The sequence below is a fragment of the Klebsiella sp. M041 genome (genome assembly GCF_059759695.1).
Window position 1 is genome coordinate 1 of sequence record NZ_JCAXWU010000004.1, and the last position, 57,336, is coordinate 57,336.

The window sequence follows — 57,336 nt, forward strand, 5'->3', positions numbered from 1 at the left end:
CATCCGGCATAAAGACGAGTACCCGCTCTGCTGTTGACCGCCCGGCGGCGCTGCGCTTGCCGGGCCTACGGGTTCCGCGGCCACCGGTTGGACCGTAGGCCGGAAAAGGCGTTAGCCGCCATCCGGCATAAAGACGAGTACCCGCTCTGCTGTTGACCGCCCGGCGGCGCTGCGCTTGCCGGGCCTACGGGTTCCGCGGCCACCGGTTGGACCGTAGGCCGGAAAAGGCGCAGCCGCCATCCGGCGTCTTGTCCGACACGCGGCCCTACCGGGCTGCCTGAGAAGATTAATGCCCTTTTCGTGCCGCCGTCAGCTCGGCGATACGCACGATCACCTGCACCGCTTTCTCCATCCCTTCCAGGGTGACAAACTCATGTTTGCCGTGATAGTTGTAGCCGCCGGTAAACAGGTTCGGGCATGGCAGTCCCATAAACGAGAGCTGCGCCCCGTCGGTACCGCCGCGGATCGGCTTCATCTGCGGTTCGATATCGCAGTCCACCATGGCCTGGCGGGCAATATCGACCACGTGCGGATGGGCGATCACCTGCTCATGCATATTGTAATAACTGTCCTCGATCACCAGCTCGATATAGCAGTCCGGGTGCAGCCCCTTGCCCACCTTTTTGGCGATCTCCATCATCTTGCGCTTGCGCGCCTCGAAGTGCTTACGGTCAAAATCGCGGATGATGTAGTGCATCTCGGCCCGATCGACGCTGCCTTTGATGCTGGTGAGATGATAAAAGCCTTCATAGCCTTCGGTAGTCTCCGGCGCCTCGTCGGCCGGCACTTCGGCATGAATCCGCGCGGCCAGCGACAGCGCGTTGACCATCACCCCTTTCGCAGTGCCGGGGTGCACGTTGTTGCCGACGATCTTAATGGTCACCGAGGCGGCATTGAAGTTTTCAAACTCCAGTTCGCCGACCCCGCCGCCGTCAACGGTATAGGCCCAGCGGGCGTCAAAGGCCTCGACGTCGAAATGTTTCGCCCCTTTTCCGACCTCTTCATCGGGGGTGAAGGCCACGCGGATATCGCCGTGGGGGATATTTTTCGCCTGCAGGGTCGCCAGCGCGGTCATGATCTCGGCGATGCCGGCCTTGTCGTCCGCCCCCAGCAGCGTTTTCCCGTCGGTGGTGATCAGCGTCTGACCCAAAAGCTGATGCAGAACCGGGAACATCACCGGGGAGAGCACCTCATCGCCGATACCCAGCGCAATATCGCCGCCGCGATAGTTTTCGACAATCTGCGGGTTAACGTTTTTGCCGCTGAAATCCGGGGAGGTGTCGACGTGAGAGATAAAGCCGATGGCCGGGATATCGCCCTCGACGTTGGCAGGCAGGGTTCCCATTACCGTCCCTTTTTCACTCAGCGTTACCTTGACCAGTCCCATTTCTTCCAGCTGCGCCTGCAACAGGCGTAACAGCTTCCACTGCCCTTCCGTGCTGGGGACCTGACGAACGCCAGGCTTCGACTGCGTGTCCAAAGAAACGTACTGCAAAAAACGCTCAAGCAATTTATCCATGTAGCCACCCTCTTCTTTTGTGACAACATTATTGATAAGCCAGAAAAGACAAATATTGCGTCAGGTCATTCTTAGCCCGTAAAGCGAAATTTAATAACGGAACCGACGTTATGGTGTAAAGGTAGACTATGCAGGCGTATCAAGGATTGGCGATTACCCTCGTTTGCCGTAGAATGCTGGCCCTTATTAAAAACGTGCAACCCCAAAGGTGGTTAATCACAAACCCCGCAGCGGTCGGAAGTTTCCGTTGCGTCTACATGGGACAGAGTCAAAAATTGAATATACAACCGCGTTCGCGTTCGCCGCTGGTGCAACTGGCGGGAATTCGCAAAAGCTTTGATGGTAAAACGGTCATCGATAACCTTAACCTGACCATCAACAATGGTGAGTTTCTCACCCTGCTTGGCCCCTCTGGCTGCGGTAAAACCACCGTTCTGCGCCTTATCGCCGGCCTGGAAAACGTCGACAGCGGACGGATCCATCTCGAAGATCACGATATCACTCATGTTCCGGCGGAAAACCGCCACGTTAATACCGTATTCCAAAGCTACGCCCTGTTTCCGCATATGACGGTGTTCGAGAACGTCGCCTTCGGCCTGCGGATGCAGAAAACCCCGGCGGCGGAAATCACTCCGCGGGTGATGGATGCCTTAAAGATGGTGCAGCTGGAGGCGTTTGCCCAGCGCAAACCGCACCAGCTCTCCGGCGGCCAGCAGCAGCGCGTGGCCATCGCCCGCGCGGTGGTCAACAAACCGCGCCTACTGCTGCTCGATGAGTCCCTTTCGGCGCTGGATTACAAGCTGCGTAAGCAGATGCAGAACGAACTGAAAGCGCTGCAGCGTAAGCTCGGCATCACCTTCGTCTTCGTCACGCACGACCAGGAAGAGGCCCTGACCATGTCCGATCGCATCGTGGTGATGCGTGATGGCAAAATCGAACAGGACGGCACCCCGCGCGAGATCTACGAAGAGCCAAAAAACCTGTTCGTCGCCAGCTTTATCGGCGAGATCAATATCTTCGACGCCACGGTCATTGAACGCCTCGACGAACAGCGCGTGCGGGCCAGCGTGGAAGGGCGTGAATGCAACATCACCGTCAATTTTGCGGTGGAGGCCGGCCAGCGTCTGCATGTCCTGCTGCGCCCGGAAGATCTGCGCGTCGATGAGATCCACCACAACAGCGACGCCGACGGCCTGATCGGCTATGTGCGCGAGCGCAACTATAAGGGCATGACTCTCGAGTCGGTGGTGGAGCTGGAAAACGGCAAAATGGTGATGGTCAGCGAATTCTTTAACGAAGACGACCCGGATTTCGACCACTCTCTTGACCAGAAAATGTCTATCAATTGGGTGGAGAGCTGGGAGGTGGTGCTGGCCGATGAAGAACACCAGTAAATTCCAGAATGTGGTGATCGCCACCATCGTCGGTTGGCTGGTGCTGTTTGTCTTTCTGCCCAACCTGATGATCATCGCCACCAGCTTCCTGACCCGCGACGACGCTAACTTCGTCAAGCTGGTCTTCACGCTGGACAACTACTCGCGGCTGCTGGATCCGCTCTATTACGACGTGCTGCTGCATTCGCTGAACATGGCGCTGCTGGCGACCCTCGCCTGCCTGGCGCTGGGCTACCCGTTTGCGTGGTTCCTTGCCCGGCTGCCGCAGAAGGTGCGGCCTCTGCTGCTGTTCCTGCTGATCGTTCCCTTCTGGACCAACTCGTTGATCCGCATCTACGGGCTGAAGATTTTCCTCAGCACCAAAGGCTACCTGAACGAGTTTCTCCTGTGGCTGGGAGTGATCGACACGCCGATACGCATTATGTTCACCCCGTCGGCGGTGATTATCGGCCTGGTGTACATCCTGCTGCCGTTTATGGTGATGCCGCTCTACTCCAGCATTGAGAAACTGGATCGGCCGCTGCTGGAAGCGGCGAAAGATCTCGGCGCCAGCAAGCTGCAGACGTTTATCCGCATCATCATTCCGCTGACCATGCCGGGGATCATCGCCGGCTGCCTGCTGGTCATGTTGCCGGCGATGGGGCTGTTCTACGTTTCCGACCTGATGGGCGGCGCCAAGAACCTGCTGATCGGCAATGTGATCAAGAGCCAGTTCCTCAATATTCGCGACTGGCCGTTCGGCGCGGCAACCAGCATTACCTTAACCCTGGTGATGGGCCTGATGCTGTTGATTTACTGGCGCGCGGCGCGCCTGCTGAATAAAAAGGTGGAGCTGGAATGATCGGTCGACTGCTGCGCGGCGGCTTTATGACCGCCATCTACGCGTATCTCTACATCCCTATTATTATTCTGATCGTTAACTCGTTTAACCGGTCGCGTTTCGGCATCAACTGGCAGGGGTTCACCACCGACTGGTATAGTCTGCTGATGAACAACGATAGCCTGCTGCAGGCCGCCCAGCACTCGCTGACCATGGCGGTGCTGTCGGCGACCTTCGCCACCCTTATCGGCTCGCTAACCGCCGTGGCGCTGTACCGCTACCGTTTTCGCGGCAAACCGTTCGTTAGCGGCATGCTGTTTGTAGTGATGATGTCGCCCGATATTGTCATGGCCATCTCCCTGCTGGTGCTGTTTATGCTGATTGGCGTCCAGCTTGGCTTCTGGTCGCTGCTGTTTTCGCATATCACCTTTTGCCTGCCGTTTGTGGTGGTCACCGTTTACTCCCGGCTGAAAGGCTTTGATGTGCGGATGCTGGAGGCGGCGAAAGATCTGGGCGCCAGCGAGATGACCATCCTGCGCAAAATCATCCTGCCGCTGGCCCTGCCGGCGGTGGCGGCCGGGTGGCTGCTGAGCTTCACGCTGTCGATGGATGACGTGGTGGTCTCCTCGTTCGTCACCGGTCCGGGGTATGAAATCCTGCCGCTGAAGATCTATTCGATGGTCAAGGTCGGCGTTTCGCCAGAGGTGAACGCTCTGGCAACGATACTGTTGGTTCTGTCGCTGGTGATGGTCATCGCCAGTCAGTTAATTGCACGTGATAAAACTCAGGGGACGTTAAAATGAAAAAATGGTCACGCCACCTGCTCGCGGCGGGCGCTCTGGCAATCGGCATGAGCGCCGCCCACGCGGACGACAGCAAAACGCTCTACTTCTACAACTGGACCGAATATGTGCCGCCGGGCCTGCTGGAGCAGTTCACCAAAGAGACCGGCATCAAGGTTATCTACTCGACCTACGAGTCGAACGAAACCATGTACGCCAAGCTCAAGACCTATAAAGACGGGGCGTACGACCTGGTCGTCCCGTCGACCTACTTCGTCGACAAGATGCGTAAAGAAGGCATGCTGCAGAAGATCGATAAGAGCAAGCTGACTAACTTCAGCAACCTCGATCCGCAGATGCTGAACAAACCGTTCGACCCGAATAACGACTACTCCATCCCCTACATCTGGGGGGCGACGGCCATCGGCGTCAACAGCGACGCTATCGATCCGAAAACCGTCACCAGCTGGGCCGACCTGTGGAAGCCGGAATACAAAAGCAGCCTGCTGCTGACCGACGACGCGCGCGAAGTGTTCCAGATAGCGCTGCGTAAGCTGGGCTATTCCGGCAACACGACCGACCCGAAAGAGATTGAAGCCGCCTATAACGAGCTGAAAAAACTGATGCCCAACGTCGCGGCGTTTAACTCCGATAACCCGGCGAACCCGTATATGGAAGGCGAAGTGAACCTCGGCATGGTATGGAACGGTTCGGCTTACGTCGCCCGCCAGGCTGGTACGCCGCTGGAAGTGATCTGGCCGAAAGAAGGCGGCATCTTCTGGATGGACAGCCTGTCGATCCCGGCAAATGCGAAAAACGTCGACGGCGCGCTGAAGTTGATTAACTTCCTGCTACGCCCGGATGTCGCCAAGCAGGTCGCGGAAACCATCGGCTACCCCACGCCAAACCTGGCGGCGCGCAAAATGCTCAGCCCGGCCGTGGCCAACGATAAATCGCTCTATCCGGACGCCGCCACCATCGAGAAAGGCGAATGGCAAAATGACGTCGGCAGCGCCAGCGCTATTTATGAAGAGTATTACCAGAAGCTGAAAGCGGGCCGCTAATCCCGCCGGGCGGAGCCGCGGTTCCGCCCTTTTTTTGCTCTCACTTTAGCCCCTCAGGGCGCGCCAGAGGATCGCCGGCAGCTTGCGCCAGCGCGGCCGATGGTAAAAATCCACCAGCCGCTGCGCCACCGCTTCCTGCCCCCGGTGAGTAATAAACCAGGGCGGCAGGGGCATCAGCGTCAGTTCGCCATGCCACAGACTGCGCGGAAACGGCCGAAACGGCGCCTCAATCACCGTGCGCTCGGTTTTCTCCAGCATAAAGCTGTTATGCACCTTGCCCCGCCCGCTCTGAATATCGTCGAGCCTGTGGCCGGGAAACGCCCCCCACGGGCAGGGAGCTAACAGGAAGGCCACCCCGCTCCAGCAGTTGATCGCCACCGTGCCGTAGCGCAGCTCGGCGATCAGCGCGTTAAAACGCTTACGCCCAATCGCCTTGCGGGTGCGCGGGTGGATCACAATATTGGCCCCCAGCGTGCCCTGCAGCCGCTGATTGGCATAGCCGATCGCCTGGCGCAAAAAGCTTTCCGCGCTGTCGGCCTCAAGGCGGGTGATCGACAGCCCCGGGCCAAAGACCTCCTGCTGGCAGAAGTCAGGATCATCCTCGGTGTTCGCCACAATCAACGGCAGCGCGTCGCCGCGGGCTATCTCCAGCGGCTGACGGGCGCGCAGGCGAAAGTCAGTCAGCCGGTTTTCCGCGCCGGGGTAATAGTCCGGACGGGTATTGGCGGCGATCAGCCGGTACAGCTGATTAAGCAGGGCCGACGCCGGCTCCCAGCCCTGCTGCAGGATCAGCACCTGGCTGGCCACGCAGTTAAACCCGCCATTGTTCATCTTCTGCGTCGCCAGCTGCTGCGCCTGAAAAGCGATATCCGCCTCGCTCCACGGACCGGGGACGATAATGGTAGGGCTGACGCCGCCCAGCTCCGAGGTCACCCGACGCGGGTTCAGCGGCGTCCCGGCGGCCCGACGCTGGCGAGCCGCCTCACCGTCGCCCCAGACGATAGCGTCATGGCTCTCCCGCGAGCCGGTGATATGGATCTCATCGACTGCGGGATGGGTGGTCAGCCACGCCCCCGCCTGGGCATCGCCGGTGACGATGCGGAGCGCATCCATGGCGATCAGCGGCGCCAGAGCCTGAGCCAGCAGATCGTGCAGATAATCATTCACCGGGTTGAGCTTCAGCAGGCAGACCTGATTTTCAATAAACAGTTTGTGTAATACGTCCAGCGGCGCGATAGCGGCCACATTCCCGGCGCCGAGCACCAGCGCCAGCTTGCCCTGCCGCGCGGCCGGCGGGATATCGTATGCGGCTGCCGCGCAGCGATCGAGATTGGCCCGGGTGACCCCCGGCTGCATCCAAATTTCAGCGCGAACACCAGACAGCAACAGTCGATCCCAGAGCGTGCCGGGCACCACCCGCAGCGCCAGGCGGCCGTCCGCCAGCGTCCGCAGCGGGATCCGCCGCAGAAAGGTCTTCTCCTCCAGCTGCTCCAGGGTGGCGATGAGCCCGTTGCAGCCGACCATCAGCGCGCAGGGGCCTGCCAGCCACTCTTCGCCCGTCAGCGGATCGCCTGGCGGTAGTCCTTTGGCCCTCGCCGCCGCCTCCACCCACGCAGGAGCAATTGAAGCCAGGGCATCCTTGATCTGGCGCAGGAGCGCCAGACGACGATTCACTGAGGTCTCCGCCCAGCGCTGGCGCGCCGCCGACAAGGCGTGCAGCGCTGCGTCATACTGAGAGCAGGTCGTCAGACCGGGTCGCGCGTGGCTCATTTTCCCTCACTCATTAATATCTCTCCATAGGCCTGGCGCAGCTGATTCTTAAGCACCTTGCCCGTGGCGCTGACCGGTAGCGCATCGACAAATATCACCCGGTCCGGGATCTGCCATTTGGGCACCCGTTTCTCAAACCAGGCCAGCAGATCGCTCTCTTCCACTTCGCCCCCTTCCACGCGAACGCACAGCAGCACCGGCCGCTCGTCCCAGCGCGGGTGGCGGGCGGCGATGGCCGCCGCGCTGCGCACCGCCTGATGCGCGATGGCGATATTCTCCAGCTCAACGGTGGAGATCCACTCGCCGCCGGACTTGATGATATCCTTTGCCCGATCGCTGATCACCAGATAACCATTGGCGTCGAGCGTACCGATATCGCCGGTATCAAACCAGCCAGCCGCGGTCAGGGCGCTTTCGTCCTGACCATAGTACTGCTCCACCACCCAGTGCCCTCTGACCTGCAGATATCCCTGACTTTGGCCGTCCATCGGCAGTGGGTCCCCCTCGACATCCACCACCTGTAGCTCGATGCCAAAAATAGGCCGCCCCTGACCGGTACGCTGTTTTTGCTGCTCCGGCGCCGGGAGTGCGTCATGTTTGCTCAACAGTGTGTTAATGGTGCCGATGGGCGATGTTTCGGTCATTCCCCAGGCGTGGATCAGCGTAATGCCGTAATCGTGCTGAAAGGCCTCCATCATCGACGGCGGCAGCGCGGAGCCCCCGACAAACGCGCGTTTAAAATCAGGCAGCCGCATGTCCGACCGCCGCATCGCCGCCAACAGACCGGCCCAGATCACCGGCACGCCGAACGCCACCGTCACCTTCTCGGCGGCCAGCAGCTGCAGCAGGCTGTCGCCATCGAGGTGCGGCCCCGGTAGCACCAGCCGCGCGCCGACCATGGCGGCGATAAACGGCGTCCCCCACGCGTTGACATGGAACATCGGCACCACCGGCAACAGGCTATCCCTGGCCGAGATCCCGGCGGCGTCCGGCTGATTGCCGCTCAGGGCATGCAGGACCAGCGAACGATGGGTATTCAACACCCCTTTCGGTCGGCCGGTGGTCCCCGAGGTGTAGCAGAGCGAGGCCGGCGTCAGTTCATTGAGCGGCGGCCAACGATAGTCTGCCATCCCCTGCTGCAACAGTTCGTCAAAAAACAGCAATGAGGGCAGCTGGCTGAGCGCCGCTTCGCTGCGGGGCGCCATCAGCACGACGTGTTTCACCGTCGGCAGCTGCGGCAGCAGCTGCGCCACCAGCGGCAAAAAGGTCTGGTCAAAGAACAGCACCTCGTCGGCGGCGTCGTTGAGGATATACCGCAGATGGTCAACCGACAGCCGCGGATTGACGGTGTGCGTCACCCAGCCGCCGGAGGCGACGGCGAAATAGATCTCCAGGTGGCGGCGATTGTTCCATGCGAGGGTGGCGCAGCGGGCGCCCGGCGGCAGCCCCAGCGACGCCAGCGCCGATGCCAGCCGCTGAGCGCGGCTGGCCACTTCCCCCCAGCAGCTGCGCTCTTTCTCACCGCCGGCGCCCACCGAAACGATCTCCGTCTCGCTGTGGTATTGCGCCGCATGGCTGAGCAGCGCGGTGGTGGTGAGATTCTGATAAATCATCGGTGACGGCATGGCGGGGTCTCCTTTGCAGACTTCCGGGCGGGGGAACAGGGTCGCGGCGCGAACGTGCGGACGCCTATTGAATCTGGTCTACATTTGCCGGTCTGCACAAAAAAACGTACAGAAATCAGCGGTCACGCACAAAATAGAGTGGGAAATGGTTCAGAAAGGAAAAGACAAACTCATGACCGGAAGATCATTACTCAGAGAGCGTATCGCCCGACTCCGGGCCAGGCGATAGTGGTGGGGATTTACAGCAGCGCTTTCGCTTTAGCAACCACGTTATCGACGGTGAAGCCGTACTCCTCGAACAGCTGCTCAGCCGGCGCAGACTCACCGAAGGTGGTAATGCCAACAATGGCGCCGTTCAGGCCAACGTATTTGAACCAGTAATCAGCAATCCCCGCTTCCACGGCAACGCGCGCGGTCACGGCTTTCGGCAGTACGGATTCGCGATAAGCCGCATCCTGCTTGTCGAACGCGTCGGTGGACGGCATGGAAACCACGCGCGCCTTCACGCCTTCGGCGGTCAGTTTGTCCCACGCGGCAACCGCCAGTTCCACTTCTGAACCGGTGGCGATGAAGATCAGCTCCGGCTGCGAGCCGGTGCACTCTTTCAGCACATAACCGCCGCGGGCCACGTTCGCCAGCTGCTCTGCGGTACGCTCCTGCTGCGCCAGGTTCTGACGGGAGAGGATCAGCGCGGTCGGACCGTCCTGACGCTCGACGCCATATTTCCACGCAATCGCGGATTCAACCTGGTCACACGGACGCCAGGTGGACATGTTCGGCGTTACGCGCAGGGAAGCCACCTGCTCTACCGGCTGGTGAGTCGGGCCATCTTCGCCCAGACCGATGGAGTCGTGGGTGTAGACCATCACCTGACGCTGCTTCATCAGCGCCGCCATACGTACCGCATTACGCGCGTATTCCACGAACATCAGGAAGGTGGAGGTGTACGGCAGGAAGCCGCCGTGCAGCGCGATACCGTTGGCGATAGCGGTCATACCGAACTCACGCACGCCGTAGTGAATGTAGTTACCCGCGGTGTCTTCGTTGATCGGCTTAGAACCAGACCACAGGGTCAGGTTGGACGGCGCCAGGTCAGCGGAACCGCCAAGGAATTCCGGCAGCAGCGGACCGAAAGCTTCGATGGCGTTCTGAGAGGCTTTACGGCTGGCGATTTTCGCCGGGTTGGCCTGCAGCTTCGCGATGAACTCGTTGGCTTTCGCGTCGAAGTCAGACGGCATCTCGCCTTTCATACGACGGGTGAATTCGGCGGCTTCCTGCGGGAAGGCTTTGGCGTAGGCAGCGAACTTCTCATTCCATGCCGCTTCTTTCGCCTGACCGGCTTCTTTGGCATCCCACTGCGCATAGATGTCAGACGGGATGTCAAACGGCGCGTGTTTCCAGCCCAGCGCTTCGCGGGTCAGGGCGATTTCGGCGTCGCCCAGCGGCGCGCCGTGGGAGTCGTGGGTACCGGCTTTGTTCGGCGAACCGAAGCCGATGATGGTTTTGCACATCAGCAGGGACGGTTTGTCGGTGACCGCGCGCGCTTCTTCTACTGCGCGTTTGATGGCGTCAGCGTCGTGACCGTCAACGCCGCGCACCACGTGCCAGCCGTAGGCTTCAAAGCGTTTGGCGGTATCGTCGGTGAACCAGCCTTCAACGTGGCCGTCGATGGAGATGCCGTTGTCATCATAGAAGGCCACCAGTTTGCCCAGCTTCAGGGTACCGGCCAGGGAGCACACTTCGTGAGAAATGCCTTCCATCATGCAGCCGTCGCCCATGAAGGCGTAGGTGTAGTGGTCGACGATATCGTGTCCCGGACGGTTGAACTGCGCCGCCAGGGTTTTCTCGGCGATAGCCATCCCGACCGCGTTAGCGATACCCTGGCCCAGCGGACCGGTGGTGGTTTCCACGCCCGCAGTGTAGCCGACTTCCGGGTGGCCCGGCGTTTTGGAGTGCAGCTGGCGGAAGTTTTTCAGCTCGGATATCGGCAGATCGTAGCCAGTGAGGTGCAGCAGGCTGTAAATCAGCATCGAACCATGGCCATTGGACAGTACAAAACGGTCACGGTCAGCCCAGGCCGGATTGTTCGGGTTATGGTTCAGGAAATCACGCCACAGCACTTCGGCAATGTCAGCCATACCCATCGGGGCACCCGGGTGGCCGGATTTGGCTTTCTGTACTGCGTCCATGCTCAGGGCACGCAGCGCGTTGGCGCATTGGCGGCGAGTGGTATTTGTCGTTTTCATCAGTCTTTATCCCCGCGGATTACAACATCTGCTGAATCTGTTGTTCCAGTTTCACCTGATCGACAGCAAACAGTCGGATCCCTTCCGCTAGTTTTTCCACTGCCATGGGATCCTGATGATGCTGCCAGAGGAACTCCGCCTGCGTCATCGGGCTGGGACGGGTTTCCGTCACGCAGCCGGGGGTCAACTGGCGGGTCAACGCCCCTTCGCTGGCCGCCAGCTCGTCCAGCAGTGCCGGAGAGATGGTCAGTCGATCGCAGCCCGCCAGCGCCTGGATCTGCTCAATTCGACGGAAGCTGGCGCCCATTACCACCGTGTCATAGCCATGGGATTTGTAATACTGATAAATCTGGCGCACAGAGACCACGCCCGGATCGCTGTCCACCTGATAGGCTGACTGCGGCTGGTGCTTCTGATACCAGTCGTAGATGCGGCCCACAAAGGGCGAGATGAGAAAGACGCCCGCTTCGGCGCATGCCCGGGCCTGAGCGAAAGAGAACAGCAGCGTCAGGTTGCAGTTTATACCGCTCTGCTCCAGCTCTTCGGCAGCGCGAATGCCCTCCCAGGTGGCGGCGAGCTTAATTAGAATCCGCTCGGGACCAATGCCATTTTTTTCATATAACTGGATGAGCTTGCGCGCCTTCGCGACGCACATCCCGCGATCCCAGGCAAAGCGGGCATCCACTTCGGTGGAGATACGCCCGGGCACATGGCGCAGCACCTCGCTGCCGATATCCACTGCCACCTGATCGCAGGCGTTAATCAATTGTGTTTCTGCGCTGCCTCCCTGGCGGCGTGCCTTGCCAATCGCATCGGCAATCAGCGGCTGATACTGCGGCAGCTGCGCGGCCTTCAGCACCAGCGAGGGGTTGGTGGTCGCATCCTGGGGTGCAAACTTTTTAATCGATTCAATATCGCCGGTATCAGCAACAACCGTGGTGTATTTTTTCAGTTCGTCTAACTGGCTCATCATCTGTTCCTTATCTTACGACTGCGGAGATTAATCTCTGGCATGCTGGTGTTCGTAATAATCAATACGTTCCACTTTGGGCGCGGAGCCGCCGCCTTCATATTCGGACTCAAGCCACGCCTGAATAATTTTTTTGCCCAGCTCAGTGCCAATCACCCGCGCGCCGAGGGTAATAATCTGCGCGTTGTTACTTTTACGCGCTCGCTCAGCGGAGAAGGTATCGTGACACTGGGCGGCACGGACCCCGGGGACTTTATTGGCCACAATACTCATCCCAATGCCGGTACCGCAGATCAGAATGCCGCGCTCGTGTTCGCCCTGTTTAATCGACATCGCCACCGCATGGGCAACATCCGGATAAACGGTACTCCCCTGGCGCTTATCGCTGCTGTAATCCGCGACGTTTATTCCCAGCCCATTCAAATAAGCGACGATAGTATCGCGAAAAGCATAGGCGGCATCATCCGCACCAATAGCGATTGTTTTCATGGTTATTTCCTTAATTTAACAGTACGTCTTAATGACAATTCGGGTAAAACGAAATTTGGTCGCCGGGCTGAATAATTTGTGGTGGTTCGCCGTAAAGGTGTACCGTCCCGGGTAATTCAGCGATATCTGCGCCATCAAAATTTAGCGTGATATGGCCAAGCTGTCGTAAATTTGCCGTTGCCACACTGCCTACCGCGGTCACCCGATAATTTTTATCATTTAATTTCATTCGCTGACCGGGCGCTAACTCGGCGGTCAGTTCGCTGGCCTGGTGTACGGCGCAATAACTCGCAATATCGTCGGGAACGGCATCGGAGAATAAAATAAGCCGCTGCTCCCGCAAAGAGCACTCAACATATTCCCCGACGGCGGTAATTCGTAATGAATACAACGGCACGCTCATACTATTTGTGTCCTTTAGCGGCAGGGGAAGATAATGTCACGCTCTCTTCACTTTTCGCGTCTTTCAAAGGTTCAGCGGCTGGCGCCCGCTTTTTCAGCCGTTTATCAAACCAGGCGACCAGTATCGGCGCGGTGATCATGGTGATAATGCTCGCCGTCGCCAGCTGCGCGGTGGCGGCATCCACGTACATCGCCAGCGAAGGATCCGCCTGGGCAACCATCGCCGGCGTCAGCGCTGAGCTGGCGGCGGTGGTTCCCAGCGCGGCGCCCAGCGCGCTTTTCTTCTTCAAAAACAGGTTGTAGATAAAGTAGAACACAATCCCGGTGAGCGCGGAGATAATCCCCAACAGGATCCCGGACAGGCCGGCGGTAAACACCGTATTGATGCTGGAGTTGGCGCCGATGGCGAACGACATAATAATGATCACCAGCGGCTGCGCCGCGGCGCATAACTGTTTAAAACGTTCGTCCAGATTGCCCCACAGCATGCCAATCAGCAGCGGGATAAGCATCGACAGCAGCGCGGCGAAGGGAATATTGGCCAGGCCGCTGACGCCCAGCACCATCATGGTGACAAACGGACCATCCTTGATGCAGAACACGGAGATCGCCCCGGCATCACTGGCATCGCCATAGTTGCTGCACAATGCGATATAGAGGGAGCTGTTCGAGCTGGTCAGGCAGGCAATCAGCGCCAGGGTCGATATCCCGAGAAATCCGCTCGGGCCAAACAACGTTCCCGCGGCCCATACCGCCAGGGCCCCGGCCAGACATTTGAGAAACAGCAGCACGGCGCCTTTATAGAGCGGCAAACCGGCCTGACGGATATTGATTGAGGTTCCGCAAATGAGCAAAAATATGCCCATCATGGCGCTGGAACCGACTTTAAATAAAGCGGTGGTCGGGCCGCCAATACTGAGCACCTGGGGAGCAAAGGTATTAATCAATATTGCCACCAGCAGTGGAATAATGATTAGCCCACCGGGCACCTTATTCATTTTCTCAAGTATATTAATATTCATAGGGTGACTCTTAAATTAAGATTTAACAGAGATAACGACGCAATACTACCCTGACGACCATTACGTCGTTTATTTTTTATTAGATGACTGGGTTATTGCTGTGCTTCTTGATAAATTCGGTCAACAATGATGCCAATAATATCTTCCGGTCCGGTTAACCCTCCTTTTCCGACACAAATTAAGCCGGCATAATCACCACCAATAATCCGCACCATATCGGTTTGCGGGATGACATAGTCAATCATTTCTATTCCGGTCGCGCCCAGCTCTTTTAGGACATTGACCATGGTGTCACCGCCGGTCATATACAATCCTTTAATTTCACCCGACGCACAGTTAAGCACCTCGCGTACAATACTGCCCAATCCGTGGTTAATATTTTGCGCAGCCTCACCGTGGGCCAGACCAAATCTCTGCTCCTCTTCCTGAAGGTTTAGCAACCGCCCGGTCAAGGCGGATTCAAAAACAAAGAGCGCGTTGTGCTGCGCCGGGACGCACTGTCGGGCATGCTGTACCACGCGATTGACTTCAATCTCAGCGGCGTTTTTCCTGTCAACCAACAGCTCGGCATCCACCGGGATATGGCAGACCCGGTCATCCCTGGCGATCAAATACTGGAGCTGTTTTTTGGTTACTGGCGTTGCGCTGCCGGCAACGATCAAAATCGAGCCGCGCTGGCCGTCCGCTGTCAGGCTCGCGGGCGCGCTGCTCCGCGCTTCGCGCATCAGGCCGCGACGAACCGCCAGCCGTTCGGTAAAGGGCCCCGGATCGACGGCCAGCACGTTCCAGTTCAGGGCCACTACCGCCCCGGCGATGGCATCGACATCGTCGACGGTTATCGCATCGACCACTATCACCCGCACGCCGCGTTGCTGTTGCTCCTGCAAATCCTGCTGGATTTGCCCTTCGCCTTTCATCACCGACGTCAGCGCGATATGCCCGACCTGATGATGGGTCTGCGCCGCCAACAGTCCCGGCACCCACGACTCGGTGACCGGGGTACGTACATCGCGAGCCACATCGGTCCGCGACAGGGCTACCGAATCAATCACCGAATAACCGCCGACGAGAATACGCCGTGACTGCGGCATCGCCGGCACCACAACCGCCACCGTCTCCTGCGGCAGTTGTTCCAGCATGGCATCGATTTCAAATCCGATGCCGCCGCGCAGCGTGGTATCAATCCGCTTGGTGAAGTAGTGCGCGCCGCGAGCCTGCAGCTGTTTCACCGCAGCGCTCACTTTGTGCTGGGCCTCCGCTTTCGGCAATGGGCGGCTGTCGCTGCTGACGACCATCGCCGGATACTCGACCTCATTGCGGGAGAAGGATTCGGTATCGAAAAACGCGGCGGTTTTTAAACCGCTACGTGCCAGCAGCACCCCGACGGTTGTTGCCCCGGTCAGATCGTCAGCCACGATCCCAAGCTTTCCGCCTTCCCCTTGTGGCCAGACCATCTCAATGCAGGCAGGCGTCACCCCGGAGACGTAGATCCCTTCGTGTATAAATTCCGCCAGCGGGCCGCTTTTGCCGGTGGGATGCAGGTTAATGGTGGGAATTCCCCGCTTCGGATAGAGTCCGCAGCGCAGCGTGCCGCCGCAGTCGATGACCATTAAACCAATCTCTTCTGCCGGCGGTTCGCCATTTTTGAATACATCAATGGAGGGCCAGCCGGTCAGTTCGCTCAGGCGGTCCACGACCGGGGGACGGATCCCCCCGGTAATGTACGCAATCTTTTTTCCCTGACCCAGCGTGATAGTCAGAGGCCCACCCCAGCCCTTACAGCCCTTGCTAATCAACAGATGTTTTTCCATTTCTCTGTCCTCGTGATTCGCATGAACCTCAGCGATTATTGATGCTTCATTTTCCAGTAACGGGCCGCCACCAGCGTCGACTCCAGCATACTGACAGTACCCGCCTTACCCGTACCGGCGATATCAAACGCCGTCCCATGGTCAACGGAGCTGCGCATAAACGGCAGGCCGAAGGTAATGGTGATTGAACGTTCAAAGTCGAGGGTTTTACAGGCGATATGCCCCTGATCGTGATAAAGCGAGAGAATGGCGTCGTAGCGCCCCTGTTTGCCGAGATGGAACACGGAATCGGCCGGTACCGGCCCGATAGCGTTGATCCCCATCTCCTGGGCCGCTTTCACCGCCGGGATCAGATTGTCTGCCTCTTCGTGACCAAAAAGACCGTTGTCGGAACCATGCGGGTTCAGGGCGGCCACGGCAATACGCGGATTGTTGATGTTCAGGGCAGTAAATTCATGATGGATCTGCTGAACGCAGGCCAGCACCCGCGCTTTATTGGCATAGTCACAGGCAGCTTTTAGCGCCATATGGCGGCTCACGAAGAAGACGCGCAGGTTGTGGACGTGGAACATAGTCAAGCCATAATCAGATTGGGTTTCCACCTGATAGATTTCGGTATGGCCCGGGAGCTTACATCCCGCCAGCTTGATGGCTTCCTTATGAATAGGTGCAGTAGAGACCACGTCGATCAGCCCCGCTTTGCCCAGTTCGATCGACTTCATCACATAGTCCAGCGACATTTGCCCCGCCAGCTTCTGCACCTTGCCCCATTCGATGCTGTCGCAGTCGTAGTCGCCGGTTTCTAGGACATCCAGCGTCCCCCAGCTGAAACGGGCCTCCTGAGGATGAGCAATTTTATGGATAGCAAAATCGCAGCCCATGATTTTCATCGCCCGGCTGATAATCGGTACCGAGCCGATCAGGAACGGTTTGCACTCGTCATACACGCTTTTGTCCATCATGGTGGCCACTGTGATCTCTGGGCCGATCCCTGCCGGATCGCCGATGGTAATCGCCACAACGGGTTTTTTCTCTGCTGACATCATGCGCCTCTCTTGTCTCAGTTGATTGTTCATATGTTCATAGTAAAATCATATGCTCAAAACATTACCTGATGAATGAGCCGCCATTAGTGATGAGGATCACATAAAAAAATTCATAGATTTTTTTCATCGAAAAATGTGATCTAACATATGTTCATATACTGATAAAAAGTTCAACCTCAATACAGGGTATGACACCCACATTTTGCAAGCGTTTGATTTTATTAACAGGAGAAGCAAAGATGACCCCGATATGGTTAGGAACCAGCTGGAAAATGAATAAGCCGCTGTCGCAGGCCATGGCCTGGTGCGAAACGCTGGCAGCGCGGATGCCAGAGGGCTGTCACCCTGCTATTCAGCCCTTCGTCATTCCCCCCTTCACCGCGATCCAACCCGTCAGCCATTTTCTGCAAATGCATCAGTTACCACTTTTGACCGGCGCGCAGAATATGCATGAAGCGGATCAGGGCGCCTGGACCGGGGAAATCTCGGCGGCCATGTTGGCAGAAACCGGCGCCACGCTTGTTGAGCTGGGACATTCAGAACGACGCGCCGCCTTTAATGAAAGCGATGCCGCGATTAATCGAAAAGTACATAGCGCCTTAGGTCATGGCCTGCGCCCACTGATCTGTATTGGCGATAGCGCCGAGGAGAAACGCTGGCAGGTGTCGCGTGAAAGCGTGGTGCGGCAGACGAAGATCGCCCTGTATGGCCTGAGCCACCAGCAAGCGCTGCAGATCCTGATTGCGTATGAACCGGTGTGGGCCATTGGCGAACATGGTACGCCCGCCTCACCGCAGGAGGCGGGCGTCATTCATCAGGCGTTGCGTGAGGCGCTTTGCGAGCGGTTTGGTCATGAGACAGGAATCCGTATCCCACTGCTCTATGGCGGCAGCGTTACACTGCAAAACGCGGTGGAACTGCTGCGCCAGCCGGAGATCAATGGCTTGTTTATCGGCCGCGCGGCCTGGGACGCACAAGGCTATTGCGACATTGTTCAACGCGTTACACAGGAATTTATTTTGCAGGCGCAGTAATATAAGAGGGACACCAGAGATGGAAATTCCAGGCCATGATTGAACAAGACTCAGATTACGCCCTGCTCACTGAAATTGCGGTGGCTTATTACGATCAGGAACAAACGCAGGAAGAGATCGCCAAACGATTCGGCATTTCGCGTATCAAAGTCGGGCGCCTGCTGAAAAAAGCGCGCCAGGAAGGGATTGTTGAGATCAGCGTCAAATACCATCCGGTCTTCAGCTCCCAGATTGAGCAGCAGTTTATTTCGCACTTTGGCATTAAGCGCGCGCTGATTGCCCTGGATCACCATGATGAAGATGAACAGCGCCAGCAGGTGGCGGCCCTGGTCAGTAACTACCTGGCTGGGGTGTTAAAAAACGATATGACCGTCACCGTTGGTCAGGGGCGCAATGTGGCCGCGGTGGCGAATCACGTCGGTGTGTTTCCTGAGCGCCACTGCCGCTTTATCTGCGGCATCGGCGGAACCAAGCGCGACAATCAGCTGATCGACGCCGACCACATCAGCCGGAATCTGGCGCGCAAATTTAACGGCTTCAGCGAAACGCTTTACGCCCCGGCCTATGTGGAAACCCCGGAGCTGCGCGCCGCCTTTATGCAAAACCGCCTGATTAAGGCCACGCTCGAACAGGCCAGCAAAGCTGACGTGGCGATCATTGGCCTCGGCGATATGAATGAAAACAGCTTTATGGTCCAGCTCGGCTGGTTTACGCCGCAGGAAATTGCCACCGCGCGTCAGGAACAGGGGGTGGTGGGCGATCTGGCGGGGTACAGCTTTTTCAATATTCAGGGCAAACCCGTCGATACGGTGATGAATGACCGGGTCATTGGCTTAAGTCTCGAACAGCTGCGGGCCATTCCCTGCGTCATCGCTATCGCCTCCGAAAGTACGAAAGCGACGGCGATCCTGGGGGCATTACGCACCGGGGTTATAGATGTGCTGGCTACCAGCGCCTCGAACGCCCGTTCGGTCATTAATATGCAAAAGGCGCTATAAATAAGCCACGGCGCAGGCGGCGGCTCAGCGTCGCCCTCCGTCGCGCTGGCCTTTGTCCTTCCCTTTTTCGGCTCGCCGTTGCACAAAATCTTCAATGATGCCGAAGATCCCGTTGAGGGGTTTCCACAGCACCACCAGCAGCAGCATGGGGCCGTATACCCGCACACCGCCCGTCGCGACCTGACCGGTGAACAGCAGGGCTAAGCCATCCAGCAGCAGGCACTACGCGCTGCCGGTGCCGATCAACAGGCACAGCAGGAAGAGGATCGGTCGGCTATCAGCGTATTCAGGTAGCGCACGCTGGCTCCAGATGCCGACGATAATGGACGCGATCAAGGCGATCGATGCAATGACCAGGGGATGATGCATGGTCTGACTCCTGTCATGACGTGACATCCTTGTCAACAGCGCTGCCGGAAGCGGTGGGCGTCGCCCTGCCCCCCGGCAGGCTGATTCAGTTTACAGCGCGTTTTCCTGCAGCAGCTTATCGATAAAGGCGGGTACCACTTCGCTTGCCAGCCCGTAGTGCTTTTCGGCAAACTCGCTGCCCACCTGGCTGGGCTCGAGGTTCAGTTCAACGGTATGGGCGCCGTGCAGTCGCGCCTCGTGCACAAAGCCGGCCGCCGGATAGACGTGGCCGGAGGTGCCGATGGCGATAAAGATATCCGCTTCGGCCAGCGCGCTGTAGATCTCGTCCATCCCCAGCGGCATTTCGCCAAACCAGACCACGTGCGGACGCAGCGCCGCCGGGAACTGGCAGCAGTGGCATTTGTCCTCTGCGGTGACGTCCCCGGTCCACTCCAGCACCTGGCCGCTCCACGAACAGCGCACCTTCAGCAGCTCGCCGTGCATATGGATCACCCGGCGGTTGCCGGCGCGTTCGTGCAGATTATCGATATTCTGGGTGACCAGCAGAAAATGGTCGCCCAGCAGATCCTCCAGACGCGCCAGCGCCAGATGCGCCGCGTTCGGCGCGATCTCCGGACTCTGCAGCTGACGACGGCGGGCGTTGTAGAACGCCTGTACCAGCGCCGGGTCGCGGGCGAAGCCTTCCGGCGTCGCCACATCTTCCACCCGATGCTCTTCCCACAGGCCATCGGCCGCGCGGAAAGTTTTGATCCCCGACTCCGCCGATATGCCCGCACCGGTTAACACCACCACTCTCGGTTTGGCCATCGCTTCAGGCTTCATCCTGTCCTCCCTAAAGAAAATCCGCTGACGCAGACGGTCACGCAACTGACGTTTATTGCGACGAAAACGGCTCAATCGATGTAAACGGCGCGACTGCATAGCTACCTCTGTGGTTAATGGGTCAGATGAAGGAAGGCCGCACCGCGCATTCCCCCGGCATCGCCGTGACGCGCGCGCTCAATGCGCGGTACCCTGGCGACCGGCAGAAGATGGCGCGGCAATCGCTGCGCCAGCCCTTCGCTAATGGCCGTAAAGTTAGATAATCCACCGCCGAGCACCAGCAAATCCGGGTCGACAATGGTCAGTATATTTCCCAGACACACCGCCAGCAGATCGAGATAGCGCTCCACGTGCGCCTGGGCGCGCGGATCGTGCTGCTGCCACTGCGCCACAATCTCCGGCGAGGTAAGCGGTTGCTGATAAAAATGTTCATACAGCCAGGCGAAACCGCGGCCGGAGAGATAATTTTCAATGCAGCCCAGCTGGCCGCAGCCGCAGCGAAGCAGCGGAAAATCACGCCCGACCACCTCCAGGGCATCCACCGGCAGACGAATATGACCAAACTCGCCGGTGATATAGCTATGTCCGGTAATCGATTTACCGTTCAACACCAGGCCGCCGCCCACGCCGGTGCCGAGGATCAGCCCCATCACCAGCGGGTATTGCGTAAACTCATCGTCCCACGCTTCCGACAGCGCGAAGCAGTTGGCGTCATTATCGAGGCGCACATCGCGCCCCAGTCGCGCGCTGAGGTCGGCGCGCAGCGGCCGGCCGCTGGCGGCAGGCACGTTAGCGGCATACAGCGTGCCGTCCGCCGTTTCCGGCATCCCCGGGATACCGATCCCAACCGTCCCCTGCCGGTCGAAGCGCTCATCGGCCTCGCGGACCAGCGCCTCCACCGCCTGGAGAAAATCCTCATAACTGCTTTTCGGCGTGGCGACGCGTTTTTCCCACTGCAGCCGCCGCTCCTGATTAAATACGCCCAGCGCTATCTTGCTGCCGCCAATGTCAAATCCATAGTACATTTCAGCAATTCCTCTTGTGTCGTCAGCCAGGCCGACGATGACGATAAATTACTGGCCACTCAGCACCCTCGCCGGGTCGATACGGCTGGCGCGGCGGGCGGGATACCAGCTGGCCAGCAAACTCAGCAACAGTGCTGTCACCAGCACATAAAAGACGTCCAGCCAGTGCAGTTCAGACGGCAGGAAGTCAATAAAATAGATGTCGCCGGAGAGGAATTTATGCCCAATCAGGTATTCGATGCCGTTGATGATTGACGTCAGATTCAACGCGCAGATCACGCCGATCACCACCCCGAACAGGCTGCCTACCGATCCGGCTAATAAACCATACCACACGAAAATCGCGCGAATTAAGCCGTCTTTTGCTCCAAGCGTGCGCAGCACCGCAATATCGCCGCTTTTGTCTTTGACCGCCATCACCAGCGTCGAGACGATGTTGAAGCAGGCCACGCCGATCACCAGCACCATCGCCAGGTACATAATGGCGCGGATCATCTGGATATCGCGATACATATAGCCGTAGGTGCCAATCCAGCTCTTGATGTAGACGTAGCTGTTGGTCACCTCGCCAGCGTCGCGCACCAGCTTGTTAGCATGGAAAACGTCGGTGACCTTGATGGCGATGCCGGTCACGCTGCCGCCCATCTCCAGGTACTGCTGCGCATCCTGCATCGGGATCATGGCAAAACTATGATCGAGCTGGCCGCTCAGCTGTAAAATACCGGTCACATGCAGCCTGACGCGTTTCGGCTGCAGCAGTTGATGGTCGGCGTCGGCGTTAGGGATCATGATCGACACCCAGTCCCCCTGCTTCACGTGCAGGGCATCGGCGACCCCTTTACCCAGAATCACCTGCTGTTCGCCGGCCTTGAAGCCGGCCCACGCGTTATTCTGCACAAAGGTGGGCAGCGCGCTGAGCCGGGTTTCCTGCTGCGGGTCGACCCCTTTCACCTGGATGGCGCGCATATTGCTGCCGCTCTCCACCAGGCCGGTGAAGTTAATATAGGGCGCCGCCGCGACAATCCCCTTCACCTTCTGCACCTTCGCCAGCGCCTCCTGCCAGTTATTCCACGGCTGGTTCACGGGTTCAATTTCACCGTGCGGCACCACCGCCAGCACGCGGTGGTTCAGCTCGCGCTCAAAGCCGTTCATCGCGCTGAGACCGACGATCAGCACCGCCACCCCCAGCGCAATGCCGATGGTGGAGATCACCGAGATCAGCGACACCATGCCGCCGCGCCGCCGGCCGCGGCTGAAACGCAATGCAATTAATAACGATAACGGAGAGGCCATTACTCGGCCCCCATCAGGGTCAGGTCGGCGGTCAGGCGGCCATCGCGCATCTCCAGCTGGCGGCTCATCCGCTTCGCCAGCTGCAGGTCGTGGGTCACCACCAGAAACGCGGTGCGCTGCGCGAGGTTCAGTTCGCCCAGCAGCTGGAAGATGCTGTCCGCGTTGCGGGCGTCGAGGTTCCCGGTCGGCTCATCCGCCAATACCAGCCGCGGTTTGTTCACCAGCGCGCGGGCAATCGCCACCCGCTGGCGTTCGCCGCCGGAGAGCTCCGACGGACGGTGATGGCTGCGGTGTTCAAGCCCGACCGCATGCAGCATCGCTTTCGCCTGACGTTCAATGTCCGCCGGCTTCTTTTTGCCAATCAGCAGCGGCATCGCCACGTTTTCCAGCGCGCTAAAGTCCGGCAGCAGATGGTGGAACTGATAGATAAAGCCCAGCTCGCGGTTGCGCAGGTCGGCGCGCGCGGCGGTAGAGAGCTTGCTCATCGGCTGGCCGGAGAAAATCACGTCGCCAGAGGTGGGCGTATCGAGGCCGCCCAGCAGATGCAGCAGGGTACTTTTACCGGAGCCGGAGGTGCCGACGATGGCCATCATCTCGCCTTCATCAATGCTGAAGCTGACATTGTGCAGGACATCGGTTTGCACATTGCCTTCCTGATAGCGTTTGCACAGGTTGTCGCATTGCAGCAGGATCTTATTCATAACGTAAAGCCTCAGCGGGTTGAGTGGCGGCAGCGCGCCAGGAAGGGTACAACGTAGACAACAATGCCAGCGCCATCGCCACCAGGGCGATCACGACGACCTGCAGCGGCTCAATCGCCACCGGCAGCGCCGCGCCGTCAAGGAAGGCGCCGATGATCGGCATTAAATTATTCAACTGGCTGGCCAGCAGCGCGCCAAGCACGGCTCCCAGCAGCGCGCCGACGATCCCGGCGCTGGCGCCCTGCACCATAAAGACGGCCATAATCTGTCGCGGCGTCAGCCCCTGGGTCTGCAGGATCGCCACTTCGCCCTGCTTCTCCATCACCATCATCCCCAGCGAGGTAATAATGTTGAAGGCCGCGACGGCGACGATCAGGCTGAGCAGCAGGCCCATCATATTTTTCTCCATACGCACCGCCTGGAACAGTTCGCCCTTGCGCTCGCGCCAGTCCTGCCACTGGGTGCCCGACGGCAGCGTCTGCTGGCTGAGGGCATCCACTTGCAGCGGTTTATCCAGCCACAGGCGCCAGCCGGTGATATTCCCCAGCGGGTAGCGCATCAAACGGGAAGCGTCGTCGATGTTGGTCAGCATCTGATAACCATCGACTTCGCTGTTGGCGGCGAAGGTGCCGATGACTGTAAACAGACGCTGGCTCGGCACGCGCCCCATCGGCGTAAACTGGCTGGCGGAGGGGACCATCACGCGAATTTTATCGCCGCGATTCACCCCCAGCTGGCCCGCCAGCTGCTCGCCGAGAATCACGTTATATTTGCCCGCCTGCAGATCGCTCTGTTTGACGTTCACCAGGTACGGTGTCAGGGGATCGTTCTGCGCCGGGTCGATGCCCAGCATCACGCCGACCGCCACGCTGCGCGCGCTCTGCAGCACCACGTCGCCGGTGGTGATCGGCGCCACGCGGGTGACGCCCTGGAGTTTCGCCTCGCGCTCCGGCAGCTGTTGGGGATTCACCGAACCCTGTTTGGCGCTAAGAATGGCCTGGGGCATCAGCCCCAGGATGTTGTTTTGCAGTTCGCGTTCAAAGCCGTTCATCACCGACAGGACCGTCACCAGCGCCATGACGCCGAGGGTAATACCGATGGTGGAAAGCCAGGAGACGAAACGACCGAAGCGGTCGGCTGCGCGCCCGCGCATATAGCGCAGGCCGATAAAGAGTGCGGCAGGTTGGTACATGTCATCCATCTGGTTGCTGATAGCCGATTCCCGAGTATATAAGCGATTAGGGGCAGCGTAAATGACTGATACCTGACGACTTTATTAGCAATAATCCTAAAAACCAAGCAAATACAAACGGATAGATAAGTACTTACTTATTAATCTTTACGCTTATCGACAGCGCTGACCTTTCTTCACTCAACACGCGATGGCAATTCGGGTTGGCGAATCCAGACCAATCGCGGATAATCTCACTATTGAATATCAGCGAGTTGCCCTCCATATCGGCAGAGCGAATCCCTAAGAGACCATGAAACCGTCTATGCCTGAACAATATCGATACTCATTGCCGGTGAAAGCCGGTGACCAGCGCCAGCTTGGCGAGTTGACCGGCGCAGCCTGCGCCACCCTGGTGGCGGAGATGGCCGAACGCCACAAGGGCCCGGTGGTGCTGGTGGCGCCTGACATGCAAAACGCGCTGCGTCTGAACGACGAGATCAGGCAGTTCACCGACAGCCTGGTGATGGGGCTGGCGGACTGGGAAACGCTCCCTTACGACAGCTTCTCGCCGCATCAGGACATTATCTCCTCCCGTCTTGCCACCCTTTACCAGTTACCCACTATGCAGCGCGGCGTGCTGATCGTCCCGGTCAGCACGCTGATGCAGCGCGTCTGTCCGCACAGCTTCCTTCACGGCCACGCGCTGGTGATGAAAAAGGGTCAGCGCCTGTCGCGCGATGCGCTGCGCGATCAGCTCGAGGGGGCCGGCTACCGCCATGTCGATCAGGTGATGGAGCATGGCGAATACGCCACCCGCGGCGCGCTGCTCGACCTGTTCCCGATGGGCAGCGACCAGCCCTACCGCCTCGATTTCTTTGACGATGAAATCGACAGCCTGCGCCTGTTCGACGTCGACAGCCAGCGCACGCTGGAGGAAGTGGCGGCCATTAACCTGCTGCCGGCGCACGAATTCCCCACCGACCAGACCGCCATCGAGCTGTTCCGCAGTCAGTGGCGCGACCGCTTTGAGGTGAAGCGCGACGCCGAGCATATCTATCAGCAGGTCAGTAAAGGGACGCTGCCTGCCGGTATCGAATACTGGCAGCCGCTGTTCTTCAGCGAGCCGCTGCCGCCGTTATTTAGCTATTTCCCGGCCAGCACGCTGATCGTCAACACCGGCGATCTCGAGGCCAGCGCGGAGCGTTTCCAGAATGAAGCCCGCGCCCGCTTTGAAAACCGCGGCGTCGATCCGATGCGCCCGCTCCTGCCGCCGGAACTACTGTGGCTGCGCAGCGATGAGCTGTTCAGCGAACTGAAAAAGTGGCCGCGCGTTCAGCTGAAAACCGAGCGCCTGGCCGAAAAAGCAGCGAATACCAACCTGGGCTACCAGACGCTGCCGGACCTCGCCGTTCAGGCGCAAAACAAAGCGCCGCTGGATAATCTGCGCCGCTTCCTCGACGCGTTTGCCGGCCCGGTGATCTTCTCCGTTGAAAGCGAGGGTCGCCGGGAAGCGCTGAGCGAAATGCTGGCGCGGATCAAAATTGCGCCGAAACACCTGCTGCGCCTGGAGGAAGCCACCGGCAACGGGCGCTATCTGATGATTGGCGCCGCCGAGCACGGGTTTATCGACAGCCAGCGCGGCCTGGCGCTGATTTGCGAGAGCGACCTGCTCGGCGAGCGCGTAGCGCGCCGTCGTCAGGATTCCCGTCGCACCATTAACCCTGACACGCTAATTCGCAACCTTGCCGAACTGCATATCGGCCAGCCGGTCGTTCACCTGGAACACGGCGTGGGCCGCTATGCGGGGATGACCACCCTGGAGGCGGGCGGCATCACCGGCGAATACCTGATGCTGACCTACGCCAACGATGCCAAATTATACGTTCCGGTCTCCTCCCTGCATCTTATCAGTCGCTACGCCGGCGGAGCGGAAGAGAACGCGCCCCTGCACAAGCTGGGCGGCGATGCCTGGACCCGGGCGCGGCAAAAAGCGGCCGAGAAGGTACGCGACGTAGCAGCCGAACTGCTGGATATCTACGCCCAGCGCGCGGCGAAAGCCGGGTTTGCCTTTAAACACGACCGCGAACAGTATCAGCTGTTCTGCGACGGTTTCCCGTTTGAAACCACGCCGGATCAGGCGCAGGCGATCAACGCCGTCCTCAGCGATATGTGCCAGCCGCTGGCCATGGACCGCCTGGTGTGTGGCGATGTGGGCTTCGGCAAGACCGAAGTGGCCATGCGCGCCGCCTTCCTCGCCGTGGAGAACCACAAACAGGTGGCGGTACTGGTACCGACCACCCTGCTGGCTCAGCAGCACTATGACAACTTCCGCGATCGTTTCGCCAACTGGCCGGTACGCATCGAAATGCTCTCCCGCTTCCGCAGCGCTAAAGAGCAGGCGCAGATCCTCGAGCAGGCCGCGGAAGGCAAAATCGATATCTTGATCGGCACCCATAAGCTACTGCAGAGCGAGGTGAAGCTGCGCGATCTGGGGCTGCTGATCGTCGACGAAGAGCACCGGTTTGGCGTGCGGCATAAAGAGCGCATCAAAGCGATGCGCGCCGATGTCGATATCCTGACCCTCACCGCCACGCCGATCCCGCGAACGCTGAACATGGCGATGAGCGGGATGCGGGATCTGTCGATCATCGCCACGCCGCCGGCGCGCCGCCTGGCGGTAAAGACCTTCGTTCGCGAATACGATGCGCTGGTCGTGCGCGAGGCGATCCTGCGTGAAACGCTGCGCGGCGGTCAGGTTTACTACCTGTTTAATGACGTCGAGAACATCCAGAAAGCCGCCGACAAGCTGGCGGAGCTGGTGCCTGAGGCGCGGATCGCCATCGGCCACGGTCAGATGCGGGAGCGCGAGCTGGAGCGGGTGATGAATGACTTCCATCACCAGCGCTTCAATGTGCTGGTGTGCACCACCATCATCGAAACCGGGATCGACATTCCCACCGCCAACACCATCATTATCGAACGCGCCGACCACTTTGGCCTCGCCCAGCTGCACCAGCTGCGCGGCCGCGTTGGCCGCTCCCATCACCAGGCCTATGCCTGGCTGCTGACGCCGCACCCGAAGGCGATGACCACCGATGCGCAAAAGCGCCTCGAAGCCATTGCCTCGCTGGAAGATCTTGGCGCCGGCTTTGCGCTGGCGACCCACGATCTGGAGATCCGCGGCGCCGGGGAGCTGCTGGGCGAAGATCAGAGCGGTCAGATGGAGACCATCGGCTTCTCCCTGTATATGGAGCTGCTGGAGAATGCGGTAGATGCCCTGAAAGCCGGGCGCGAGCCGTCGCTGGAAGATCTCACCAGCCAGCAGACGGAAGTCGAACTGCGCATGCCTTCCCTGCTGCCTGATGATTTCATCCCCGACGTCAATACCCGTCTGTCGTTCTATAAGCGCATTGCCAGCGCCAAAAACGAACAGGATCTGGAGGAGATCAAAGTCGAGCTGATCGATCGTTTTGGCCGGCTGCCCGACGCCGCCCGCAATCTGCTGGATATCGCCCGTCTGCGTCAGCAAGCGCAGAAGCTGGGGATCCGTAAGCTGGAGAGCAATGAAAAAGGCGGCGTGATCGAATTTAACGAGAAAAACAACGTCAATCCGGTGTGGTTGATCGGCCTGCTGCAGAAGCAGCCGCAGCACTTCCGCCTGGACGGGCCGACGCGCCTGAAGTTCATGCAGGATCTCGAGGAGCGTAAGACGCGGATGGATTGGGTTCGCCAGTTCATGCGCCAGCTGGAAGAGAACGCCGTCGCCTGATCGCGGGGGAGATACGGCCGGTACGCCGTATCTCCCTTTTCACATATCTGGCAATCTTTACAAACATTTTGCAATCCGCCTGGATTTCCCCACACAGACTCACGCCATAATCTCATCTCCTTTTTCATATAAAAATAACCAGTTATATATTTTGGAGTTATGGTAATGAGAAACCGTTTCCCCCTGGCGCTGGCGCTGGTCGCGCTGGTTGCCGCGCTGGCGCTGCCTGCGCGCGCTAACACCTGGCCCCTTCCCCCGCCGGGCAGCCGGCTGGTGGGGCAGAATCAGTTCCATGTGGTGCAGGATAACGGCGGTTCGCTGGAGGCGATTGCCAAAAAGTACAATGTCGGCTTTCTGGCCCTGCTGCAGGCGAATCCCGGGGTAGATCCCTATGTTCCGCGCGCCGGCAGCGTGCTGACTATCCCCCTGCAGACGCTGCTGCCCGATGCGCCGCGCGAAGGGCTGGTGATCAACCTTGCCGAACTGCGCCTCTACTATTACCCGCCGGGCAAGAATGAAGTGACCGTCTACCCGATCGGCATCGGCCAACTGGGCGGAACCACCATCACACCGACGATGGTCACCACCGTGTCCGACAAGCGGGCTAATCCGACCTGGACGCCAACCGCCAACATTCGCGCGCGTTACAAAGCGATGGGGATTGAGCTGCCGGCGGTGGTGCCTGCCGGTCCTGACAACCCGATGGGCCATCACGCTATCCGCCTTGCCGCCTATGGCGGAGTCTATCTCCTGCACGGCACCAATGCCGATTTCGGCATCGGCATGCGCGTCAGCTCCGGCTGTATTCGTCTGCGCGACAACGATATCAAGGCGCTGTACAACGCGATCTCGCCGGGCACGAAGGTGAATATTATCAACACGCCGATTAAGGCGTCGGTGGAGCCGGACGGCCGCCGTCTGGTCGAAATCCACCAGCCGCTGTCTGAGCATATCGATGACGACCCGCAGACCCTGCCTATTACGCTTAACGCGGCCATGAAGGCGTTCAAACAGGCGCCGCAGACCGACGGCACGGTAATGGAGCGCGCGATGAATTACCGCTCGGGCATGCCCATTGACGTTACCCGTCATGCCGACCCTGGTCCGCAGTCGCTGTAACCTCACGCTGCAGAAAACAAAAAACCCGCCTGACGGCGGGTTTTTTGTTGGCAAGGGTCAAACAGGGGTACAACAGGGTCTTACTCATCGCTGACCGGTGAAGGGGGCCGGGCAGCGACGCATCGGGTTTACTTGTAGATAACCGCGGTACCGTGAAGAGTATTCGGACCGGTTACCGAAGTAATACGGTATGAGGTGGCGCCCATTTCATCCGCTTTCTGCGCCAGCTGGTCTTCCAGCGACCCCAGGTTAGTCCCTGCGGACGCAGAGATGGTGCCCACTTTATGCTGGCCGGCTGGGGTGGACTGCACCTCAACAGCGGCAAAGCTGGCGAAAGAGAGGGAGCTAAGCACGGCGGCAATAGCCAGAGTATTAACGGTTTTCATGATTATTATACCTATGCAGATGAATTTTATAGTAGGGTCGTAAGCATTAACTTAACGATCGATAGGTAAATAATAATGTGATCTAAGTCACACGTCAACGCATTTTTATAACGATCGTTTAACTATTTATAAAATGCTTAATTTTCATACGCATATGAATTATTTATTTTTGAACCAACAGCGCTGGCCCCGGCGATCGTTTATTTTTATAATGGCCATTCACCAAACCAACATAGGTACAACGGCATCATGACAACTGACGTTCAAAGTTGCGCCAAAAAAAGCCGTGGCCGACCGAAGGTGTTCGACAGGGATGCGGCGCTGGACAAAGCCATGACACTCTTCTGGCAGCACGGCTATGAGGCGACCTCGCTCGCCGATCTGGTCGAGGCGACAGGAGCAAAAGCCCCCACCCTGTATGCGGAATTTGTGAATAAAGAAGGACTGTTCCGCGCAGTATTGGATCGTTACATTTCGCGCTTTGCCGCGAAGCACGAAGCCGTGCTGTTTGCTGAGGGAAAAACCGTCGATCGGGCGTTGCGCGACTACTTCACCGCGGTCGCCACCTGCTTTACCAGCAAAGAGACGCCGGCCGGCTGCTTTATCATCAATACCTCCGCCGCGCTGGCCGCCTCCTCGACGGATATCGCCAACACCATCAAATCCCGCCATGCGATGCAGGAGCAGGCACTAACCCAGTTTCTGCAGCAGCGGCAAGCGCAGGGCGAACTGCCCGCGGGCCGCGACGTGGCGCAGCTCGCGCAGTTTCTCAACTGTGTCCTGCAGGGGATGTCCATCAGCGCACGGGAAGGCGCCGATTTCGACAAACTGATGCAAATCACTGACACCACTCTCCGTCTCTGGCCGCTGGTCCTCGAGTCCTGAAGCGCCCCGCTTCCGGCGGTATTCTGCCGCCGGAACCGCCCGCCGTTTCGCTTTACCCCCACAAAATAGATTGATTTTTATTACCTTTTCTCGCGCAAGATAAACGCAAATGATATTGATTGCGATATTCATTATGTGCAAAATCCTTTTTTGAGTTTTTCCAGATGTTTCGCATTGTAACGAATACCGGCCGACGCCGGCCCATAACAACGACAAAGCAACTTGCTCATAAAAGGAATGGATATGAAAAAGCGCCTCTGGGTGCTCCACCCTCTGCTGCTGGCCAGCGCGCTGCCTGCGCTGGCGGCTCAGTCTGATGAAGACAGCATCATCGTTAGCGCGAACCGCACCCACCGTACCGTGGCCGAGATGGCCCAAACCACCTGGGTCATTGAGGGCCAGGAGATTGAGCAGCAGGTCCAGGGCGGGAAAGAGTTCAAAGACGTGCTGGCTCAGCTGATCCCGGGCATCGATGTCAGCAGCCAGGGGCGCACCAATTACGGGATGAACATGCGCGGGCGCGCCATCGTCGTGCTGATTGACGGCGTCCGGCTCAACTCCTCACGCACCGACAGTCGCCAGCTCGACGCCATCGATCCGTTCAACATCGAACATATCGAAGTGATCTCCGGGGCGACCTCACTGTACGGCGGCGGCAGTACCGGCGGACTTATCAACATCGTCACCAAAAAAGGGCAGCAGGATCGGCAGGTCGATCTTGAGGTGGGCAGCAAGAGCGGGTTTGCCAACAGCAACGATCATGATGAGCGCGTCGCGGCGGCCGTCAGCGGCGGGACAGACCACGCGTCCGGGCGTTTATCGGTAGCCTATCAGCGTTTCGGCGGCTGGTACGACGGCAACAACGATGCGCTGCTCCTCGATAACACCCAAACGGGGCTCCAGCACTCCGACCGTCTGGACGTCATGGGAACGGGGACGATCGAGATCGACGACAACCGCCAGCTGCAGCTGGTCACCCAGTATTATAAAAGCCAGGGCGATGATGACTATGGCCTGTGGCTCGGAAAGAATATGTCCGCGGTGACCAGCGGCGGCAAAGCGTACACCACCGATGGGCTCAATTCCGATCGTATCCCCGGCACCGAGCGCCATCTGATCAGCCTCCAGTACTCCGATGCCGACTTCTTCGGTCAGAATCTGGTGAGCCAGGTGTACTATCGCGATGAATCCCTCACCTTCTATCCGTTCCCGACGCTCAGCAAAGGCCAGGTCAGCAGTTTCTCCTCGTCGCAGCAGGATACCGATCAGTATGGGGCAAAGCTGACCCTGAACAGTCAGCCGCTGGCGGGCTGGGATCTTACCTGGGGTCTCGACGCCGATCATGAGACCTTCAATGCCAATCAGATGTTCTTCGATCTGCAACAATCGCTGGCTTCCGGCGGGCTGCACAACGAATCGATCTACACCACCGGCCGCTACCCGGGATACAGCATCTCCAACGTCGCGCCGTTCCTGCAGTCAAGCTACGATCTGAACGATATCTTTACCATCAGCGGCGGGGTTCGCTACCAGTGGACCGAAAACCGGGTTGACGACTTTGTCGGCTACGCCCAGCAACAGGATATCGCCAACGGCAAAGCGCGCTCCGCCGACGCCATCAAAGGCGGCAAAACCGATTATGACAACTTCCTGTTTAACGCCGGGATCGTCGCCCATCTGACCGAGCGTCAACAGACCTGGTTTAACTTCTCGCAGGGCGTTGAGCTGCCGGATCCGGGTAAATACTATGGCATCGGGAAATACGGCGCCGCGGTCAATGGTCATCTGCCGCTGCTCTCCAGCGTCAACGTCGATGACTCGCCGCTGCAGGGGATCAAAGTTAACTCGTATGAGCTGGGCTGGCGCTACACCGGCGATAACCTGCGTACCCAGCTGGCGGCGTATTACTCGACTTCGGATAAGACCATCGTGGTCAACCGTACCGACATGACCATCGATGTTCAGTCCGACAAGCGGCGTATTTACGGCGTTGAGGGGGCGGTCGATTACTTTATTCCGGACAGCGAGTGGAGCGTCGGCGGCAACTTCAACGTGCTGAAATCACAGGTGCAGACCGATGGCCGCTGGCAAAAATGGGACGTCACCCTCGCCTCGCCGTCCAAAGCCACCGCCTGGGTAGGCTGGGCGCCGGATCCGTGGAGCCTGCGCGTGCAGAGCCAGCAGGTGTTTGACCTCAGCGACGCCGCCGGCAACAAGCTGGAAGGCTATAATACCGTCGATTTTATCGGCAGTTACGCGCTGCCGGTGGGGAAACTGACCTTCAGTATCGAAAACCTGCTTAACGAAGATTATGTCACCATCTGGGGCCAGCGCGCGCCGCTGCTCTACAGCCCAACCTACGGCAGCTCGTCGCTGTATGAATATAAAGGCCGTGGCCGTACCTTCGGTCTGAATTACGCGTTAACTTTCTGACAAAAAAAGCCCCTCAGCCTGAGCGATTGAGGGGCTAATCATTACACAAATCTGTTTTTAGATTTTGTTGTTCAGGACCAGCTGGCCGTTGTTGTCCAGCGGGATCTGGCTGCCAGGATCGTGATCCATACGGATTTTCCCCTGCTGATCGCCTATCTTATAGGTCACATCGTAGCCCAGCATTTTGTCGGATTTGTCATACACCGTTTTGCAGCGCTGCTGCGTGGTGGTGTAGGTGTCATTATCCTGCATCGCGCCCTGGATCTGGTTACCGGCATAGCCGCCGCCCAGCGCGCCCACCACCGTCGCCACGCTGCGTCCGTGACCGCCGCCGAACTGGTGGCCAATCACCCCGCCCGCCACCGCGCCCAGCACGGAACCGGCGATGCGGTTTTCATCCTGTACCGGACGACGATGGGTCACGGTGACATTGCGGCATTCCTGGCGCGGCGTTTTCACGGTTTCTTTAATCGGTGTACTGGAGACCACTTGCGCATACTGCGGGCCGCGATCTAACACGTTGAGACCAGCGACAGCTGCAACGCCCAGCGCGGCAGCCACGCCTATCCCTATACCCGCCAACATAGATTTATTCACGGGAGATCCTCCTTTGTTGCTGTTGATACAATTTTGCAACCGGACCCGGCAAGGCGCAAATCAGATAGCGGATGAAAAGTGCGAGAATTCGCTGCAAATCAAAGGGATTCAGAGGATTCCGAGCGGGATCCCCGCCGGTTCAGCAGAAGAGCCCGGAGGCGCCGCCAGGGCGCGCTCCGGGTCGCGATAGCGATTAGTGCAGCTTGAGACGCGGGCGAATGATGCGGTTGATGCGGCCAACCAGCATCATCAGGCCGGTTTTGAAATAGCCGTGCAGGGCGATCTGGTGCATACGGTACAGGGAGATGTACACGAAGCGCGCAATGCGCCCTTCCACCATCATCGAGCCGCGCATCAGGTTGCCCATCAGGCTGCCGACGGTGGAATAATTGGACAGCGACACCAGCGAGCCATGGTCTTTATAGGTATACGCCTTCAGCGGTTTGCCTTTCATCTGCGCGAGGATGTTATTCAGCGCGCAGGTGGCCATCTGGTGCGCCGCCTGAGCACGCGGTGGCACAAACCCGCCTTCCGGACGGGCGCAGGAGGCGCAGTCGCCGATGGCGAAAATATCCGCGTCGCGGGTGGTCTGCAGCGTCGGCTCAACCACCAGCTGATTGATACGGTTGGTTTCCAGGCCGCCGATCTCTTTCATGAAATCTGGCGCTTTGATCCCGGCCGCCCAGACCATCAGATCCGCTTCAATATATTCGCCATCTTTGGTGTGCAGGCCGCCCGCATCGGCGCTGGTGACCATGGTCTGCGTCAGCACCCGTACGCCCAGTTTGGTCAGCTCATTGTGCGCCGCGCCGGAAATGCGCGGCGGCAGCGCAGGCAGAATGCGTTCGCCCGCTTCGACCAGCGTGACGTTCAGCGCTTCGTTGGTCAGCCCTTTGTAACCGTAGCTGTGCAGCTGTTTCACGGCATTATGCAACTCAGCGGAGAGTTCCACGCCGGTGGCGCCGCCGCCGACGATGGCAATGTTCACTTTACCGTTAGCGCCAAGGTTCGCGGAGTACTTAAGGAACAGGTTGAGCATCTCCTGATGGAAACGACGCGCCTGATGCGGGTTGTCGAGGAAAATGCAGTTCTCTTTCACCCCAGGGGTGTTGAAGTCATTCGAGGTACTGCCCAGCGCCATCACCAGCGTGTCGTACGGCAGTTTACGCTCAGCCACCAGCAGCTCGCCTTTTTCATTGCGCAGTTCGCCGAGGGTGATGGTCTTCCCTTCGCGATTGATATCGACCACCGACCCCAGCTGGAACTGGAAACCGTGATTGCGGGCATGGGCCAGATAGCTCAGCGCATCAACGCCTTCATCCAGAGAACCGGTGGCCACTTCGTGCAGCAGCGGCTTCCACAGATGGCTGTGGTTACGGTCCACCAGGGTGATTTTCGCTTTCTTATGGCGCCCTAACTTTTTCCCCAGCTGAGTTGCCAGTTCCAGTCCGCCTGCGCCGCCACCCACAATTACGATTTTTTTCAATGGCGTAGTCATGTGTACCCCTAAAATTATTAACCAATTGTTAAATAAAAGTTATTAAAATAGCCTTTATTTAACAACAAGTTACGTCAATGAAACCATTCAGCACTGTCGAGAATACCATGAACGGTGCATTGGTCATACCAAAATTGATGTGCATCAAGTTTTGTCGCGTATTTTTTCAGCGAAACCAATAAGTGTAGACATGAAAAAACCCGCGCGGTGAACCCGGCGCGGGTTTGGAGACAGGGGAAAAGGCTTAACCGAGGGTTTTAAACGCTTTCAGCCGCTGCAGGTGCGGCGAGATGTTTTTAAACTTATGGGTCTGCTCTTCATCCCAGATAATTTCATAATAGTGGTGCAGAAGGTCGGCGGAACGCTGGCTGTCCAGCGCTTCGTCCTGCCGGGAAAGCACCACCAGGCAGCGATCGCGGTTCTTCTCGCGAAAGTTGGTCACGCACTTGGTGGCGATGTCAGCATACTCTTCCGGTCGGTCGATTTTGCCTTCCATATTCTCATGCGGAAACAGGTTCGGATTGAACACCGCCTGACGAATATCGCACAGGAAACCAATCCGCTCAGCCCAGTAACCGCCGAGTCCAACGCCGCAGATCAGCGGCCGGTCATCGGCGGTAAGCTGCAGCATTTTATCGACCTCTTTCAGCAAATGCTGCATGTCGTGCTTGGGGTGGCGCGTGCTGTAGCTTATCAACCGCACGTCAGGGTCAATAAACTGCAACTGCATCACCTTCTCGTGGTTACCGGGGCTGTTCGAGTCAAAACCGTGTAAATAGATAATCATCGCATCCTCACCAGACAACAACGCCCCGCAGAGCGTTACGCGGACTTCGCCTCTTGCCAGCGCGCATGAAGCTGCTCCAGCTGGGCACTCACCGTTTTCCAACGGGCTGAATCCCTTAACTCCTGACGGGAAAAGGAACCTTTATGATACAATTTCGTAACACGCTCTGCTTTGATCGGCGACAGGTTATCCAGCACACTGACCGCGCCCTTACGATTATTGCAGACCAGTATCATATCGCAACCGGCGTCGAGCGATGCCTGGCCGCGTTCGGCATAGCTGCCCATGATCGCCGCCCCTTCCATCGACAGATCGTCGGAGAAAATCACCCCGTCGAAGCCCAGCTCGCCGCGCAGCACCGTCTTCAACCAGTACGCTGAACCGCTGGCCGGGCGCGGATCGAGCTCCGGATAAATCACATGCGCCGGCATAATGGCATCCAGACGCTGCTCGGCGATAAGGCTTTTGAATATCGCCATATCGTGGTCGCGGATAATCGATGCCGGACGCGGATCGAACGGGGTTTCTTTATGCGAATCGGCAGTCACCGCCCCGTGTCCCGGGAAGTGTTTGCCGGTGGTTTTCATGCCCGCAGCGTGCATGCCGTCAATGAAGTGACGCGCCATCGTCAGCGCTTTCTGCGGATCTTCATGATAAGAACGTTCGCCGATCGCGGCGCTGATATGGCCGACGTCCAGCACTGGCGCAAAGCTAATATCAATGTCCATGGCGATCATTTCGCTGGCCATCAGCCAGCCGGCCTCGGCGGCCAGTTTGCCCCCCTCTTCCATCCCCAGCAGCGCGGCGAAAGACTGGGCCGCCGGTAAACGGGTAAAGCCTTCGCGGAAACGCTGAACGCGTCCCCCTTCCTGATCGACCGCCACCACCAGATGGTTACGGGAAGCTTCGCGGATCTGGCGCACCAGCTCCCGCAGCTGCGCCGGATCGTGATAATTTCGGGTGAAGAGGATCAACCCTCCCACCAGCGGATGCGCCAGAATCTCTCGCTCTTCCGCATCCAGTTCATACCCTTCAACATCCAACATCACTGGGCCCACACTGACCTCTCTTATCCTTTGCGTTCGTTGTCTAGCTGACACCATGTTTCATCTGCCAGCGTGATAAATTGCCGATCCCCACTCTGCCGCCAGCGCATTTCATACCAGCCCGCCATCAGCAGCAGTACCCACGGACGCCAGCGCGCCACCTGCCGCCATAGCTGCTGCGGGTCGATGGCCGCCCGCCGGGCATACGCCATCACCAGCTGGCGGCGCTCGCCCGGGGCGATCCATACGGCGGCCAGCTCCAGCGCGATATCGCCATCGCCGGCATATTCCCAGTCGATCAGCTTCAAACCGGCGTCGCTGTGGATAATATTGCCGGCATGGACGTCCATATGCAGCGGCGCCAGGCGCAGAGGACGAGGCTCGCCCCGGCGGCACAGCCGCTGATGCCAGCGTAACCAGCGCGGCGTGCGCCGGGCCGGATCGCTCCTCTGCCAGTACTGCGCCAGCAGCGGCCCGAGACTCACACGCCAGCCGAACCGCGGTTGCTGATGCAAATCATACAATAAGCCAGACAGCTGCGGGCAGTCAGGTAACTCGCTTTTCACCTCACCCGCGCAATACTCCACCACCATCCAGCACGGCGAGTAAAACAGGGGGTTGGGCGCCAGCCTGGCAGGCAGCCGGCGCAGCGCGCGATACTGACGGCGAAAATAACAGGCAGCGGCAGACGGGTCGTGCGGCTGACGCAGCACTCGTCGCCGGTCGCCGTCGCTGATAATCACACTGCCGCCGCTGAGGCCGGTCTGGCTCAGCGAGGCGACAGGATGATAGTGGGGAAAGAAGCGCGACAAGAGCTCGTCGCGCGTTAGCTTATTGTTGCTGAACAGCACCTTTACCTGACCAGATAATCTCGCCGGTTTGCACCAGCATCAACTGCATCTTCAGCTCAGGCGCGTTGACGTTGCCGGTGGCATTGGAGTAAAGCACATACTGCGCGCCCACGTTGCGGGCGATGCCCATGGCTTTGCTGCGGCTGCCGAGGCTGTCCTGCGGCGACAGGCCCAGTTGCTGCTTGGCGACCGCCAGCTGCTGCGGTGAAACAAGGGTAAATTTGCCGTTGCCCGCCAGCGCGTTGCGTAACGCGGTGGTAGCTTCTCCGGCATTCAGCGAACCGTTGGTGCGGTTGTTCACGCTGTCAACCAGCAGAATACTGCCGGCATTGACCCCGCCCGCCTGCAGCATCTGTCCCACCATCGGCTGCACCGCGCCGTTCCAGTCATAATGACGCACGCGCGGCGCCGGCTGACCCGACTGCTGATCCTGATGCTCAATCGGTCCTGGCTGTGACGGGACGGATGGCACCGCCGGTACCGTCGGCACCGTGGGCTGCGGCTGCGCAGGCTGCTGCGGCTGCGGTTTGGCCTCTTCTACCGGCGCGGGCTGCTCACGCAGCCCCGCACAGCCTGCGAGGAATATCGCCAGTGCTGTGATTAACGCATAGCGACACATTTTCATCATTATAATTACCCCTTACAGATAAAGATAAAGGCGGGCCTTATGCGCCCCCAGGATATTGGCGCTGCCATACAACGTCACCGAGGAGCGAGCCGGAACCACGATGGTGCGCGGCGCCTCCAGAGGGTGCATCTCCAGCCCTCGGGCGTCATACCAGAAAAAACGATAATGCACGGTGACCGGCTGTTGGCGCTCGTTATACAGCGTAGAGGAGGCGGTGGCCTGGATCTCCGTCGCCACGACGACAGGCTCGCTGGCGCTGATCCCGGCGGCCAGCACGCTCGACTCCATCACCAGCGCCTGCTGGTCAGAAACCGGGATCTCCGGATGTGAACTACATCCGGCCAGCAGCCCCGCCGCCAGACACGCGCCCAAAAGGGTCCTGAGCATGACGTTAGCCTTTGTGCGCCAGCATCGGACCCAGCGGACGACCGCCCAGCAGATGCATATGGATATGGTAAACTTCCTGGCCGCCGTGACGGTTGCAGTTGACGATTAACCGGTAGCCATCGTCGGCGAGGCCTTCATCGCGGGCAATCTTCGCCGCGACGGTCATCATCCGGCCCAGGGCCAGTTCATGTTCAGTGGTAACGTCATTTACGGTAGGAATCAGAACGTTCGGGACAATCAGAATGTGGGTGGGCGCCTGCGGGGAGATGTCGCGAAAAGCGGTCACAAGCTCATCCTGATAAACCATATCCGACGGGATCTCCCGGCGAATGATTTTGCTGAAAATCGTTTCTTCTGCCATGACTGATTCCTTATTAGTTTTATCCCGTACGCTGGCCTGCTTCTGCAGATAAACGCGGACGCACAGGTTCCGGTAAGAGTATGAGCGACATCCTCCCTCTCTTTCAACCTGAAAGCTCTTTTTCTTATTCAACTATAGACTTAGCTGCTGAGGGAATAAGCATTTGGCGGACAGTTTGCGGGGTTATCGCCTCTGGAAGGCCGATCTGGTCACGTAAAAAAGGCAGCCAGTTGGCTGCCTTAGTCTCCCCGATACTACGTCTTAACTGTTACGGATGTACTCATCCATTTCAGTTTTCAGGTTATCGGACTTGGTACCGAAGATGGCCTGTACGCCAGAACCTGCCACTACCACGCCAGCGGCGCCCAGTTTTTTCAGGCCAGCCTGGTCAACTTTCGCTACATCCGCCACGCTAACACGCAGACGAGTAATACATGCGTCGAGGTTGGTGATGTTCTCTTTACCGCCGAAAGCGGCGACCAGAGCCGGAGCCATCTCGCTGGTTGCGCCAGCTTTGCTCTCTTCGGTGGTATCTTCACGACCCGGGGTTTTCAGATCCAGGGCTTTAATCAGCACGCGGAAAATGACGTAGTACACGATCGCATAGCAGATACCGACGATCGGGAACAGCCACAGCTTGCTGCTGTTACCGGACAGCACGATAAAGTCGATCAGGCCGTGAGAGAACGAGGTACCGTCACGCATACCCAGCAGGATACAGATCGGGAACGCCAGACCCGCCAGGATGGCATGGATAACGTACAGGATCGGCGCCACGAACATGAACGAGAACTCGATCGGCTCGGTGATACCGGTCAGGAACGAGGTCAGCGCGGCGGAGATCATGATACCGCCCACTTTGGCGCGGTTTTCCGGTTTAGCAGAGTGCCAAATCGCGATAGCCGCTGCCGGCAGACCGTACATTTTGAACAGGAAGCCGCCAGACAGTTTGCCCGCAGTCGGGTCGCCTGCCATGTAGCGCGGGATATCGCCGTGGAATACCTGACCCGCCGCGTTGGTGTATTCGCCGATCTGCATCTGGAAAGGAACGTTCCAGATGTGGTGCAGACCAAACGGCACCAGGCAACGCTCGATGAAACCGTAGATACCAAACGCCACCACCGGGTTCTGATAAGCAGCCCACTGGGAGAAGGTCTGGATCGCGGAACCGATCGGCGGCCAAATGAAGGAGAGGATCACGCCGGTGAAAATAGCGGCCAGACCAGAGATAATCGGTACAAAGCGCTTGCCCGCAAAGAAGCCGAGATATTCTGGCAGCTTGATGCGATAGAAGCGGTTGAACATGTACGCGGCGATAGCACCGGAGATAATACCGCCAAGCACGCCGGTATCAGCCAGGTGTTTTGCCGCAATCTCGTCAGCAGGTAAATGCAGCACCAGCGGCGCAACCACCGCCATGGTTTTCACCATGATGCCGTAAGCTACGACTGCAGCCAGTGCGGATACACCGTCGTTATTGGTGAAGCCGAGGGCCACACCGATAGCGAAGATCAGCGGCATGTTGGCGAAAACAGAACCGCCTGCTTCTGCCATAACGTGGGAGACCACGGCTGGCAGCCAGCTGAAGTTTGCGGAACCGACGCCCAGCAGGATACCTGCGATAGGCAGTACGGATACCGGCAGCATCAGCGATTTACCGACCTTCTGCAGGTTAGCAAATGCATTCTTAAACATAATTGAGAGTGCTCCTGAGTATTTGGTACTTTTTTACGTTTTCACGCATTGGCCCGGGGGGAGAACCGCGCCGTGGACAGGACATCTAAGCGCCCTTTATTTATTACACAGAGTAAAATAATTAACGGGATGATTGTTTGACGGCTATCACGTTTCAATCAGCCTTCCGGTAAAAATTTACATCAGCTTACATAAGTTGTATCCAGATGTTGCCAAAAAACCTTCACCGCCACTTTTGTGGCGGTGAACTTTACTCGCTTTGGCTATTAATTACGAGCCTTAAAATAATAAGCAGATCAAGCAGGTTGCAAGCGGGCGGGGTCAATGTGGAACAGCGTGGCAAAATTGTCGGTGGTCTGCTGAGCCAGTTGCTCCAGCGACACACCCTTCAGTACCGCCATGTATTCAGCAACGTCACGAACCATCGCCGGCTGGTTCTCTTTGCCGCGATGGGGTACCGGCGCCAGGTACGGCGAATCGGTCTCCACCAGCAGACGATCCAGCGGAACATAGCGCGCCGCATCGCGCAGTTGCTCGGCGTTACGGAAAGTGACGATACCGGAAAACGAGATATAGAACCCCATGTCGAGCAGCTTACCCGCCGTCTCCCTGTCCTCAGTGAAACAGTGTAGTACGCCTCCGCAATCCGTCACCTTTTCTTCACGTAAAATGGCCAGGGTATCGGCGCGAGCGTCACGGGTATGCACGATCACGGGCTTATTCAGCTCCCGGCCGATGCGGATATGGTCACGGAATGAGATTTGCTGCTGGGCTTTGGTTTCCGGGGTATAAAAATAATCCAGCCCGGTCTCTCCCATCGCGACGACGCCCTCTTCCGCCGCCAGCGTGCGCAGCGTCTCCACCTCGTAGGGCTCGTCCTGGTTTAACGGGTGCACGCCACAGGAGAAAACGACATTGTCACGCCTCCCTACCAGCTCGCGCATACTGCGGTAGCCAGGCAGCGTCGTGGCGACCGCCAGGCAAAATTTCACATCGCGCGCGGCCGCTTTTGCCAGCACGTCATCGACGTTTTTGTGCAGAGTTTGATAATCCAGACCATCAAGATGGCAGTGGGAGTCGACTAAAAACATAATGTCTCACTCAGAGGTGGGAGACGGGTAAAACCGTCCCGGGTTGCAGGTAATGTTCCCAGCGCAGCAGGCGCTCGGTGAGCAGCAGTTCGCGGTTGACGCCGACGACGTTCAGCAATTGCTCGCGGCAGGTACAGACATCATGGGCAATCGCCTGCAGCCTGGAGGTGGGCAGACTATGCGCCAGCTGCTCCAGCAGCGGCCAGACATCCGGATTACTCACCAGGGCAATTCCCTGCTGTCGTTTTTGCGCATCGACCAGCAGCGATGCCAGCCAGTGCAGGCGAACCGCCGCCTGTTCATGATTGAGTATCGGCAGCAGCGCCAGCCAGTCACCGCTCGCCAGCGTGGTCGCCAGCGCCTGACACAGCTGCTGTCGCGCCGTCCACTGCGGCTCCTTAAGCAGCTCAAGCGCGGCGGCCGGCGCGCTGGCGCACAGACGTAACGCGGTCAGCAGCGCCTCCTGCGGCAGGTTCACCTCACGCTCCAGCCAGGCCAGGGCATAAGATTCCGTCGGCGGCGACAGGTGGTGCAGGCGGCAGCGACTGCGCAGAGTGGTCAGCAGACGCGCCGGCTCCTCGCAGGCGAGGAAGAACCAGGTATTTTCCGGCGGCTCCTCCAGCGTTTTCAGCAATGCGTTGGCGGCGGCATCGGTCAGCAAGGCGGCATCGCTAATCCATACCACCTTCGCCCCACCGAGGCGCGCGCGCTCATAGAGCTTGTCGTTGACATCGCGCACCGCGTCAATACCCAGCGCGCTCTTGCCTTTCTCGGGGCTCAGCGGGTAGTAATCAGGGTGCGTACCGGCCTGCATCAGCTGGCAACTGTGGCAGTGACCGCAGCTTTTATGCCCTTCGGGCTGGCGGCACATCAGGAAGCGGCACAGCGCATACATCAACGCCTCGCCGCCCATCCCGCTCAGGGATTGTAACAGTAAGGCGTGGTGGCCTCGTCCGGCCTGATAGCTACCGACCAGTTGCTCGAACGAGGGGCGCAGCCACGGATACCATTTCATGCCGGTTGCTCCGCCATCCACTGGACGATCGTGGCGCGAATATCGCGCGCGACGGCATCCAGCGGCTGCGTCGCGTCCACCGTGCGGATAGAAGGATCCGCCGCGGCCAGCTCAAGGTAGCGCGCACGGGTACGATTGAAGAAGTTCATGGACTCCTGCTCAATGCGATCCAGTTCGCCGCGGGCGCGGGCGCGCCGCAGCCCCACTTCCGGCGTGACGTCGAGGTACAGCGTCAAATTAGGTCGAAAATCGCCGAGAACGGCATCACGCAGCGTCGCCAGCATCGTGCGGTCAATCCCCCTGCCGCCGCCCTGATAGGCCTGAGTGGAGAGATCGTGACGATCGCCGATCACCCACTGGCCGCGAGCCAGAGCAGGCTTAATCACGGTCTCCACCAGCTGGACGCGCGCCGCGTAAAACATCAGCACTTCCGCTTTATCGTTAATCACTTCATCGCCCGTAGACTGGATATCCAGCACCAGGCTACGCAGTTTTTCGGCAAGGATTGTGCCCCCCGGCTCACGGGTAAACACCATATCGTGAATACCTGCCGACTGCAGCGTCTCCACCACCAGTTGACGTGCGGTGGTCTTCCCGGCGCCCTCCAGCCCCTCGATGACGATATAGTTACTGCGCATTTTTTTCCTTAAGTACTTTCAGATAGTCCTGCACCGCGCGGTTATGGCTGACCAGGTTTGTGGTAAACGTATGGCCCCCTTTCCCGTCGGCGACAAAATAGAGGTATGGCGTTTTCGCCGGATGGGCGGCCGCCTTCAGCGACGCTTCGCCCGGCACCGCAATAGGGCCTGGCGGCAGGCCGCTGATGGTATAGGTATTGTACGCGGTCGGCGTCTCCAGATCCTTACGCGTTAACTTACCATTATACCCTTCGCCCATCCCGTAGATCACCGTTGGATCGGTCTGTAAACGCATGCCGATGCGCAGGCGGTTGATAAACACCGACGCGACGCGATCGCGCTCTTCCGCCACCGCGGTCTCTTTCTCAATAATCGAGGCCATGGTCAACAGCTGATTCTGATCGTCATAGGGCAGATTATCCATCCGTCCTTCCCAGACCTTCGCCACTTCGGTGACCATTTTCTGATGCGCGCGCTTGAGGATGGCGATGTCGCTGGTATTGGCGGTGTACATCCAGGTATCCGGCCAGAACCAACCTTCCACCCAGTCGGCGTGGTCAAGACCTAAAGCCTTAGCCACCGTCGCGTAGCTATCGTCTTCAAGCGTGTGCTTCACGTAGGGGGCATCGCGCAGCTGACGAAGGTAGTCGCTGACGCGCATGCCTTCGACAAAGCGCAACGGAAACTGCGCCTCTTTGCCGCTGGCCAGCAGCTGCAGCATTTCGCGCACCGTCATTTGCGGCGTGAAGCGATAGGTCCCGGCTTTGAAGTGAGACAGCTCAGGCTCCATCCGCAGCAGCCACTGGAACACGCGCGGACGATTGATCACCTTCTCACGATAGAGATCCTGCCCCAGCGCCAGCCGGCCGGTGCCGGCTTCGAGGGTAAAGATGGTCTCTTCTTTAATCAGCAGCTTGCTGTCCGCCAGTTGGCGTACCTTCCACATTCCTGCCGCCGCGGCGATGCCCAACAGCACGACCAGCAACAGGATAAAACGTAACATTTTCTTCATACTAACCAGACAGCTCACACAAAGGGGCTAAAAAATGGTAAAGCTCGCGAGAGGACCAGACGGTCTCCTCCCAGCGACGAACCGGCACCAGCGGCATAAGCGCATTGCAGATCAGCACTTCATCGGCCTCCCGCAACGTCTCGGGACGCGCTGTCACTTCGACAACGCGAAACGTCGATGGTGCCAGCTGCGCGATACAACGCTGCCGCATTATGCCGTTGACCCCGGCATAATCGAGTCGCGGAGTAAAGACATCCCGTCCCTGACGCCAGAATAAATTCGCGGCACAGCATTCCGTAAGCCACCCGTCACTGTCAAGGACCAGCGCCTCATCGGCGTCCGTCTGTTCAAGATGAGAGCGGATCAGCACCTGCTCCAGACGATTAAGATGCTTCAGACCGGCCAGCCAGGGGTTGCGCCCCAGGGGCACCGGGCTCCGGGTCAGGGTAATGCCCTCCTCCCGCCAGCGCGCGTAGTGCGCCGGAAGCGAAGAGACGCTCAGAATGCGGGTGGGCGACGCGCAGCCCGCCGTGCTGTATCCCCTCCCCCCGACGCCGCGGGTGAGAACCACCTTAAGCACACCCAGGGCGCGCGGCCGAGCCAGGCGCTGCATCTCGTCGCTCAACGTCAGCCAGTCGTCAAATGGGATGCGTAATTTTTCGCAGGTCGTCTGCAAACGCTGCAGATGGGCGTCCAGTAACGCAACCTGCCCGTGCTGTATACGGGCGGTGGTAAAACAACCGTCGCCAAACTGGACGGCGCGATCGTTCGCCGCCAGCGTGTCCTGTTCAACGCCATTTATCAAGAACATAAAGGACTCCTTTTCACAGGTCGGTGAGTGTCTCAGGACACGGAGCAGAGGACAAGCGGAGAAAGCCGAATAAAAAAGGCCCGACGAACGGGCCTTTTGTTAAAGCAGTACCGGGGCAAGCCCTGTCACACTTTTTTGAAGATCAGCGAACCATTAGTGCCGCCGAAGCCGAAGGAGTTGCACAGGGTGTACTCCATACCGGAAACCTGACGCGCTTCGTGCGGAACGAAGTCGAGGTCGCAGCCCTCATCCGGGTTGTCGAGGTTGATCGTCGGCGGAACCGCCTGATCGCGCAGCGCCAGGATAGAGTAAATCGACTCTACCGCCCCTGCCGCGCCCAGCAGATGCCCGGTCATGGATTTGGTGGAGCTCACCATTACGCGGCTCGCCGCATCGCCGAAGACAGACTTAACCGCCTGCGCTTCCGCTTTATCGCCAGCCGGCGTCGAGGTGCCGTGGGCATTGACGTAGCCGATCTGGCCCGGTTCGATGCCCGCATCGCGAATGGCATTCACCATCGCCAGCGCGGCGCCCGCGCCATCTTCCGGCGGTGACGTCATGTGGTAAGCATCGCTGCTCATGCCGAAGCCGACGATCTCGGCGTAGATTTTCGCGCCGCGTTTTTTCGCATGCTCGTACTCTTCCAGCACCACCATGCCCGCGCCGTCGCCCAGCACGAAGCCGTCGCGATCTTTATCCCACGGACGGCTTGCCGCCTGCGGGTTGTCATTGCGCGTGGAGAGCGCCCGCGCTGCGCCAAAGCCGCCCACGCCAAGCGGGGTACTGGCTTTTTCCGCACCGCCTGCCACCATCGCATCGGCATCGCCATAGGCGATGATGCGCGCAGCCTGACCGATGTTGTGCACGCCTGAAGTACAGGCGGTCGCGATGGAGATACTTGGTCCACGCAGACCAAACATGATAGTCAGATGCCCGGCCACCATGTTAACAATTGTGGAGGGAACGAAGAATGGGCTGATCTTACGCGGTCCACCGTTGACCAGCGAACTGTGGTTTTCTTCGATCAAGCCGAGGCCGCCAATACCGGAGCCGATCGCGGCGCCAATACGGGTAGCATTCTCTTCCGTCACTTCAAGGCCAGAATCCTGCATGGCCTGAACGCCAGCGACAATTCCATATTGAATGAAGGCATCCATCTTGCGCTGCTCTTTGCGCGAGATGATGTCATCACAGTTAAAATCCTTTACTAAGCCAGCAAATTTCGTTGCATAGGCGCTAGTATCGAAATGGTCGATCAGGCTGATGCCACTCTGACCGGCAAGGAGAGCTTTCCAGGTAGACTCTACGGTATTGCCGACAGGAGACAACATGCCCAGTCCGGTCACAACTACACGACGCTTAGACACGTTTGTCCTCCAGGGAGGGAAAATAGATTCTTGTGGGACAAAAAAAAGATAAAACTCAGGCGGTCGAATGACCGCCTGGAGATGTTCACTTACGCCTGGTGGCCGTTGATGTAATCAATGGCAGCCTGAACGGTGGTGATTTTCTCAGCTTCTTCGTCCGGAATCTCAGTATCAAACTCTTCTTCCAGAGCCATTACCAGCTCAACGGTGTCAAGAGAATCAGCGCCCAGGTCTTCAACGAAGGAAGCATTGTTGGTAACTTCTTCCTGCTTAACGCCCAGCTGCTCGCCGATAATTTTCTTAACGCGTTCTTCGATAGTGCTCATACTCTTAAATTTCCTATCAAAACTCGCTTTCGCGATGGTTTTCGTAGTGTATAAAATGTTGAAAAATTTGCAACTAAATCCCGGCAGGTCTTACCACGATTTTGCGCTATTTTGAGGCCGTTTGCCCTAAGAACGCAAATCTTTTCGCACAAAACCGCACACAGAACCGTGCGAAGTGCGCGGTTCCTGAACGTTTTGCACAAATCTCGGTCAGACCATGTACATTCCGCCGTTGACGTGCAGGGTTTCACCAGTGATGTAACTTGCTTCGTCAGAGGCTAAAAATGCCACCGCGCTGGCGATTTCATTTGGGGTGCCAAGGCGCCCCGCAGGAACTGCCGCCAGCGTACCCGCACGCTGCTCATCGGTCAGCGCACGCGTCATGTCCGTTTCAATAAAGCCCGGAGCAACAACGTTTACAGTAATACCGCGTGACGCAACTTCACGCGCCAGTGATTTACTGAAGCCGATCAGACCCGCTTTCGCCGCAGCGTAGTTGGCCTGACCCGCATTTCCCATGGTACCAACCACAGAACCGATAGTGATAATACGTCCATGACGCTTTTTCATCATAGCGCGCATTACCGCTTTTGACAGACGGAAAACCGATGACAGGTTGGTTTCGATAATATCGTTCCACTCGTCATCTTTCATGCGCATTAACAGGTTGTCGCGAGTGATCCCGGCATTATTCACCAGGATATCCACTTCGCCAAACTCTGCGCGCACATTTTCCAGAACAGATTCAATAGATGCCGGGTCGGTCACATTCAACATCAGACCTTTACCGTTGGCGCCTAAATAGTCGCTGATCGCCTGCGCGCCGCTTTCGCTGGTCGCAGTACCGATAACTTTCGCGCCGCGGGCGACGAGCGTTTCAGCGATGGCGCGGCCAATACCGCGGCTTGCACCGGTAACCAGCGCGATTTTTCCTTCAAAACTCATGGTTTTCCTCTTTTATTGCTCAAGCGCCGCAGACATCGCCGCCGGCTCGTTAAGCGCGGAAGCGGTCAGGGTGTCAACAATACGTTTGGTCAGGCCGGTGAGGACTTTACCCGGGCCAACCTCATACAGATGCGTGACGCCCTGAGCAGCCATAAACTCAACGGTTTTGGTCCACTGAACCGGGCTATACAGCTGGCGTACCAGCGCATCGCGAATGGCGTCCGGCGCGGTTTCGCACTTCACGTCGACGTTATTTACCACCGGAATCGTCGGCGCGTTGAAGGTGATGTTCTGCAGCTCAAGCGCCAGTTTTTCCGCAGCGGGCTTCATCAGCGCACAGTGGGAGGGCACGCTCACCGGCAGCGGCAGCGCGCGTTTAGCGCCCGCGGCTTTACAGGCGGCGCCTGCGCGTTCGACGGCCTCTTTGTGACCGGCGATAACCACCTGTCCCGGGGAATTGTAGTTCACCGGAGAGACGACCTGCCCTTCGGCCGAGTCTTCACAGGCTTTGGCGATAGCCGCGTCGTCCAGACCGATAATCGCTGACATGGCGCCGGTACCTTCCGGTACGGCTTCCTGCATGAATTTGCCGCGCAGCTCAACCAGGCGAACGGCGTCAGCGAAAGCGATAACGCCCGCGCAAACCAGCGCGGAGTATTCGCCAAGGCTGTGGCCTGCCAACAGCGCCGGCGCTTTGCCGCCCTGCTGCTGCCAGACGCGGTACAGCGCCACGGAGGCGGTCAGCAGCGCCGGCTGGGTCTGCCAGGTCTTATTCAGTTCTTCTGCCGGGCCCTGTTGCGTCAGCGCCCACAGATCGTAACCCAACGCTGCGGAAGCTTCACCGAAGGTCTCTTCAATGACCGGCCAGGTCGCCGCCATATCGGCCAGCATGCCTACGGCCTGAGAGCCCTGTCCCGGGAACACAAAAGCAAATTGCGTCATGTTTAAATCCTTATACTAAAAACGAACCAGCGCGGAACCCCAGGTGAAACCGCCACCAAAGGCTTCCAGCAAAATCAGCTGCCCACGTTGAATGCGGCCATCGCGGACGGCCTCATCCAGCGCGCAAGGGACTGACGCCGCGGAGGTATTGCCATGGCGGTCGAGGGTCACTACGACGTTATCCATCGACATGCCCAGTTTCTTCGCCGTCGCGCTGATGATCCGCAGGTTTGCCTGATGCGGCACCAGCCAGTCCAGCGCTGAACGTTCAAGATTATTCGCGGCCAGCGTCTCATCAACGATATGCGCTAACTCGGTGACCGCCACTTTGAAGACTTCATTACCGGCCATCGTCAGATAGATCGGATTTTCCGGTTCGACGCGATCGGCGTTCGGCAGGGTCAGCAGTTCGCCATAGCTACCGTCAGCATGCAGATGCGTCGAGATAATGCCAGGCTCTTCGGAGGCGCCCAGCACCACCGCGCCGGCGCCATCGCCGAAAATAATAATCGTCCCGCGATCGGCCGGATCGCAGGTGCGCGCCAGCACATCAGCGCCAACGACCAGCGCATAATCCACCGCGCCGTTTTTCACATACTGATCGGCGACGCTCAGCGCATAGGTGAAACCGGCGCAGGCGGCCGCGACGTCAAACGCCGGGCAGCCTTTGACGCCCAGCATAGACTGAATCTGGCAAGCCGAACTCGGAAACGCGTGCGTGCCGGAGGTGGTCGCAACGATGATCAGACCAATTTGCTCCGCGGACACGCCCGCCATCGCCAGCGCCTGCTTTGCGGCTTCAAAGCCCATCGTAGCAACTGTTTCATGCGCTGCGGCAATACGACGCTCACGGATACCTGTGCGGGTGACAATCCACTCGTCAGAGGTCTCTACCATTTTTTCCAGGTCGGCGTTTGTACGCACTTGCTCGGGCAGATAGCTGCCGGTACCAATAATCTTCGTATACATGTACGCTCAGTCACTCTTGGGTAATATACCCGCCTCGTTCAACCGCCGCGGCGTCAGTGGTGTCCATTCGTCCCGCTTTGCTGTCGGGCGTTCACGTCACTGTCGCTTTCCGGCAGCTCGAAACCAGCTGGGTATAAAGATTCCAGGCGCGCGGCGATCCGTTGAGGAATTTGCCGCTGCACCGCCTGCACTGCCTGCTCTATCGCGACGCTAAAGGCGCGCTGATTGGCAGCACCATGACTCTTGATCACGGAACCGCGCAATCCTAACAGACAGGCGCCATTATACTGGTCGGGGTTGAGGTGACTGAATCGCCTCGCCAGGCTTTTTTGTAACCAACGTTTTAGTAACAGCAGCCACCACGACCGTTTTTTGCCCTCTCCCTGAGATTTCAGCAGTGAAAGGAACATTCTGACAACACCTTCCATGGTTTTTAATGTGACGTTGCCCGTGAATCCGTCACAAACCAGCACATCGGTTTTTCCGGTCAACAGTTCATTGGCTTCAAGATAGCCGATGTAGTTGAGGGAAGGCAGCGTTTTGAGCACTGCGGCAGCATCGCGGATGCTGCTGAGGCCTTTCATCTCTTCTTCGCCGATATTCAGCAAGGCGACGCGTGGATTGGCAATGCCGACCACCTCTTCCGCCAGTACCGCGCCCATCACCGCGAACTGCACCAGCATCGTGCTGTCGCAGTCGACGTTGGCGCCGAGATCCAGCACCACGGTTTTGCCCTTCTGCTGGTGCGGCAAAACCGTCACCAGCGCCGGCCGCTCAATACCTTCAATCGGTTTGAGCAGCAGTTTCGCCAGGCCCATCAGCGCGCCGGTGTTGCCGGCGCTAACGCAGGCTTCCGCCCGCCCTTCTTTCACAAGCTCCAGCGCCACGCGCATTGAGCTTCCGCGACTGCTGCGGATAGCCTGTGCGGGTCGCGCATCACTGGCAATAACTGACTGCGCAGGAATAATCTGCAGACGCGAACGTTGTTCGAAGTCAGCTTTGGCGAGTAATGGCGTGATGGCGTCGGGATCGCCGACTAAAAGAAGTGTGAGTTGCGAATTAGAGTTCAGTGCCTGCAGTGCTGCAGGCACTGTCACGGATGGGCCGAAATCGCCCCCCATGACATCTAACGCCAGGGTTAGACGTGTCAAGGTATCGTCGCTGCCCGGTTCGGTGATTCCCCAGTTGCCCGGGGAGTCCTCACTAAGCTTCATCACGCTGGCACCCGCGAATTTTCACGCTGCAGACGCAACAATCCGGGCATTGACGCTTCTGGTTACCGGGTTAACCGAGTGTCCAGGTACGCACACGCCCGCCATGGCCTGCAACGGGAAATCCTGCGAGTATCGCGTGATTACTTAGCGATAACCTTGCGACCGCGGTAGAAACCGTCGGCAGTGATGTGGTGACGCAGGTGTTTCTCACCAGAAGTTTTGTCTACAGACAGGCTGGTGACTGCGGTCAGCGCGTCATGGGAACGACGCATGCCACGTTTGGAACGGGTTGGTTTATTCTGTTGTACGGCCATGGACCTTACTCCTCAATTACTTACGCTTTAAGCTGGCTAATACGGCAAATGGGTTTGGTTTTTGTGCCTCTTCAGGCAGTTCGCCAAAGACCATGTCCGCGTCGGACACTTCACAGTGTTCAGAATCATGCACCGGAACTACGGGCAGGGAGAGGATAATTTCATCCTCGACCATTGCCTGCAGGTCGATTTCACCGAATTCGTTAACCTCAATCGGCTCATACGCTTCCGGTAGTGCTTCGGCCTGTTCGTCATTTCTGACGGGGCTAAAACAATACGTGGTGTGGACGTGATGGGAGAACGGTTTCCCGCAACGCTGGCATTCGAGGGTTACCGTTACCTTCGCATCGCCTGTAATGACGGCGAGACGCTGGTTATCGATAGCGAACGACATGCTGCATTCCACATCGCTGTCCACGCTGACTACAGAATCGGCTACACGTTCAACCTGATCGCGGGCATAGATGCCTTCGTAATCAAGGCGTTTTTGAGCCGTGCGTACCGGATCAAGAGTCAGGGGTAATTTTACCTTTTGCATAGGGCGCGCATATTAACTTTGTAATGTCATAGAGTCAAAGAAAAAGGCAGCCTCAGGTTGCCTTTTGCCATTTATTCGCACACATTGCGGCGCATAGTTTAAGATGATGCTCTGCGAAGCGCTATATGTGGATGAAAAAATATGTCTGAACTTATCCTGGCGTCAACCTCTCCCTGGCGGCGCATGCTGCTGGAAAAACTGGGATTACCGTTTGAATGCGCGGCGCCTGACGTCGACGAAACGCCCCGTCCTGAAGAATCCGCGCGTCAGCTTGTCACCCGGCTGGCGCAGGCCAAAGCGCAGAGCCTGGCCTCGCGCTACCCCAATCACCTTATTATAGGCTCCGATCAGGTTTGCGTACTGGACGGTGAGATCACCGGTAAACCGCACACCGAGGAAAATGCCCGCAGGCAGTTGAGAAAGGCCAGCGGGTCAATCGTCACCTTTTATACCGGCCTGGCGCTGTATAACTCCGCCAGCGGTCATCTGCAAACCGAATGCGAGCCCTTTGACGTCCACTTCCGCCATCTCAGCGATAAAGAGATCGAAGGCTATGTGCGCAAAGAGAACCCGCTGCAGTGCGCCGGGAGTTTCAAGAGCGAGGGGTTAGGCATTACGCTGTTCGAACGGCTGGAAGGTCGCGATCCGAATACGCTGGTCGGGTTACCCTTAATCGCGCTGTGTCAGATGCTGCGCCGCGAAAACGACAACCCGCTGTTAGGCTAAGGCCAAAAAAACGGCGGAACTGATTCCGCCGTTGCGCTTATTTGCTCTTCCGTAGCACCTGTAAACAGTGCTTCAGCTGGTTATCCAGCGGCGCCTCAACGCGCATCACCTCCCCGCTCCCCGGGTGGGTAAACTTCAGCGCAGCAGCGTGGAGGAACAGGCGGTTTAAGCCGGTACCTGAGAGTTGCTTATCAAATTCGCGGTCGCCATAGCGGTCGTCAAAGGCGATAGGATGGCCAGCATACTGGGTATGAACGCGAATCTGATGGGTGCGCCCGGTGACCGGACTGCAGCGCACCAGCGTGGCGAATTCATAACGCTCTTCCACTTTAAAGCGCGTCTCTGACGGCTTGCCTTCCTGACTCACGCGGACAATTCGCTCCCCGCTCTGCAGAATGTTCTTCAATAGCGGGGCCTGCACTACTTTGGTATGCGACTGCCACTGGCCGCGCACCAGCGCCAGATAGTCTTTCTGCATGCCTTTATCGCGCAGCTGCTCGTGCAGCGAACGCAGCGCCGAGCGCTTTTTCGCCACCAGCAGCACGCCTGAAGTATCGCGGTCGAGTCGATGCACCAGCTCAAGGAAGCGCGCCTCCGGGCGCAGGGCGCGCAACCCTTCAATCACCCCGAAGCTCAGGCCGCTGCCGCCATGTACCGCAGTGCCGGAAGGCTTATTGAGGACCAGAATATGATCGTCTTCATAGAGGATCACCTCAGAGAGCGCCGCGACTTTCTGTAGATGCGGCGATACCGCCTCTTCTTCACGCTCCGCCACGCGCACCGGCGGGATACGGACTTCATCGCCCGCTTCCAGCTTATACTCCGGCTTCACGCGTTTTTTATTCACCCGCACCTCGCCTTTACGCAGGATACGATAAATCATGCTCTTCGGTACGCCTTTCAATTGCGTACGCAAAAAGTTGTCGATACGTTGCCCCGCTTCATCAGCAGCAATGGCAACCATTTTTACGGTTGGGGTCTCAGTTTTCATGGTGCGCGATTCTAAATAGCCGGACGCATTAGCGCCACTCATTTTTATATGCTTATATTTATCATTATCCTGTTTTCACGGTTTGCCTGACCGCCATATTGTTTGTTATTAGAACAATCTGTATGGGCAGGTGATAAAACTGTGAGTAACCGGGTGATAAAAGGTGAAAGTCAACTTGCTATAACAAGGTTAGCAATGGAATAATGAGACCGTTTTCCGTATTGCATCTTGTTAGAACAAGACATTAGCGGAATGACCAATTTTGTCTGACCGATCGCCCACGCAGCAATGGCGTAAGACGTTGTGATCTTTCAGACAGTTAGCGGGCTGCGGGTTGCAGTCCTTACCGGTACAGGCTCTATGGATTTCAAGTCGCAGGAAGGCGTCAACTCCGGGACTCCCGGGAGCTCATCTGGATCAGCCGATCGAGGTGAGCAGGTTAAGCCATCATGCCTGCAACGCGAAAGACGACGAGTATAAATGGAATATTCTCTGGTGATACATCCCAGGCTGTTCCCCTGAATAATTGCGCTGTGTTTCCGTTTGAAACACAGGCGACCGACACTCTGCGCCTCTTAAGCGCGCGACAACCGTGAGGTTGGCGACGTGAACCAGACACGAGGCCATCGGTTTTCCCCCGGAAAGGCATTACTCTGCCCGCAGCTTAGTCGTCAATGTAAGAATAATGAGTAAGTTACGATGAAAAGAATGTTAATCAACGCAACTCAGCAGGAAGAGTTGCGCGTCGCCCTTGTTGATGGGCAGCGCCTGTACGACCTGGATATCGAAAGCCCCGGGCACGAACAGAAAAAAGCGAACATCTACAAAGGCAAAATCACCCGCATTGAACCCAGCCTTGAAGCCGCGTTTGTTGATTACGGCGCCGAGCGTCATGGTTTCCTCCCCCTCAAAGAAATCGCCCGCGAATACTTCCCCGCCAACTACAATGCGCATGGTCGTCCTAATATCAAAGACGTACTGCGTGAAGGTCAGGAAGTTATCGTGCAGATTGATAAAGAAGAACGCGGCAACAAAGGCGCTGCGCTCACCACCTTTATCAGCCTGGCGGGCAGCTATCTGGTACTGATGCCGAACAACCCGCGCGCGGGGGGAATTTCCCGCCGTATCGAGGGCGACGACCGTACCGAACTGAAAGAAGCGCTGGCGAGCCTGGAGCTTCCGGACGGCATGGGCCTTATCGTTCGCACCGCTGGCGTCGGCAAATCCGCCGAAGCCCTGCAGTGGGACCTGAGCTTCCGTCTGAAACACTGGGAAGCGATTCAGAAAGCCGCGGAAAGCCGTCCGGCGCCGTTCCTGATCCACCAGGAAAGCAACGTCATTGTCCGCGCCTTCCGTGACTACCTGCGCCAGGATATCGGCGAAATCCTGATCGATAACCCGAAAGTGCTTGAGCTGGCGCGCCAGCATATCGCCGCGCTGGGTCGTCCGGATTTCAGCAGCAAAATCAAACTGTACACCGGTGAAATCCCGCTGTTCAGCCACTACCAGATCGAATCCCAGATTGAGTCCGCCTTCCAGCGTGAAGTCCGTCTGCCGTCCGGTGGCTCTATCGTCATCGACAGCACTGAAGCGCTGACCGCTATCGATATCAACTCCGCCCGCGCTACCCGCGGCGGCGATATCGAAGAGACGGCGTTCAACACCAACCTCGAAGCGGCTGACGAGATTGCCCGCCAGCTGCGTCTGCGCGACCTCGGCGGCCTGATCGTTATCGACTTTATCGATATGACTCCGGTTCGCCACCAGCGCGCCGTGGAGAACCGTCTGCGCGAAGCCGTCCGTCAGGACCGGGCGCGCATTCAGATCAGCCATATCTCGCGCTTCGGCCTGCTGGAGATGTCCCGCCAGCGTCTGAGTCCGTCGCTGGGCGAATCCAGCCACCACGTCTGCCCGCGCTGCTCCGGCACCGGCACCGTGCGTGATAACGAATCGCTGTCGCTCTCTATTCTGCGTCTGATTGAAGAAGAAGCGCTGAAAGAGAACACCAAAGAAGTTCATGCCATCGTTCCGGTACCGATCGCCTCCTATCTGCTGAACGAAAAACGTGCCGCGGTGAGCGCTATCGAATCCCGCCAGGGCGATGTGCGCGTGATCATCGTGCCAAACGACGAAATGCAGACGCCGCACTATTCCGTCCTGCGCGTGCGCAAAGGTGAAGAGACCTCAACGCTGAGCTACCTGCTGCCGAAGCTGCATGAAGAAGAGATGGCGCTGCCGGGCGACGATGAGCCGGCAGAACGGAAACGTCCGGAACAACCGGCCCTCGCCGCTTTTGTCATGCCTGACGCGCCTCCGGCCCCGATGCTCGAAGAGCCAGCCGCCGCGCCTGTCGCCGCAGCGACCCCGGTCGCGGCCGCCGCACCGGCGCAGCCTGGCCTGCTCTCGCGCTTCTTCAGCGCGCTGAAGAATATCTTCTCTGGCGCCGAAGAGGCCAAACCGGCTGAAGTTCAGGTCGAGAAGAAAGCGGAAGAAAAACCGGAGCGTCAGCAGGAGCGCCGTAAACCGCGCGCCAACAACCGCCGCGATCGCAACGACCGTCGTGACAATCGCGACAATCGTGATAATCGCGACAACCGCGACAACCGCGACAACCGTGATAACCGCGACGCGCGTGCCGAGAATAACGAAGGCCGTGAACCGCGCGAATCGCGTGAAGAGAACCGTCGCAACCGTCGCGAGAAGCCGTCGCAGAACGTGGAAGCCCGTGATGTTCGCCAGACCTCAGGTGACGACGCGGAAAAAGCGAAATCTCGTGACGAGCAGCAGCCGCGCCGCGAACGCACCCGCCGCCGCAATGACGACAAACGTCAGGCGCAGCAGGAAGCCAAAGCGCAGACACGCGAAGAGCCGGTAGCGCAGGAGACGGAGCAGGAAGAGCGTGTGCAGACCCTGCCGCGTCGTAAACCGCGCCAGCTGGCACAGAAAGTACGCATCGAGTCCGCTGTCGTTGAGCAGGTTGCCGAGATCGTGCCTGAAGCCGTAGTGGCGGAAGTTATCGCTCCGCGCAGCGAGCCGGTGAAAGCCGAGCTGCCAGCAGTCGTGGAGAGCGTGGCGGACCAGGACGAAAATGGCGAATCCCGTGAAGCGAACGGTATGCCGCGTCGTTCACGTCGTTCCCCGCGTCACCTGCGCGTCAGCGGTCAGCGTCGTCGTCGCTATCGTGACGAACGCTATCCGACCCAGTCGCCAATGCCGCTGACCGTGGCCTGCGCATCGCCGGAGATGGCTTCCGGTAAAGTCTGGATCCGCTACCCGGTGGTTCGTCCGCAGGACCAGCAGCCGGAAGAGGTTCAGGTTCAGGACGACAACGTCGTGGAAACCGTCGCGGCCGTCGCGGCCCCGGTTGCCGTCGTTGAAACCGTTACCGCTGCGCCGGTCACCATTGAGCCGGCAACCATGGAGCCGGTTACCGCTGAGCCTGTGGTCGTCGAGCCGGTCGCGGCCGCCGAGCCGGTGGTCGTTGATGCTGCGGAAGTTGTCGCGCCAGCAGCCGTCGAGCCTGCGCCGCAGGAGCTGGTCACCGAAGCGCCGGCTGTCGAAGCGCCTCAGGCTATCGCGCCAGTGACGATCGACGCCGAGCCGGTGGAGGTTGAACCTG

53 protein-coding genes and 2 pseudogenes (1 of these 55 only partly in view) are annotated in these 57,336 nt (G+C 58.4%); 13 read left to right on the plus strand and 42 right to left on the minus strand.

Annotated elements, in window-relative coordinates; all coding sequences use genetic code 11:
- Positions 1-286 precede the first annotated feature (286 nt).
- Positions 287-1,519: a peptidase T gene (pepT, locus tag AC6CWS_RS05595; RefSeq protein ID WP_023289160.1), complete on the minus strand. Its 1,233-nt coding sequence runs from the start codon at positions 1,517-1,519 to the stop codon at positions 287-289.
- A 257-nt stretch (positions 1,520-1,776) separates the two neighbouring features.
- Between pepT and potA the strand changes: the two genes are divergently transcribed.
- From potA to potD, 4 genes are read left to right on the plus strand one after another with little or no spacing between them, the layout of a single operon-like run.
- Positions 1,777-2,913 carry a spermidine/putrescine ABC transporter ATP-binding protein PotA gene (gene potA / locus AC6CWS_RS05600; RefSeq protein ID WP_017898964.1) on the plus strand — a complete coding sequence of 379 codons (1,137 nt, stop codon included), beginning with the start codon at positions 1,777-1,779 and terminating at the stop codon, positions 2,911-2,913.
- Positions 2,897-3,754 (plus strand): spermidine/putrescine ABC transporter permease PotB, encoded by an 858-nt coding sequence (gene potB, locus AC6CWS_RS05605; RefSeq protein WP_004150812.1) that lies wholly within the window; start codon positions 2,897-2,899, stop codon positions 3,752-3,754. Before potA ends, potB begins: the two co-directional genes overlap by 17 nt.
- On the plus strand, positions 3,751-4,536 hold the full coding sequence (potC, locus tag AC6CWS_RS05610) for a spermidine/putrescine ABC transporter permease PotC (protein WP_004150813.1): 786 nt from the start codon (positions 3,751-3,753) through the stop codon (positions 4,534-4,536). Before potB ends, potC begins: the two co-directional genes overlap by 4 nt.
- Positions 4,533-5,579: a spermidine/putrescine ABC transporter substrate-binding protein PotD gene (potD, locus tag AC6CWS_RS05615; RefSeq protein WP_023289157.1), complete on the plus strand. Its 1,047-nt coding sequence runs from the start codon at positions 4,533-4,535 to the stop codon at positions 5,577-5,579. The genes potC and potD overlap by 4 nt, the downstream gene beginning before the upstream one ends.
- 45 nt (positions 5,580-5,624) lie before the next feature.
- Here potD and AC6CWS_RS05620 read toward each other — a convergent pair whose 3' ends face one another.
- The 9 genes from AC6CWS_RS05620 to pdxA form a co-directional block, all read right to left on the minus strand.
- Positions 5,625-7,349, minus strand: coding sequence for an aldehyde dehydrogenase family protein (locus AC6CWS_RS05620; RefSeq protein WP_065883854.1), 1,725 nt, complete (start codon positions 7,347-7,349; stop codon positions 5,625-5,627).
- Positions 7,346-8,974 (minus strand): long-chain fatty acid--CoA ligase, encoded by a 1,629-nt coding sequence (locus tag AC6CWS_RS05625; RefSeq protein ID WP_065883852.1) that lies wholly within the window; start codon positions 8,972-8,974, stop codon positions 7,346-7,348. The genes AC6CWS_RS05620 and AC6CWS_RS05625 overlap by 4 nt, the downstream gene beginning before the upstream one ends.
- Positions 8,975-9,213: 239 nt before the next feature.
- On the minus strand, positions 9,214-11,220 hold the full coding sequence (tkt, locus tag AC6CWS_RS05630; protein WP_080901869.1) for a transketolase: 2,007 nt from the start codon (positions 11,218-11,220) through the stop codon (positions 9,214-9,216).
- Between the two features lie 19 nt (positions 11,221-11,239).
- Positions 11,240-12,190 carry a transaldolase gene (gene tal / locus AC6CWS_RS05635; protein WP_065881725.1) on the minus strand — a complete coding sequence of 317 codons (951 nt, stop codon included), beginning with the start codon at positions 12,188-12,190 and terminating at the stop codon, positions 11,240-11,242.
- Positions 12,191-12,220: 30 nt separating this feature from the next.
- The gene (gene rpiB, locus AC6CWS_RS05640; protein WP_008806013.1) at positions 12,221-12,679 is read right to left on the minus strand and encodes a ribose 5-phosphate isomerase B; all 459 of its coding nucleotides are present in this window, start codon (positions 12,677-12,679) and stop codon (positions 12,221-12,223) included.
- Between the two features lie 28 nt (positions 12,680-12,707).
- Complete coding sequence (locus tag AC6CWS_RS05645) at positions 12,708-13,082, minus strand: PTS glucitol/sorbitol transporter subunit IIA (protein WP_064180330.1); 375 nt, start codon at positions 13,080-13,082, stop codon at positions 12,708-12,710.
- A gap of 1 nt (position 13,083) precedes the next feature.
- Positions 13,084-14,103 carry a 2-keto-3-deoxygluconate permease gene (locus AC6CWS_RS05650; RefSeq protein WP_004204602.1) on the minus strand — a complete coding sequence of 340 codons (1,020 nt, stop codon included), beginning with the start codon at positions 14,101-14,103 and terminating at the stop codon, positions 13,084-13,086.
- A 92-nt stretch (positions 14,104-14,195) separates the two neighbouring features.
- Complete coding sequence (locus tag AC6CWS_RS05655; protein ID WP_012968563.1) at positions 14,196-15,914, minus strand: four-carbon acid sugar kinase family protein; 1,719 nt, start codon at positions 15,912-15,914, stop codon at positions 14,196-14,198.
- 35 nt (positions 15,915-15,949) lie between these two features.
- The gene (pdxA, locus tag AC6CWS_RS05660; RefSeq protein ID WP_008806010.1) at positions 15,950-16,957 is read right to left on the minus strand and encodes a 4-hydroxythreonine-4-phosphate dehydrogenase PdxA; all 1,008 of its coding nucleotides are present in this window, start codon (positions 16,955-16,957) and stop codon (positions 15,950-15,952) included.
- A 242-nt stretch (positions 16,958-17,199) separates the two neighbouring features.
- Between pdxA and AC6CWS_RS05665 the strand changes: the two genes are divergently transcribed.
- Positions 17,200-17,994 carry a triose-phosphate isomerase gene (locus AC6CWS_RS05665; protein ID WP_065881727.1) on the plus strand — a complete coding sequence of 265 codons (795 nt, stop codon included), beginning with the start codon at positions 17,200-17,202 and terminating at the stop codon, positions 17,992-17,994.
- Between the two features lie 35 nt (positions 17,995-18,029).
- The gene (locus AC6CWS_RS05670; protein WP_004140612.1) at positions 18,030-18,992 is read left to right on the plus strand and encodes a sugar-binding transcriptional regulator; all 963 of its coding nucleotides are present in this window, start codon (positions 18,030-18,032) and stop codon (positions 18,990-18,992) included.
- Between the two features lie 24 nt (positions 18,993-19,016).
- Here the strand turns inward: AC6CWS_RS05670 and AC6CWS_RS05675 are convergent.
- The 7 genes and pseudogenes from AC6CWS_RS05675 to AC6CWS_RS05705 form a co-directional block, all read right to left on the minus strand.
- Positions 19,017-19,361 (minus strand): annotated as a pseudogene (locus tag AC6CWS_RS05675) (hypothetical protein).
- A 90-nt stretch (positions 19,362-19,451) separates the two neighbouring features.
- Positions 19,452-20,282: a Sir2 family NAD+-dependent deacetylase gene (gene cobB / locus AC6CWS_RS05680; RefSeq protein WP_017898959.1), complete on the minus strand. Its 831-nt coding sequence runs from the start codon at positions 20,280-20,282 to the stop codon at positions 19,452-19,454.
- 14 nt (positions 20,283-20,296) lie between these two features.
- A complete protein-coding gene (gene nagK / locus AC6CWS_RS05685; RefSeq protein WP_023289153.1) occupies positions 20,297-21,208 on the minus strand; it encodes an N-acetylglucosamine kinase in 912 nt (303 codons plus the stop codon).
- 48 nt (positions 21,209-21,256) lie between these two features.
- Positions 21,257-22,501: a lipoprotein-releasing ABC transporter permease subunit LolE gene (gene lolE / locus AC6CWS_RS05690; RefSeq protein ID WP_023289152.1), complete on the minus strand. Its 1,245-nt coding sequence runs from the start codon at positions 22,499-22,501 to the stop codon at positions 21,257-21,259.
- A complete protein-coding gene (lolD, locus tag AC6CWS_RS05695; protein WP_032452447.1) occupies positions 22,501-23,202 on the minus strand; it encodes a lipoprotein-releasing ABC transporter ATP-binding protein LolD in 702 nt (233 codons plus the stop codon). Before lolD ends, lolE begins: the two co-directional genes overlap by 1 nt.
- Complete coding sequence (gene lolC / locus AC6CWS_RS05700; RefSeq protein ID WP_065882127.1) at positions 23,195-24,394, minus strand: lipoprotein-releasing ABC transporter permease subunit LolC; 1,200 nt, start codon at positions 24,392-24,394, stop codon at positions 23,195-23,197. Before lolC ends, lolD begins: the two co-directional genes overlap by 8 nt.
- A gap of 133 nt (positions 24,395-24,527) precedes the next feature.
- Positions 24,528-24,659 carry a hypothetical protein gene (locus AC6CWS_RS05705; protein ID WP_032428740.1) on the minus strand — a complete coding sequence of 44 codons (132 nt, stop codon included), beginning with the start codon at positions 24,657-24,659 and terminating at the stop codon, positions 24,528-24,530.
- 39 nt (positions 24,660-24,698) lie between these two features.
- Between AC6CWS_RS05705 and mfd the strand changes: the two genes are divergently transcribed.
- A complete protein-coding gene (mfd, locus tag AC6CWS_RS05710; protein ID WP_032452446.1) occupies positions 24,699-28,145 on the plus strand; it encodes a transcription-repair coupling factor in 3,447 nt (1,148 codons plus the stop codon).
- Between the two features lie 165 nt (positions 28,146-28,310).
- Entirely contained in the window at positions 28,311-29,264 is a 954-nt protein-coding gene (gene ldtC, locus AC6CWS_RS05715; RefSeq protein WP_023289149.1) for a L,D-transpeptidase LdtC, read from the plus strand.
- A 128-nt stretch (positions 29,265-29,392) separates the two neighbouring features.
- Here the strand turns inward: ldtC and bhsA are convergent, their stop codons facing one another.
- On the minus strand, positions 29,393-29,650 hold the full coding sequence (bhsA, locus tag AC6CWS_RS05720; RefSeq protein ID WP_002900788.1) for a multiple stress resistance protein BhsA: 258 nt from the start codon (positions 29,648-29,650) through the stop codon (positions 29,393-29,395).
- Between the two features lie 133 nt (positions 29,651-29,783).
- Between bhsA and AC6CWS_RS05725 the strand changes: the two genes are divergently transcribed.
- Positions 29,784-29,903 carry a hypothetical protein gene (locus AC6CWS_RS05725; RefSeq protein ID WP_044522093.1) on the plus strand — a complete coding sequence of 40 codons (120 nt, stop codon included), beginning with the start codon at positions 29,784-29,786 and terminating at the stop codon, positions 29,901-29,903.
- A complete protein-coding gene (locus AC6CWS_RS05730) occupies positions 29,900-30,535 on the plus strand; it encodes a TetR/AcrR family transcriptional regulator (RefSeq protein WP_023289148.1) in 636 nt (211 codons plus the stop codon). Before AC6CWS_RS05725 ends, AC6CWS_RS05730 begins: the two co-directional genes overlap by 4 nt.
- A gap of 52 nt (positions 30,536-30,587) precedes the next feature.
- On the opposite strand, the gene AC6CWS_RS05735 is transcribed toward AC6CWS_RS05730, so the two are convergent.
- On the minus strand, positions 30,588-30,710 hold the full coding sequence (locus AC6CWS_RS05735) for a hypothetical protein (RefSeq protein ID WP_004140642.1): 123 nt from the start codon (positions 30,708-30,710) through the stop codon (positions 30,588-30,590).
- A 68-nt stretch (positions 30,711-30,778) separates the two neighbouring features.
- Here AC6CWS_RS05735 and AC6CWS_RS05740 point away from each other — a divergent pair, with 68 nt between their 5' ends.
- Positions 30,779-32,968, plus strand: a complete 2,190-nt coding sequence (locus AC6CWS_RS05740; RefSeq protein WP_065881729.1) for a TonB-dependent siderophore receptor — start codon at positions 30,779-30,781, stop codon at positions 32,966-32,968.
- A gap of 57 nt (positions 32,969-33,025) precedes the next feature.
- On the opposite strand, the gene AC6CWS_RS05745 is transcribed toward AC6CWS_RS05740, so the two are convergent.
- The 22 genes from AC6CWS_RS05745 to yceD all read right to left on the minus strand — a co-directional run bounded on the left by AC6CWS_RS05745 (position 33,026) and on the right by yceD (position 52,000).
- Complete coding sequence (locus tag AC6CWS_RS05745; protein WP_002900781.1) at positions 33,026-33,565, minus strand: glycine zipper 2TM domain-containing protein; 540 nt, start codon at positions 33,563-33,565, stop codon at positions 33,026-33,028.
- A 193-nt stretch (positions 33,566-33,758) separates the two neighbouring features.
- A complete protein-coding gene (locus AC6CWS_RS05750; RefSeq protein WP_008805997.1) occupies positions 33,759-35,063 on the minus strand; it encodes an NAD(P)/FAD-dependent oxidoreductase in 1,305 nt (434 codons plus the stop codon).
- A gap of 244 nt (positions 35,064-35,307) precedes the next feature.
- Positions 35,308-35,850, minus strand: a complete 543-nt coding sequence (gene ycfP / locus AC6CWS_RS05755) for an alpha/beta hydrolase YcfP (protein ID WP_002900775.1) — start codon at positions 35,848-35,850, stop codon at positions 35,308-35,310.
- Positions 35,851-35,885: 35 nt separating this feature from the next.
- The gene (gene nagZ, locus AC6CWS_RS05760; RefSeq protein WP_074442574.1) at positions 35,886-36,896 is read right to left on the minus strand and encodes a beta-N-acetylhexosaminidase; all 1,011 of its coding nucleotides are present in this window, start codon (positions 36,894-36,896) and stop codon (positions 35,886-35,888) included.
- Positions 36,897-36,919: 23 nt separating this feature from the next.
- A complete protein-coding gene (gene thiK / locus AC6CWS_RS05765; protein ID WP_065881735.1) occupies positions 36,920-37,747 on the minus strand; it encodes a thiamine kinase in 828 nt (275 codons plus the stop codon).
- Entirely contained in the window at positions 37,728-38,366 is a 639-nt protein-coding gene (gene lpoB, locus AC6CWS_RS05770) for a penicillin-binding protein activator LpoB (RefSeq protein ID WP_072096711.1), read from the minus strand. The genes thiK and lpoB overlap by 20 nt, the downstream gene beginning before the upstream one ends.
- Before the next feature lie 21 nt (positions 38,367-38,387).
- The gene (locus AC6CWS_RS05775; RefSeq protein ID WP_004204572.1) at positions 38,388-38,762 is read right to left on the minus strand and encodes a YcfL family putative periplasmic lipoprotein; all 375 of its coding nucleotides are present in this window, start codon (positions 38,760-38,762) and stop codon (positions 38,388-38,390) included.
- A 4-nt stretch (positions 38,763-38,766) separates the two neighbouring features.
- Entirely contained in the window at positions 38,767-39,123 is a 357-nt protein-coding gene (gene hinT / locus AC6CWS_RS05780; RefSeq protein WP_032452442.1) for a purine nucleoside phosphoramidase, read from the minus strand.
- A 261-nt stretch (positions 39,124-39,384) separates the two neighbouring features.
- On the minus strand, positions 39,385-40,818 hold the full coding sequence (gene ptsG, locus AC6CWS_RS05785; protein ID WP_002900680.1) for a PTS glucose transporter subunit IIBC: 1,434 nt from the start codon (positions 40,816-40,818) through the stop codon (positions 39,385-39,387).
- Between the two features lie 296 nt (positions 40,819-41,114).
- Entirely contained in the window at positions 41,115-41,909 is a 795-nt protein-coding gene (locus tag AC6CWS_RS05790) for a metal-dependent hydrolase (RefSeq protein WP_065881737.1), read from the minus strand.
- Between the two features lie 10 nt (positions 41,910-41,919).
- Positions 41,920-42,924: a DNA polymerase III subunit delta' gene (holB, locus tag AC6CWS_RS05795; protein ID WP_080901296.1), complete on the minus strand. Its 1,005-nt coding sequence runs from the start codon at positions 42,922-42,924 to the stop codon at positions 41,920-41,922.
- The gene (gene tmk / locus AC6CWS_RS05800; protein WP_023289141.1) at positions 42,921-43,562 is read right to left on the minus strand and encodes a dTMP kinase; all 642 of its coding nucleotides are present in this window, start codon (positions 43,560-43,562) and stop codon (positions 42,921-42,923) included. Before tmk ends, holB begins: the two co-directional genes overlap by 4 nt.
- Entirely contained in the window at positions 43,552-44,574 is a 1,023-nt protein-coding gene (gene yceG, locus AC6CWS_RS05805) for a cell division protein YceG (RefSeq protein ID WP_023289140.1), read from the minus strand. Before yceG ends, tmk begins: the two co-directional genes overlap by 11 nt.
- Position 44,575: 1 nt before the next feature.
- On the minus strand, positions 44,576-45,385 hold the full coding sequence (pabC, locus tag AC6CWS_RS05810) for an aminodeoxychorismate lyase (RefSeq protein WP_065881741.1): 810 nt from the start codon (positions 45,383-45,385) through the stop codon (positions 44,576-44,578).
- Between the two features lie 125 nt (positions 45,386-45,510).
- Complete coding sequence (fabF, locus tag AC6CWS_RS05815; RefSeq protein WP_012542241.1) at positions 45,511-46,752, minus strand: beta-ketoacyl-ACP synthase II; 1,242 nt, start codon at positions 46,750-46,752, stop codon at positions 45,511-45,513.
- 89 nt (positions 46,753-46,841) lie between these two features.
- The gene (gene acpP, locus AC6CWS_RS05820; protein WP_000103754.1) at positions 46,842-47,078 is read right to left on the minus strand and encodes an acyl carrier protein; all 237 of its coding nucleotides are present in this window, start codon (positions 47,076-47,078) and stop codon (positions 46,842-46,844) included.
- 210 nt (positions 47,079-47,288) lie between these two features.
- Entirely contained in the window at positions 47,289-48,023 is a 735-nt protein-coding gene (gene fabG / locus AC6CWS_RS05825; RefSeq protein ID WP_002899294.1) for a 3-oxoacyl-ACP reductase FabG, read from the minus strand.
- A 12-nt stretch (positions 48,024-48,035) separates the two neighbouring features.
- The gene (gene fabD / locus AC6CWS_RS05830) at positions 48,036-48,965 is read right to left on the minus strand and encodes an ACP S-malonyltransferase (RefSeq protein ID WP_048334680.1); all 930 of its coding nucleotides are present in this window, start codon (positions 48,963-48,965) and stop codon (positions 48,036-48,038) included.
- 15 nt (positions 48,966-48,980) lie between these two features.
- The gene (locus AC6CWS_RS05835; protein WP_065881744.1) at positions 48,981-49,934 is read right to left on the minus strand and encodes a beta-ketoacyl-ACP synthase III; all 954 of its coding nucleotides are present in this window, start codon (positions 49,932-49,934) and stop codon (positions 48,981-48,983) included.
- A 53-nt stretch (positions 49,935-49,987) separates the two neighbouring features.
- Positions 49,988-51,085, minus strand: a complete 1,098-nt coding sequence (gene plsX / locus AC6CWS_RS05840; RefSeq protein ID WP_201785712.1) for a phosphate acyltransferase PlsX — start codon at positions 51,083-51,085, stop codon at positions 49,988-49,990.
- Positions 51,086-51,288: 203 nt separating this feature from the next.
- On the minus strand, positions 51,289-51,462 hold the full coding sequence (gene rpmF, locus AC6CWS_RS05845; RefSeq protein ID WP_000290724.1) for a 50S ribosomal protein L32: 174 nt from the start codon (positions 51,460-51,462) through the stop codon (positions 51,289-51,291).
- Between the two features lie 16 nt (positions 51,463-51,478).
- Entirely contained in the window at positions 51,479-52,000 is a 522-nt protein-coding gene (gene yceD / locus AC6CWS_RS05850) for a 23S rRNA accumulation protein YceD (RefSeq protein ID WP_017900733.1), read from the minus strand.
- Positions 52,001-52,141: 141 nt separating this feature from the next.
- On the opposite strand from yceD, the gene AC6CWS_RS05855 reads away from it, so the two are divergent.
- On the plus strand, positions 52,142-52,726 hold the full coding sequence (locus tag AC6CWS_RS05855; protein ID WP_023289135.1) for a Maf family protein: 585 nt from the start codon (positions 52,142-52,144) through the stop codon (positions 52,724-52,726).
- A 37-nt stretch (positions 52,727-52,763) separates the two neighbouring features.
- On the opposite strand, the gene rluC is transcribed toward AC6CWS_RS05855, so the two are convergent.
- A complete protein-coding gene (gene rluC, locus AC6CWS_RS05860; protein ID WP_012542245.1) occupies positions 52,764-53,717 on the minus strand; it encodes a 23S rRNA pseudouridine(955/2504/2580) synthase RluC in 954 nt (317 codons plus the stop codon).
- 699 nt (positions 53,718-54,416) lie between these two features.
- On the opposite strand from rluC, the pseudogene rne reads away from it, so the two are divergent.
- Positions 54,417-57,336, plus strand: a pseudogene (gene rne, locus AC6CWS_RS05865) (ribonuclease E) (it continues 129 nt past the right edge of the window).

Excerpts from the sequence above, each read along its gene's own strand:
- pepT (WP_023289160.1), bottom strand. The coding sequence starts at position 1,519 with ATGGATAAATTGCTTGAGCGTTTTTTGCAGTACGTTTCTTTGGACACG.
- potA (WP_017898964.1), top strand. The coding sequence starts at position 1,777 with ATGGGACAGAGTCAAAAATTGAATATACAACCGCGTTCGCGTTCGCCG.
- potB (WP_004150812.1), top strand. The coding sequence starts at position 2,897 with ATGAAGAACACCAGTAAATTCCAGAATGTGGTGATCGCCACCATCGTC.
- potC (WP_004150813.1), top strand. The coding sequence starts at position 3,751 with ATGATCGGTCGACTGCTGCGCGGCGGCTTTATGACCGCCATCTACGCG.
- potD (WP_023289157.1), top strand. The coding sequence starts at position 4,533 with ATGAAAAAATGGTCACGCCACCTGCTCGCGGCGGGCGCTCTGGCAATC.
- AC6CWS_RS05620 (WP_065883854.1), bottom strand. The coding sequence starts at position 7,349 with ATGAGCCACGCGCGACCCGGTCTGACGACCTGCTCTCAGTATGACGCA.
- AC6CWS_RS05625 (WP_065883852.1), bottom strand. The coding sequence starts at position 8,974 with ATGCCGTCACCGATGATTTATCAGAATCTCACCACCACCGCGCTGCTC.
- tkt (WP_080901869.1), bottom strand. The coding sequence starts at position 11,220 with ATGAAAACGACAAATACCACTCGCCGCCAATGCGCCAACGCGCTGCGT.
- tal (WP_065881725.1), bottom strand. The coding sequence starts at position 12,190 with ATGAGCCAGTTAGACGAACTGAAAAAATACACCACGGTTGTTGCTGAT.
- rpiB (WP_008806013.1), bottom strand. The coding sequence starts at position 12,679 with ATGAAAACAATCGCTATTGGTGCGGATGATGCCGCCTATGCTTTTCGC.
- AC6CWS_RS05645 (WP_064180330.1), bottom strand. The coding sequence starts at position 13,082 with ATGAGCGTGCCGTTGTATTCATTACGAATTACCGCCGTCGGGGAATAT.
- AC6CWS_RS05650 (WP_004204602.1), bottom strand. The coding sequence starts at position 14,103 with ATGAATATTAATATACTTGAGAAAATGAATAAGGTGCCCGGTGGGCTA.
- AC6CWS_RS05655 (WP_012968563.1), bottom strand. The coding sequence starts at position 15,914 with ATGGAAAAACATCTGTTGATTAGCAAGGGCTGTAAGGGCTGGGGTGGG.
- pdxA (WP_008806010.1), bottom strand. The coding sequence starts at position 16,957 with ATGTCAGCAGAGAAAAAACCCGTTGTGGCGATTACCATCGGCGATCCG.
- AC6CWS_RS05665 (WP_065881727.1), top strand. The coding sequence starts at position 17,200 with ATGACCCCGATATGGTTAGGAACCAGCTGGAAAATGAATAAGCCGCTG.
- AC6CWS_RS05670 (WP_004140612.1), top strand. The coding sequence starts at position 18,030 with ATGATTGAACAAGACTCAGATTACGCCCTGCTCACTGAAATTGCGGTG.
- cobB (WP_017898959.1), bottom strand. The coding sequence starts at position 20,282 with ATGCAGTCGCGCCGTTTACATCGATTGAGCCGTTTTCGTCGCAATAAA.
- nagK (WP_023289153.1), bottom strand. The coding sequence starts at position 21,208 with ATGTACTATGGATTTGACATTGGCGGCAGCAAGATAGCGCTGGGCGTA.
- lolE (WP_023289152.1), bottom strand. The coding sequence starts at position 22,501 with ATGGCCTCTCCGTTATCGTTATTAATTGCATTGCGTTTCAGCCGCGGC.
- lolD (WP_032452447.1), bottom strand. The coding sequence starts at position 23,202 with ATGAATAAGATCCTGCTGCAATGCGACAACCTGTGCAAACGCTATCAG.
- lolC (WP_065882127.1), bottom strand. The coding sequence starts at position 24,394 with ATGTACCAACCTGCCGCACTCTTTATCGGCCTGCGCTATATGCGCGGG.
- AC6CWS_RS05705 (WP_032428740.1), bottom strand. The coding sequence starts at position 24,659 with ATGGAGGGCAACTCGCTGATATTCAATAGTGAGATTATCCGCGATTGG.
- mfd (WP_032452446.1), top strand. The coding sequence starts at position 24,699 with ATGCCTGAACAATATCGATACTCATTGCCGGTGAAAGCCGGTGACCAG.
- ldtC (WP_023289149.1), top strand. The coding sequence starts at position 28,311 with ATGAGAAACCGTTTCCCCCTGGCGCTGGCGCTGGTCGCGCTGGTTGCC.
- bhsA (WP_002900788.1), bottom strand. The coding sequence starts at position 29,650 with ATGAAAACCGTTAATACTCTGGCTATTGCCGCCGTGCTTAGCTCCCTC.
- AC6CWS_RS05725 (WP_044522093.1), top strand. The coding sequence starts at position 29,784 with ATGCTTAATTTTCATACGCATATGAATTATTTATTTTTGAACCAACAG.
- AC6CWS_RS05730 (WP_023289148.1), top strand. The coding sequence starts at position 29,900 with ATGACAACTGACGTTCAAAGTTGCGCCAAAAAAAGCCGTGGCCGACCG.
- AC6CWS_RS05735 (WP_004140642.1), bottom strand. The coding sequence starts at position 30,710 with ATGCGAAACATCTGGAAAAACTCAAAAAAGGATTTTGCACATAATGAA.
- AC6CWS_RS05740 (WP_065881729.1), top strand. The coding sequence starts at position 30,779 with ATGAAAAAGCGCCTCTGGGTGCTCCACCCTCTGCTGCTGGCCAGCGCG.
- AC6CWS_RS05750 (WP_008805997.1), bottom strand. The coding sequence starts at position 35,063 with ATGACTACGCCATTGAAAAAAATCGTAATTGTGGGTGGCGGCGCAGGC.
- ycfP (WP_002900775.1), bottom strand. The coding sequence starts at position 35,850 with ATGATTATCTATTTACACGGTTTTGACTCGAACAGCCCCGGTAACCAC.
- nagZ (WP_074442574.1), bottom strand. The coding sequence starts at position 36,896 with ATGTTGGATGTTGAAGGGTATGAACTGGATGCGGAAGAGCGAGAGATT.
- lpoB (WP_072096711.1), bottom strand. The coding sequence starts at position 38,366 with ATGTGTCGCTATGCGTTAATCACAGCACTGGCGATATTCCTCGCAGGC.
- AC6CWS_RS05775 (WP_004204572.1), bottom strand. The coding sequence starts at position 38,762 with ATGCTCAGGACCCTTTTGGGCGCGTGTCTGGCGGCGGGGCTGCTGGCC.
- hinT (WP_032452442.1), bottom strand. The coding sequence starts at position 39,123 with ATGGCAGAAGAAACGATTTTCAGCAAAATCATTCGCCGGGAGATCCCG.
- ptsG (WP_002900680.1), bottom strand. The coding sequence starts at position 40,818 with ATGTTTAAGAATGCATTTGCTAACCTGCAGAAGGTCGGTAAATCGCTG.
- AC6CWS_RS05790 (WP_065881737.1), bottom strand. The coding sequence starts at position 41,909 with ATGTTTTTAGTCGACTCCCACTGCCATCTTGATGGTCTGGATTATCAA.
- holB (WP_080901296.1), bottom strand. The coding sequence starts at position 42,924 with ATGAAATGGTATCCGTGGCTGCGCCCCTCGTTCGAGCAACTGGTCGGT.
- tmk (WP_023289141.1), bottom strand. The coding sequence starts at position 43,562 with ATGCGCAGTAACTATATCGTCATCGAGGGGCTGGAGGGCGCCGGGAAG.
- yceG (WP_023289140.1), bottom strand. The coding sequence starts at position 44,574 with ATGAAGAAAATGTTACGTTTTATCCTGTTGCTGGTCGTGCTGTTGGGC.
- pabC (WP_065881741.1), bottom strand. The coding sequence starts at position 45,385 with ATGTTCTTGATAAATGGCGTTGAACAGGACACGCTGGCGGCGAACGAT.
- acpP (WP_000103754.1), bottom strand. The coding sequence starts at position 47,078 with ATGAGCACTATCGAAGAACGCGTTAAGAAAATTATCGGCGAGCAGCTG.
- fabG (WP_002899294.1), bottom strand. The coding sequence starts at position 48,023 with ATGAGTTTTGAAGGAAAAATCGCGCTGGTTACCGGTGCAAGCCGCGGT.
- fabD (WP_048334680.1), bottom strand. The coding sequence starts at position 48,965 with ATGACGCAATTTGCTTTTGTGTTCCCGGGACAGGGCTCTCAGGCCGTA.
- AC6CWS_RS05835 (WP_065881744.1), bottom strand. The coding sequence starts at position 49,934 with ATGTATACGAAGATTATTGGTACCGGCAGCTATCTGCCCGAGCAAGTG.
- rpmF (WP_000290724.1), bottom strand. The coding sequence starts at position 51,462 with ATGGCCGTACAACAGAATAAACCAACCCGTTCCAAACGTGGCATGCGT.
- yceD (WP_017900733.1), bottom strand. The coding sequence starts at position 52,000 with ATGCAAAAGGTAAAATTACCCCTGACTCTTGATCCGGTACGCACGGCT.
- AC6CWS_RS05855 (WP_023289135.1), top strand. The coding sequence starts at position 52,142 with ATGTCTGAACTTATCCTGGCGTCAACCTCTCCCTGGCGGCGCATGCTG.
- rluC (WP_012542245.1), bottom strand. The coding sequence starts at position 53,717 with ATGAAAACTGAGACCCCAACCGTAAAAATGGTTGCCATTGCTGCTGAT.